49 protein-coding genes, 1 other RNA gene, 2 pseudogenes and 3 riboswitches are annotated in these 55,360 nt (G+C 67.9%); of the genes and pseudogenes, 36 read left to right on the top strand and 16 right to left on the bottom strand.

The window, feature by feature from the left end:
* Window positions 1–82: 82 nt before the first annotated feature.
* Window positions 83–694, top strand: coding sequence for a LysE family translocator (locus AAFN46_RS09490; RefSeq protein WP_347808436.1), 612 nt, complete (start codon window positions 83–85; stop codon window positions 692–694).
* Window positions 695–698: 4 nt separating this feature from the next.
* Here AAFN46_RS09490 and AAFN46_RS09485 read toward each other — a convergent pair whose 3' ends face one another.
* The 7 genes from AAFN46_RS09485 to cobW form a co-directional block, all read right to left on the bottom strand.
* The gene (locus tag AAFN46_RS09485) at window positions 699–1,268 is read right to left on the bottom strand and encodes a flavin reductase family protein (RefSeq protein ID WP_347808435.1); all 570 of its coding nucleotides are present in this window, start codon (window positions 1,266–1,268) and stop codon (window positions 699–701) included.
* Window positions 1,269–2,020: 752 nt separating this feature from the next.
* Window positions 2,021–4,009: a hypothetical protein gene (locus AAFN46_RS09480; RefSeq protein WP_347808434.1), complete on the bottom strand. Its 1,989-nt coding sequence runs from the start codon at window positions 4,007–4,009 to the stop codon at window positions 2,021–2,023.
* 98 nt (window positions 4,010–4,107) lie between these two features.
* Window positions 4,108–4,875 (bottom strand): precorrin-6A synthase (deacetylating), encoded by a 768-nt coding sequence (cobF, locus tag AAFN46_RS09475; RefSeq protein WP_347808433.1) that lies wholly within the window; start codon window positions 4,873–4,875, stop codon window positions 4,108–4,110.
* Window positions 4,872–5,582: a VWA domain-containing protein gene (locus tag AAFN46_RS09470; RefSeq protein ID WP_347808612.1), complete on the bottom strand. Its 711-nt coding sequence runs from the start codon at window positions 5,580–5,582 to the stop codon at window positions 4,872–4,874. The genes cobF and AAFN46_RS09470 overlap by 4 nt, the downstream gene beginning before the upstream one ends.
* Window positions 5,564–6,559: an ATP-binding protein gene (locus tag AAFN46_RS09465; protein WP_347808432.1), complete on the bottom strand. Its 996-nt coding sequence runs from the start codon at window positions 6,557–6,559 to the stop codon at window positions 5,564–5,566. The genes AAFN46_RS09470 and AAFN46_RS09465 overlap by 19 nt, the downstream gene beginning before the upstream one ends.
* 124 nt (window positions 6,560–6,683) lie before the next feature.
* Window positions 6,684–10,418, bottom strand: a complete 3,735-nt coding sequence (gene cobN / locus AAFN46_RS09460) for a cobaltochelatase subunit CobN (protein WP_347808431.1) — start codon at window positions 10,416–10,418, stop codon at window positions 6,684–6,686.
* Between the two features lie 161 nt (window positions 10,419–10,579).
* Window positions 10,580–11,629, bottom strand: coding sequence for a cobalamin biosynthesis protein CobW (gene cobW, locus AAFN46_RS09455; RefSeq protein ID WP_347808430.1), 1,050 nt, complete (start codon window positions 11,627–11,629; stop codon window positions 10,580–10,582).
* A 94-nt stretch (window positions 11,630–11,723) separates the two neighbouring features.
* Window positions 11,724–11,979, bottom strand: a riboswitch (cobalamin riboswitch).
* Window positions 11,980–12,040: 61 nt separating this feature from the next.
* Window positions 12,041–12,262, top strand: a riboswitch (cobalamin riboswitch).
* A 98-nt stretch (window positions 12,263–12,360) separates the two neighbouring features.
* Here cobW and AAFN46_RS09450 point away from each other — a divergent pair.
* Genes AAFN46_RS09450 through cobM form a run of 4 tightly spaced genes read left to right on the top strand, consistent with a single transcriptional unit; the run spans window position 12,361 to window position 14,452 of the window.
* A complete protein-coding gene (locus AAFN46_RS09450; protein ID WP_347808429.1) occupies window positions 12,361–12,546 on the top strand; it encodes a CbtB domain-containing protein in 186 nt (61 codons plus the stop codon).
* Window positions 12,547–12,557: 11 nt separating this feature from the next.
* Entirely contained in the window at window positions 12,558–13,280 is a 723-nt protein-coding gene (locus tag AAFN46_RS09445) for a CbtA family protein (protein WP_347808428.1), read from the top strand.
* 4 nt (window positions 13,281–13,284) lie between these two features.
* A complete protein-coding gene (locus tag AAFN46_RS09440) occupies window positions 13,285–13,671 on the top strand; it encodes a cobalamin biosynthesis protein (RefSeq protein WP_347808427.1) in 387 nt (128 codons plus the stop codon).
* A 13-nt stretch (window positions 13,672–13,684) separates the two neighbouring features.
* Window positions 13,685–14,452 (top strand): precorrin-4 C(11)-methyltransferase, encoded by a 768-nt coding sequence (gene cobM, locus AAFN46_RS09435; protein WP_347808426.1) that lies wholly within the window; start codon window positions 13,685–13,687, stop codon window positions 14,450–14,452.
* Here the strand turns inward: cobM and AAFN46_RS09430 are convergent.
* Window positions 14,421–14,717 carry a hypothetical protein gene (locus AAFN46_RS09430; RefSeq protein WP_347808425.1) on the bottom strand — a complete coding sequence of 99 codons (297 nt, stop codon included), beginning with the start codon at window positions 14,715–14,717 and terminating at the stop codon, window positions 14,421–14,423. The two genes, cobM and AAFN46_RS09430, sit on opposite strands and share 32 nt — an antisense overlap.
* A 63-nt stretch (window positions 14,718–14,780) precedes the next feature.
* On the opposite strand from AAFN46_RS09430, the gene AAFN46_RS09425 reads away from it, so the two are divergent.
* From AAFN46_RS09425 to AAFN46_RS09345, 17 genes and pseudogenes are all read left to right on the top strand, one after another.
* Window positions 14,781–15,452, top strand: coding sequence for a DNA-3-methyladenine glycosylase I (locus AAFN46_RS09425; protein ID WP_347808424.1), 672 nt, complete (start codon window positions 14,781–14,783; stop codon window positions 15,450–15,452).
* 111 nt (window positions 15,453–15,563) lie between these two features.
* A non-coding RNA gene (locus tag AAFN46_RS09420) (sX9 sRNA) lies at window positions 15,564–15,639 on the top strand.
* Window positions 15,640–15,653: 14 nt separating this feature from the next.
* Complete coding sequence (locus tag AAFN46_RS09415) at window positions 15,654–16,421, top strand: NAD-dependent deacylase (protein WP_347808423.1); 768 nt, start codon at window positions 15,654–15,656, stop codon at window positions 16,419–16,421.
* A gap of 69 nt (window positions 16,422–16,490) precedes the next feature.
* Window positions 16,491–17,096, top strand: a complete 606-nt coding sequence (locus AAFN46_RS09410; protein WP_347808422.1) for a C40 family peptidase — start codon at window positions 16,491–16,493, stop codon at window positions 17,094–17,096.
* A gap of 76 nt (window positions 17,097–17,172) precedes the next feature.
* Window positions 17,173–17,688 carry a C40 family peptidase gene (locus tag AAFN46_RS09405; RefSeq protein WP_347808421.1) on the top strand — a complete coding sequence of 172 codons (516 nt, stop codon included), beginning with the start codon at window positions 17,173–17,175 and terminating at the stop codon, window positions 17,686–17,688.
* Complete coding sequence (locus tag AAFN46_RS09400; protein WP_347808420.1) at window positions 17,685–18,347, top strand: class I SAM-dependent methyltransferase; 663 nt, start codon at window positions 17,685–17,687, stop codon at window positions 18,345–18,347. The genes AAFN46_RS09405 and AAFN46_RS09400 overlap by 4 nt, the downstream gene beginning before the upstream one ends.
* 61 nt (window positions 18,348–18,408) lie before the next feature.
* Window positions 18,409–18,627, top strand: a riboswitch (cobalamin riboswitch).
* A 117-nt stretch (window positions 18,628–18,744) separates the two neighbouring features.
* On the top strand, window positions 18,745–19,356 hold the full coding sequence (gene cobO, locus AAFN46_RS09395; RefSeq protein ID WP_347808419.1) for a cob(I)yrinic acid a,c-diamide adenosyltransferase: 612 nt from the start codon (window positions 18,745–18,747) through the stop codon (window positions 19,354–19,356).
* Window positions 19,357–19,471: 115 nt separating this feature from the next.
* Complete coding sequence (locus tag AAFN46_RS09390; RefSeq protein ID WP_347808418.1) at window positions 19,472–20,764, top strand: cobyrinate a,c-diamide synthase; 1,293 nt, start codon at window positions 19,472–19,474, stop codon at window positions 20,762–20,764.
* Complete coding sequence (bluB, locus tag AAFN46_RS09385) at window positions 20,761–21,411, top strand: 5,6-dimethylbenzimidazole synthase (protein ID WP_347808417.1); 651 nt, start codon at window positions 20,761–20,763, stop codon at window positions 21,409–21,411. The genes AAFN46_RS09390 and bluB overlap by 4 nt, the downstream gene beginning before the upstream one ends.
* A complete protein-coding gene (gene cbiB / locus AAFN46_RS09380; protein WP_347808416.1) occupies window positions 21,408–22,313 on the top strand; it encodes an adenosylcobinamide-phosphate synthase CbiB in 906 nt (301 codons plus the stop codon). The genes bluB and cbiB overlap by 4 nt, the downstream gene beginning before the upstream one ends.
* Window positions 22,306–23,292, top strand: coding sequence for a threonine-phosphate decarboxylase CobD (cobD, locus tag AAFN46_RS09375; RefSeq protein WP_347808415.1), 987 nt, complete (start codon window positions 22,306–22,308; stop codon window positions 23,290–23,292). Before cbiB ends, cobD begins: the two co-directional genes overlap by 8 nt.
* Window positions 23,293–23,300: 8 nt before the next feature.
* Window positions 23,301–24,740 carry a cobyric acid synthase gene (locus tag AAFN46_RS09370; protein WP_347808611.1) on the top strand — a complete coding sequence of 480 codons (1,440 nt, stop codon included), beginning with the start codon at window positions 23,301–23,303 and terminating at the stop codon, window positions 24,738–24,740.
* A 153-nt stretch (window positions 24,741–24,893) separates the two neighbouring features.
* Window positions 24,894–25,415 carry a bifunctional adenosylcobinamide kinase/adenosylcobinamide-phosphate guanylyltransferase gene (gene cobU / locus AAFN46_RS09365; protein ID WP_347808414.1) on the top strand — a complete coding sequence of 174 codons (522 nt, stop codon included), beginning with the start codon at window positions 24,894–24,896 and terminating at the stop codon, window positions 25,413–25,415.
* Complete coding sequence (cobT, locus tag AAFN46_RS09360; protein WP_347808413.1) at window positions 25,412–26,467, top strand: nicotinate-nucleotide--dimethylbenzimidazole phosphoribosyltransferase; 1,056 nt, start codon at window positions 25,412–25,414, stop codon at window positions 26,465–26,467. Before cobU ends, cobT begins: the two co-directional genes overlap by 4 nt.
* The gene (gene cobC, locus AAFN46_RS09355; RefSeq protein WP_347808412.1) at window positions 26,464–27,036 is read left to right on the top strand and encodes an alpha-ribazole phosphatase family protein; all 573 of its coding nucleotides are present in this window, start codon (window positions 26,464–26,466) and stop codon (window positions 27,034–27,036) included. Before cobT ends, cobC begins: the two co-directional genes overlap by 4 nt.
* Complete coding sequence (locus tag AAFN46_RS09350; RefSeq protein WP_347808411.1) at window positions 27,036–27,773, top strand: adenosylcobinamide-GDP ribazoletransferase; 738 nt, start codon at window positions 27,036–27,038, stop codon at window positions 27,771–27,773. The genes cobC and AAFN46_RS09350 overlap by 1 nt, the downstream gene beginning before the upstream one ends.
* 150 nt (window positions 27,774–27,923) lie before the next feature.
* A pseudogene (locus tag AAFN46_RS09345) lies at window positions 27,924–29,359 on the top strand (amino acid permease).
* A 432-nt stretch (window positions 29,360–29,791) separates the two neighbouring features.
* Here the strand turns inward: AAFN46_RS09345 and AAFN46_RS09340 are convergent.
* Window positions 29,792–30,847: a metal-dependent hydrolase gene (locus tag AAFN46_RS09340; RefSeq protein WP_347808410.1), complete on the bottom strand. Its 1,056-nt coding sequence runs from the start codon at window positions 30,845–30,847 to the stop codon at window positions 29,792–29,794.
* A gap of 132 nt (window positions 30,848–30,979) precedes the next feature.
* Between AAFN46_RS09340 and edd the strand changes: the two genes are divergently transcribed.
* Both edd and pgl read left to right on the top strand, forming a co-directional pair.
* Window positions 30,980–32,803 (top strand): phosphogluconate dehydratase, encoded by a 1,824-nt coding sequence (gene edd, locus AAFN46_RS09335; RefSeq protein WP_347808409.1) that lies wholly within the window; start codon window positions 30,980–30,982, stop codon window positions 32,801–32,803.
* On the top strand, window positions 32,800–33,513 hold the full coding sequence (pgl, locus tag AAFN46_RS09330; protein WP_347808408.1) for a 6-phosphogluconolactonase: 714 nt from the start codon (window positions 32,800–32,802) through the stop codon (window positions 33,511–33,513). Before edd ends, pgl begins: the two co-directional genes overlap by 4 nt.
* Window positions 33,514–33,549: 36 nt before the next feature.
* Here the strand turns inward: pgl and AAFN46_RS09325 are convergent, their stop codons facing one another.
* Window positions 33,550–35,004, bottom strand: a complete 1,455-nt coding sequence (locus AAFN46_RS09325; protein ID WP_347808407.1) for a TrkH family potassium uptake protein — start codon at window positions 35,002–35,004, stop codon at window positions 33,550–33,552.
* A gap of 5 nt (window positions 35,005–35,009) precedes the next feature.
* Window positions 35,010–36,464, bottom strand: a complete 1,455-nt coding sequence (locus AAFN46_RS09320) for a TrkH family potassium uptake protein (protein ID WP_347808406.1) — start codon at window positions 36,462–36,464, stop codon at window positions 35,010–35,012.
* Between the two features lie 149 nt (window positions 36,465–36,613).
* Between AAFN46_RS09320 and AAFN46_RS09315 the strand changes: the two genes are divergently transcribed.
* Together AAFN46_RS09315 and AAFN46_RS09310 are read left to right on the top strand one after the other, a co-directional pair.
* Window positions 36,614–36,973 carry a YkgJ family cysteine cluster protein gene (locus AAFN46_RS09315; RefSeq protein ID WP_347808405.1) on the top strand — a complete coding sequence of 120 codons (360 nt, stop codon included), beginning with the start codon at window positions 36,614–36,616 and terminating at the stop codon, window positions 36,971–36,973.
* A gap of 38 nt (window positions 36,974–37,011) precedes the next feature.
* Window positions 37,012–37,572, top strand: a complete 561-nt coding sequence (locus tag AAFN46_RS09310; RefSeq protein WP_347808404.1) for an NAD(P)H nitroreductase — start codon at window positions 37,012–37,014, stop codon at window positions 37,570–37,572.
* On the opposite strand, the gene AAFN46_RS09305 is transcribed toward AAFN46_RS09310, so the two are convergent.
* Complete coding sequence (locus tag AAFN46_RS09305; RefSeq protein WP_347808403.1) at window positions 37,553–38,251, bottom strand: 4'-phosphopantetheinyl transferase superfamily protein; 699 nt, start codon at window positions 38,249–38,251, stop codon at window positions 37,553–37,555. The two genes, AAFN46_RS09310 and AAFN46_RS09305, sit on opposite strands and share 20 nt — an antisense overlap.
* Before the next feature lie 410 nt (window positions 38,252–38,661).
* Here AAFN46_RS09305 and acs point away from each other — a divergent pair, with 410 nt between their 5' ends.
* Window positions 38,662–40,617 carry an acetate--CoA ligase gene (gene acs / locus AAFN46_RS09300; protein ID WP_347808402.1) on the top strand — a complete coding sequence of 652 codons (1,956 nt, stop codon included), beginning with the start codon at window positions 38,662–38,664 and terminating at the stop codon, window positions 40,615–40,617.
* Window positions 40,618–41,090: 473 nt separating this feature from the next.
* Here acs and AAFN46_RS09295 read toward each other — a convergent pair whose 3' ends face one another.
* From AAFN46_RS09295 to gspD, 3 genes are all read right to left on the bottom strand, one after another.
* Complete coding sequence (locus AAFN46_RS09295; RefSeq protein WP_347808401.1) at window positions 41,091–42,863, bottom strand: zinc-dependent metalloprotease family protein; 1,773 nt, start codon at window positions 42,861–42,863, stop codon at window positions 41,091–41,093.
* Window positions 42,864–42,891: 28 nt separating this feature from the next.
* On the bottom strand, window positions 42,892–43,548 hold the full coding sequence (locus tag AAFN46_RS09290) for a hypothetical protein (protein WP_347808400.1): 657 nt from the start codon (window positions 43,546–43,548) through the stop codon (window positions 42,892–42,894).
* Window positions 43,549–43,724: 176 nt separating this feature from the next.
* Complete coding sequence (gene gspD, locus AAFN46_RS09285; protein WP_347808399.1) at window positions 43,725–45,944, bottom strand: type II secretion system secretin GspD; 2,220 nt, start codon at window positions 45,942–45,944, stop codon at window positions 43,725–43,727.
* Between the two features lie 502 nt (window positions 45,945–46,446).
* Between gspD and AAFN46_RS09280 the strand changes: the two genes are divergently transcribed.
* From AAFN46_RS09280 to argR, 6 genes are all read left to right on the top strand, one after another.
* Window positions 46,447–47,223, top strand: a complete 777-nt coding sequence (locus AAFN46_RS09280) for an ABC transporter substrate-binding protein (RefSeq protein WP_347808398.1) — start codon at window positions 46,447–46,449, stop codon at window positions 47,221–47,223.
* A gap of 120 nt (window positions 47,224–47,343) precedes the next feature.
* Window positions 47,344–48,033: an ABC transporter permease gene (locus tag AAFN46_RS09275; RefSeq protein ID WP_347808397.1), complete on the top strand. Its 690-nt coding sequence runs from the start codon at window positions 47,344–47,346 to the stop codon at window positions 48,031–48,033.
* A 10-nt stretch (window positions 48,034–48,043) separates the two neighbouring features.
* Window positions 48,044–48,742, top strand: a complete 699-nt coding sequence (locus tag AAFN46_RS09270) for an ABC transporter permease (protein ID WP_347808396.1) — start codon at window positions 48,044–48,046, stop codon at window positions 48,740–48,742.
* Window positions 48,743–48,755: 13 nt separating this feature from the next.
* Window positions 48,756–49,868 carry a succinylglutamate desuccinylase/aspartoacylase family protein gene (locus tag AAFN46_RS09265; RefSeq protein ID WP_347808395.1) on the top strand — a complete coding sequence of 371 codons (1,113 nt, stop codon included), beginning with the start codon at window positions 48,756–48,758 and terminating at the stop codon, window positions 49,866–49,868.
* A 19-nt stretch (window positions 49,869–49,887) separates the two neighbouring features.
* Complete coding sequence (gene aotP, locus AAFN46_RS09260; protein ID WP_347808394.1) at window positions 49,888–50,652, top strand: arginine/ornithine transport ATP-binding protein AotP; 765 nt, start codon at window positions 49,888–49,890, stop codon at window positions 50,650–50,652.
* 16 nt (window positions 50,653–50,668) lie between these two features.
* Window positions 50,669–51,655 carry a transcriptional regulator ArgR gene (gene argR, locus AAFN46_RS09255; protein WP_347808393.1) on the top strand — a complete coding sequence of 329 codons (987 nt, stop codon included), beginning with the start codon at window positions 50,669–50,671 and terminating at the stop codon, window positions 51,653–51,655.
* A gap of 380 nt (window positions 51,656–52,035) precedes the next feature.
* On the opposite strand, the gene AAFN46_RS09250 is transcribed toward argR, so the two are convergent.
* The gene (locus tag AAFN46_RS09250; RefSeq protein ID WP_347808392.1) at window positions 52,036–53,169 is read right to left on the bottom strand and encodes an aminotransferase class V-fold PLP-dependent enzyme; all 1,134 of its coding nucleotides are present in this window, start codon (window positions 53,167–53,169) and stop codon (window positions 52,036–52,038) included.
* Window positions 53,170–53,245: 76 nt separating this feature from the next.
* On the opposite strand from AAFN46_RS09250, the gene AAFN46_RS09245 reads away from it, so the two are divergent.
* From AAFN46_RS09245 to AAFN46_RS09235, 3 genes and pseudogenes are all read left to right on the top strand, one after another.
* On the top strand, window positions 53,246–53,884 hold the full coding sequence (locus tag AAFN46_RS09245; protein WP_347808391.1) for a TetR/AcrR family transcriptional regulator: 639 nt from the start codon (window positions 53,246–53,248) through the stop codon (window positions 53,882–53,884).
* Between the two features lie 84 nt (window positions 53,885–53,968).
* On the top strand, window positions 53,969–54,937 hold the full coding sequence (locus tag AAFN46_RS09240; RefSeq protein ID WP_347808390.1) for a radical SAM protein: 969 nt from the start codon (window positions 53,969–53,971) through the stop codon (window positions 54,935–54,937).
* Window positions 54,938–55,092: 155 nt separating this feature from the next.
* Window positions 55,093–55,212: pseudogene (locus tag AAFN46_RS09235) on the top strand (radical SAM protein); the annotation flags it as partial.
* Between the last annotated feature and the right edge of the window lie 148 nt (window positions 55,213–55,360).

Below are 55,360 nucleotides of genomic sequence, written 5' to 3'. Positions count from 1 at the left end.
GCCCTGAGCCTGGCCAAGGCACCGTGTTCCGTTATGTGGAAGCCGGTCCCTTTTGATTGGTCATGCTGCAAGGAGATTCACGATGGCCTTCGACCTCTGGCTGATCTACCTGGTCGCCACCCTCGGCCTGGCCCTGACGCCCGGCCCCAACAGCCTGCTGGCCCTGACTCACGGCGGCCTGTACGGCGCGCGCCGGGCCCTGGCCACCATCCTCGGCGGGGTGGTCGGCTTCGGCCTGCTGATCGCCCTGGCCATGTTCGGCCTCAGTGCGCTGCTCAAGGCCGTGCCGGCCGCGCTGTTGGCGCTCAAGTGGCTCGGCGGCGCCTACCTGATCTGGCTCGGCGTTCAGCTCTGGCGCACCCCGGCGCTGCTGCCGGGCATGGCCCTGGGCGCGCCACAGCCGGCGCTGCTCGGCCTGTTTCGCCAGGGCCTGCTGTCGGCGCTGTCCAACCCCAAGGTGATCTTGTTCTACGGCGCCTTCCTGCCGCAGTTTCTCGACCCGCAGCGCGGCCTGCTGGTGCAGTTCGCGGTGATGGCGGCGACCTTCGCCGTGGTGGGGTTCCTGGTCGAGCTGGCCCTGGCGCTGCTGGCCTTCCGCGTGCGGCCCTGGCTGCAGCGCGGCGGCCGCGCCTTCAACCGCTGCTGCGGGCTGCTGTTCGTGCTGCTCGGCCTGGCTCTGCCGTTGGCGCGCTGAGCGCTCAGGCCTTGAGCGCCTCGCCGATGGCGTAGAAGTGCCCGCCGGCCACGTGGTGCAGGCTGCGCCAGGCCGGGTCGGCGTCCTCGAAGTGCCAGCGGCCGTCGTGGAACACCCGCTCGTCCGCCCAGGCGCCGACCACCTCGCCGATGAACAGGTCGTAGGCGTTCTGGTTGTGCGGCTCTGCGATCAGCTCGCAGGCCAGCCAGGCCGAGCAGCCGGCGACGAAGGGCAGGTCGTGTCCGGGCATCTCGAACAGCTCGACGCCGGCCTTGGCCAGCTTGTCCGGATCGTCCTTGAGGCTGTGGTTGCCGACTGTGTTGGTCAGCTGCAGCTGCGCCGCGGTGGGCACCTGGATGACGAAGCGGCCGCTGCGTTCGAGCAGTTCGCGGGTACGGGTGGCCTTGTCCAGTACCACGGTGAGTTTGGGCGGGGAGAAGTCGAGCACGCAGGCCCAGGCGGCGGCCATGACGTTGTCGATGCCTGCGTGACGGGCGGAGACCAGGACAGTCGGGCCGTGGTTGAGGAGGCGGTAGGCCTTGGCTAGGTCGACGGGTTTTTGGTGGAGGTTCATTGCGTGGTTCCTGACTGCGAGGTTGGGGGCGATGCTCGCTTGTGGGGCTGGGGTTCGGCAACTGAGTTGGCTTCTGTTGGTGTTCGTTGGCCGGGTGTTGTGTTGGCTGGGGCAGTGGTTCCGCCCTGCTGGGCGGGTTCCTTTTGGCAGTCGCCCGGATGGCCGGCCCCGCCAAAAGGAACCCAAAGGGCTTGCCCCCTACATCCGGCCCCGCCTGCGGCGGGGTGACCAGCCTTCGGCTGTTACTTCGTTTCCCTCACTCCATCACTGCTCCAGGGGCACGCGCCGAAGGGCCATCCCTGCCTAGGCGGCCCCGGCCATCGTCGCTCTCGCGGCATCCATGCCGCTCAACCCCTTACACAATGATTCCGTTCGGCCTCCTGAAGGGGGCGGGGGAGTTGCCTGAAGGTTCGCGTCTGTATCTGTAGGGTGTACTCGCCCGAAGGGCAGTACACCGTTCCGGTGTGGTGGACTGCCTGCGGCGAGTCCACCCTACGAAAGCGAGTCCGCAAGAATGCGGAAAGAACTACCAAGCAACTCGGAGTCCGAACCCCGTCGGGAGGCCGAGTGGAGGTGTTGCGCAGTGGGACGAGCCGCATGGAGGCGGCGAGGGGACTGGGCGTCCCCGCTTAAAGGGGCATGGATGGCCCTTGTAAGTCGGCCCCCGGAGCGGCACCGGAGTGAGGGGGAGCGTTACGATTTAGATTCGACGCTTCGGTCGAAAACGTGTCGTCCCCGATTGTTTTGTAAATCTATGCTAGGCGATCTTCTAACCAAGTAAGTTCTCGCCTGTATAGCGCTATGTCAGCCGCATCTACAGGTTTTGCGTGGGCGTCAGGACGATCATTAACCAAGTCCATGGCCGTCTCAAATCGTCGTTTATCTCCTAAGGTTTTCTCAAAAGAGCTCCAGTATTTCGTTATGATTGCTCCAAGATCCTTCCAGAAAAGTTTGTTTAGGAGTGAGTCTCCCGAAAGTTGTGCTAGCTCATTTCTTTGTCGCTCGGGGAGGGCTTTTAGTACTTTGTCTACCCAGTTTTCACCTTTTTCGACGGTGAGCTTTAATGCGAAGTGAACGAACTCTCTAAGTTTTCTTTCAACAAGATTTCGTCTTCTGCTTAGGATGGAAAGCTCTTCTGCCCACTCTTCGGATGCTAGGTTCAGAGCTTTTAAGCTGTCTTCTATTTCTTCTGCTGTATCTGCTTGTGTTGGGATGTGGGGGGTTGTGATGATCTGCAATCCCTCCCGAATCATGGTGCTGGTGACTTTTACTGTTCCTGCTGATTGAGATGCTAGACCATATCTGGCTAGAAGTTTCCCTTCGGCTAGAGATATGTTTGGGACGCTGACTGCGTATTTTAGTAATTCGATTGGTTCGGGGTATTTTCTTCTTAAGTCTTCTAGCGCAACTCTGGCAGCATCTGCTCCCTCTGCTTGTACGAACTCATCAAGAAGCTTCTCTACTAACTCAGCTTCTAGTTCTCTAGGCCTTCCTTGGATGTCAATTGAGCGGTGAATATAAGAGCCTGCCATGCGAACCCAGTACGGGAGGTCCCCACAGGCTTGGGCGATTCTGTCTTGATCTGGGCTGTTTAATATTAACCCGCAGCGTTTGCATAGATCCTTTATCATCGCTTTGGAGGCATCTCTCGCAAAGGGGGGGAGATACCCTTCTGGAACAAAGTGCAGGACGGAGTTTTCAATACCATCAAAGCTCTCTGCACGGAAAGCTTGAGATGATACGCCGGAGACAAGTACTGATATCGGGAAGCCCATCCTTTGGGCCTCTTGATAAACTACTCGAAATTCACGCCAAAAGACGTTGAAGTCCTTTTTCCAGTGTTTTTGTGTGGGGGAAGCAGGTGTTACATAATCTACTTCGTCGAATATGATTGCTAGTGGTGTTGGTTTCTTTTGAGTCCATAAATCATCGAAAACGGGTACTAGATCTTGGTCGCTTCTTTTTAGTGCCTCTGATATATGTGCGTACCCTCTGTTGCCGGCTAACTTGCATAGTTTTGCAACGGCTTTTAGTGCATCTGATGCGCTCAGCTTGTTGAATCCCTCTACAGAACAGTCAATCATTGCTATCTGAGGGGAGCCGGCCTCTCGTGCTAAGTTAACCACTCTGTTGATAAGGGAGGTTTTGCCGAGCTTGCGAATTCCGAATAGAGAGAGAATTCTTCCTGTTTGGAGTTGCCTGAGTGTTTCTATTGCGTTGTTGCGTCGTCCAAAAAATTCTGAGTCTGCTAAGACTGGGCCTGTTAGAGAGAATGGGTCTTGAGTGAATAGATCTTGCGCAAGAGTTCGTCTCAAGGTCTCGGAAGTTGGAAGTGCTCCTGCTTTCGCTCTAAAAATTGGGACGACTTTGTATCCTTGTTCTCGTCCCCAAGCTCTTAGCTTGTTATCTCCATTCTTGTCGGCATGAACTATTATTATAAAGAACTGGTCGAGGCGTCCATTGCTTTTGTTTATTATATCTTGCGCTGCATGAAGGGTTCTGACTTGAATGTCTGTGACGCTTAATCCGAGGGCCAGAACTTCTCGGTCTAGTAGTAGTGCGTCTGCAACGTTTCGTGTTGGTTTGCAATGAAGGATGGTGTGGGGTTTGTTATGTATCTGGGATCGCTTGAAATATTCAATGGTGAATAACCCATTAAGGGCATTTGCAATTTCTGATGCCATTGAGTTTTGTAGAACCGAACTGCGAATTTCTTCCTTTACATTTAAAAGGCTAGTCACTCTAACAATCCTTCGCGTGCTAGTTATTTGTGAGTGTTTTGCTCTTGGTGGACAGATCTGGCAGGCCTTTTTCTGACCATTTGCAGAGGATTGCGGCATTATGCCTTCATCTGTTGGTCAGTTTTCAATAGATAGCTATCCATAATCCACCCATTCCTCTCCCGCGCCTGCGCGCGAGTCTTCGCAATCCGCCCCGCCACCTCATCCAGCAGACCAGAAATCAGAATCTCGTCCGCCGTCCCCACATACGCTCCCCAATAAATCTGCAGCCCCTGCCCGACGAAGCGCAGGTAGGTGTCCCTGGCATCGAGCATCACCGCCACGCTATCCACGCCCTGCGGCCAGCCTTCGGCCAGCAGGCGGCCGGTGGTGATTTCCACGGCGCGGCCGATCTGGTTCAGCGGTATGCGGTGGCGGGCGGTGAGGGCTTGCAGGCTGGTGATGCCGGGGATCACGTCGTAGCTGAGGTCGCTGCGCGTGGCTGCGATGGCCTCGATGATGCGTATGCTGCTGTCGTACAGCGAGGGATCACCCCAGACCATGAAGGCGGCCGTCTCGCCGTCGCTCATCTGCTCGTCGATCAGCTGCTCGAACACCGCCTGCTTGTCGCGATTCAGCTCGTCGACGCTGGCGCGGTAGTCGGCGGCGTCGCGTTCGCGTTCCGGTTGCTGGCCTTCGGCGAAGCGCGGGTTGTGGTCACCCAGGAAGCGTTCGCAGATTTCCCGGCGCAGGGCGTTGAGCTTGTGCTTGGCCGGGCCCTTGTCCATCAGGAAGATCACGTCGCTGCGGATCAGGGCCTTTATCGCCTGTTGGGTGATGTAGTCCGGGTCGCCGGCGCCGATGCCGACCAGCAGCAGTTCTTTCATGGTCTGTTCCAGATGGGCGCGCGGGTGCTTGGCGCCAGGTCGTCGATATGCAGGTAGTCGGCGCCCAGCTCAAGGGTCAGCTGGCGGGCGCGGCCGAGGCGGATGGGCGCGCGTTCGATATCCAGCAGCAGGCCGGGGCAGGGCAGTGTGGCCAGGGCCGGCCAGTCGCGCAGGCGGCCGTCGGTGAGCAGCAGCAGGCGCTGGCGCTCGCCCGGCTTGTGGCGCTGCCGGCGCAGCAGCCAGGGCCTGGCCAGTTGCAGGGCCTCGATAAGCGGGGTGCCGCCGCCGGCGCCGAGTTGCTGCAGCCAGGCGTGCAGCTCAGCCGATGCCTTCTGCCCCTGCCATAACCAGCGGGCTTCGGCGCCGCCGGCTTCGAGCACGGCCAGGCGCGCGCGCTGGCGGTAGGCGCTGGCGAACAGCTCGGCGAGCAGGCCCTTGGCCTGGGCCAGGGCGCCGTGGCGGCGGGTGCTGGCCGAGGCGTCGACTATGACCAGCCACAGTTCGCCGGGGCGCAGGCGGCGGGTCTGCCAGTGCAGGTCGGCGCGCTTGCGTGGGCGGCCGTCGGCCAGGGTCGCCGGCCAGTCGATGCGCACGGGCGTGCCGGAGCCGCGTGCGCCGCTGCGTCCGCCTTGGGCCTGGCCGGGGAGGGGTAGGGCATCCGCGCCTGGGGCCTGGCGCGGGCGGATGCTCAGGGCTTTTTTGGCCAGGCGGGCGGTTCGCGCCGCTCGCCGACTGCCACGGCCTGTGGCGGCAGCGCGCCCCACTGGCCTTCGCCGTTCTCCTGTCGCGCGGGCTGCTGGGTTTGGCTCGATGCCGGCGGCTGACTGGCGGTCGGCGGAGTGTGTGCGCGGCGGCGATGGGCGAGGACGAAAGGCTCCAGGGCGTCGATGTCCTGCGCCTCGATGTGATTGGCGCCACGCCAGGCGGCATGGGCGCGGGCGCCGCGCAGCCACACCAGGTCGGCGCGCAGGCCGTCCACGGCGGCGGCGAAGCAGCGTTGGGCGATGGCCTCCAGGCTGGAGTCGTCCAGCGGGACTTCGGCCAGGCGTTGGCGGGCCTCGATGCAGCGCTGGCGCAGGGCGTCCTGCTCGTTCTGCCACTGGGCGAGGAAGGCCTCGGGAGCGTCGTCGAAGGCCAGGCGCCGGCGCACGATTTCCGCGCGCAGCGCCGGTTGCGGCGCGCCGCCGAGCTGCACCTTGAGGCCGAAGCGGTCGAGCAGCTGCGGGCGCAGTTCGCCTTCCTCGGGGTTCATGGTGCCGATCAGCACGAAGCGCGCCGGATGGCTGTGCGACAGGCCATCGCGCTCGACGTGGTTGGTGCCGCTGGCGGCCACGTCGAGCAGCAGGTCGACCAGATGGTCGGGCAGCAGGTTGACCTCGTCGACATAGAGCACGCCGCCATGGGCATTGGCCAGCACGCCGGGGGAGAAGCGTACGCGGCCCTCGCCAAGCGCGGCGTCGAGGTCGAGGCTGCCGACGATGCGCTCCTCGCTGGCGCCCAGCGGCAGGGTGACGAAGCGCCCGCCGTCGAGCAGGTCGGCCACGCCGCGCGCCAGGGTGGACTTGGCCATGCCGCGCGGGCCTTCGATCAGCACGCCGCCGAGGGCTGGATCGATAGCCGCCAGGCAGAGGGCCAGCTTGAACTCGTCGGCGCCGACCACGGCGGCCAGGGGGAAGTGGGTCATGGCCCTGTCTCCTGAGCAATGAGTCTGGTGCAGGGGTGTAGGAGCGAGCTCTGCTCGCGAAATGCTCCCAGGCGCCAGTGGAATTCGCGAGCAGAGCTCGCTCCTACGGAGAGTGCTGCGGCGCTCATGATTCCTCCGCATCCAGCAGCAGGTTTTCCAGTTGCGCGCGGTACTCGCCGGGCTGCTGCCAGAGGCCGCGCTGCTGGGCTTCGAGCAGGCGTTCGAGCATGTCCTGCAGGGCGCCGGGGTTGTGCTGCTGGATAAAGTCGCGGGTGTCCTTGTCCAGCAGGTAGGCGTCGGCCAGCAGGGCGTACTGGTGATCGTCGACCAGCTCGCTGGTGGCGTCGAAGCCGAACAGGTAGTCGACCGTGGCGGCCAGCTCGAAGGCGCCCTTGTAGCCGTGGCGTTTCATCCCGGCGATCCACTTGGGGTTGACTGCGCGGGCGCGCACCACACGGCCCAGTTCTTCCTTGAGAGTGCGGATGCGCGGGTCGTCCGGCTGGCTGCTGTCGCCGAAGTAGCTAGCGGCCTTGGCCCCGCGCAGGGTCTCGACCGCCGCCAGCATGCCGCCCTGGAACTGGTAGTAGTCGTTGGAGTCGAGAATGTCGTGCTCGCGGTTGTCCTGGTTGTGCAGCACCGCCTGCAGCCGCTGCAGGCGTTCGGCGAACTGCGCGCGGGCCGGCAGGCCCTCGGCGCCCTGGCCGTAGGCGTAGCCGCCCCAGTTCAGGTAGACCTCGGCCAGGTCGGCGCGGGTCTGCCACAGGCGCTCGTCCACCGCGTTCTGGATGCCGGCGCCATAGGCCCCCGGCTTGGCGCCGAAGATGCGCCAGCCGGCCTGGCGGCGTGCCTCGACCGGGTCCAGGCCCTGGTCCTGATGGGCCAGGGTTTCCTGCCACACCCGTGCCGAAAGCGGGTTCATATGCTCCGGTTCGTCCAGCTCGGCCACCGCCTGCACGGCCTGATCGAATAGGCGGATCAGGTTGGCGAAGGCGTCGCGGAAGAAGCCGGACACGCGCAGGGTCACGTCCACCCGTGGGCGGCCGAGCTGTTCCAGCGGCAGTACCTCGATGCGCTCGACCCGCTGGCTGCCGGGCTGCCACACCGGGCGCACGCCGAGCAGGGCCAGGGCCTGGGCGATGTCGTCGCCGCCGGTGCGCATGGTCGCGGTGCCCCACACCGACAGACCCAGGCGCTGCAGATGCTCGCCCTCGTCCTGCAGATGGCGTTCGAGCAGGCGCTCGGCGCTCTGCACGCCGATGCGCCAGGCGGTGGGCGTGGGCAGATGGCGCACGTCCACCGAATAGAAGTTGCGCCCGGTAGGCAGCACGTCGAGGCGGCCGCGGCTCGGCGCGCCGCTGGGGCCCGGCGGCACGAAGCGGCCTTCGAGCGCGGCGAGCAGGCCGTTTATCTCGGCGGCGCCGCAGCCGTCCAGCAGCGGGGCGATATGGCCGCGCAGCTCGTCCAGCACCAGTTCGCTGGCCGGGCCTGGCGCAGAGGAGTCGGCCTGCTCGATCAGCTGCAGGGCCAGCAGCTCCAGGCGCTCGCGGGTGTCGCCACGGCTGCGCCAGGGCTCATCGCTCAGCGCCTGCAGGCAGTCCGGGCGCGGGCCCTGCCAGGGCTCGGCCGGTTCGCCGCCGAGCGGGTCGAAGTCCAGATTCAGGTCCTGGGCCAGAACGCGCAGCAGGCTGGCGTGGCGGCCATGACCGTCGCCACGCGGGATACGCACCAGCGACAACAGGGTGTCGCGGCGCAGGCGCCCGCTGGGCGATTCGCCGAAGCAGTGCAGGCCGTCGCGGATCTGCGATTCCTTGAGGTCGCACAGGTAAGCGTCCAGCTGCGGCAGCCAGCTGTCCGGATCGTCGCCCGCCTGCAAGCCCAGCTCGCGGTCGAGGCTGGCTTCGCGCACCTTGCGCTGGATCTCGCCGCGCAGCTCCAGGGCGCGGCGCGGGTCGAGCTGGCTGGCCTCATAGTACTCGTCGGCCAGGCGTTCCAGGTCGCGCAGCGGGCCGTAGCTCTCGGCGCGGGTCAGCGGCGGCATCAGGTGATCGAGGATCACCGCCTGGGTGCGGCGCTTGGCCTGGGCGCCCTCGCCGGGGTCGTTGACGATAAAGGGATAGAGGTTGGGCAAGGGGCCGAGGATCGCGCTCGGCCAGCAGGCCTCGGACAGGCCGACGCTCTTGCCCGGCAACCACTCCAGGTTGCCGTGCTTGCCGACGTGGATCAGCGCATCACAGGCGAAGACCGTGCGCAGCCAGCAGTAGAAGGCGAGATACGAATGCGGCGGCACCAGGTCCGGGTCGTGGTACACCGCCGCGGCGTCCACCTGATAGCCGCGCGCCGGCTGGATGCCGACGAAGCACAGGCCCAGGCGCAGGCCGGCGATCATCAGGCGGCCGGCGCGGTACATCGGGTCCTGCTCGGGCGGGCCCCAGCGCTCCAGCACGGCTTGCTGGTTGGCCGCAGGCAGGCTGGCGAACCAGCGCTGATAGTCGTCCAGCGCCAGGCTCTGGGGGCAGGGGCGCAAGTCGAGGTTGTCGAGGTCGTTGGTCACGCCGCCGAGCAGTTGGTGGATCAGCGCGGTGCCGTCGTGCGGCAGGCCGTCGACCGGATAACCCTGCTGCTGCAGGGCGCGCAGGATGTTCAGCGCGGCGGCCGGGGTGTCCAGGCCGACGCCGTTGCCGATGCGGCCGTCGCGGGTCGGGTAGTTGGCCAGGATCAGGGCGACGCGCTTGTCGGCGTTGGCCTTACCCGCGAGCCGGGTCCAGCGCAGGGCCAGTTCGGCGACGAAGTCCATGCCCGGCAGGTGCGGGCGGTAGCGCACCACGTCGCTCTGGCTGCGCTCGCTGCGCGCGGCCACGCCCTTGAAGCTGATCGGCCGGGTGATCAGGCGGCCGTCCAGCTCGGGCAGGGCGATATGCATGGCCAGGTCGCGCGGGCCCAGGCCCTGGGCGCTGGCCTGCCACTGCTCCTCGCTATCCAGGGCGCAGAGCGCCTGCAGCACCGGCACGTCGCGCCTGAACGGTCGCTCCTGGGGAGACTCCGGATTGGACTGGGCGAAGCCGGTGGTGTTGAGGATCACCGCCGCCTCGGTCTCGTCCAGCCAGGCCTCGACCCGGGTCAGGCACTCGGCTTCCTTGAGGCTGGCCACGGCGATGGGCAGCGGGTTGAGGCCCCGGGCCTGCAGGCGCTGGCAGAAGGTGTCGACGAAGGCGGTGTTACCGGCCTGCACCTGGGCGCGGTAGAACAAGAGCGCCGCTACCGGTTGGCCCGGCTGCCAGTCGGCGCGCCAGTGCTCGAGGCTTGCCTCGCTGTGGTGTGGATGATGGATCAGCGTGCGCGGCAGGGCGCGCGGCTCGCTCCAGGGGTAGTCGCCGCCCAGCCAGCGACTGGCGATGTAGTGCAGCAGGTGGCGGGCGTTGTCCGCGCCGCCCTGGCGCAGGTACTGCCACAGGCGCTGGCTGTCCTCGGCCGGCACGTTGCTCAGGCTGGTCAGCTCGGGGTCGGGGCTGTCGTCGCCGGGCACCAGGATGATCCTGGTGCCCTGGCGGCCCAGCTCGACCAGACGCTCGATGCCGTAGCGCCAGTAGCTGACGCCGCCGTGCACCGAGATCAGGATGACCCGGGCGTGGCGTAGCACTTGCTCGACATGGAAGTCCACCGAGGCGTGGTTGGGCAGCTGCGCCGGGCTGGCCAGGCGCAGGCTGGGAAAGTCCTCGGGCAGCTCGCGCGCCACCTCGGCCAGCAGCGACAGGTGCGAGTCGCCGGTGCAGAGGATCACCAGCTCTGCCGGGCTCTGGCCGAGGTCGGCGATGCTGTCGGCCGGCAGGGTGACGCCGGCCTGGGCGCGCAGCAGGTGCATGGGTCAGGGCTCCGTGTGGCTTGAGAGACCCTCACCCCGGCCCTCTCCCGGAGGGAGAGGGGGTTGGCCCGGCGCAAGGGTTTCAGCCAGGTGCAGCTTCTCCCCCCTCTCCCCTCGGGAGAGGGGCTGGGGGTGAGGGAGCCTCAGACGGCTTGACCCCATCACGCCAGCGCCGCCACGAGCTCCGCCTCGATGGCGGCGCGGTCGAGGCCTTGGCCGATCAGCACCAGGCGGCTCTGCCGCGCTTCGCCTTCACCCCAGGCGCGGTCGAAGTGGCGGTCGAAGCGCTGGCCGACGCCCTGCACCAGCAGGCGCATGGCCTTGCCGGGGATGGCGGCGAAGCCCTTGACGCGGAGGATGCCGTGTCTGGCCACGGCGTCCTTCAGGGCGCTGAGCAGACGTGCTTCCTCGGCCTCCGGCAGGACCAGGTCGAAGGAGTCGAATTCGTCGTGGTCGTGGTCTTCGTGTTCCTCGTCGTGGTGGGTGCGGCGGCCGTCGATATGCAGTTCGGTCGCGCAGTTCAGGCCGATCAGCACGCTGAGCGGCAGGTCGCCGCCCTGGGCCTCGATCAGCTTGACCGCAGGCGGCAGCTCCTCGGTCACTTCGGCGCGCACGGCGGCCAGGGCGTCGGCATCGAGCAGGTCGGTCTTGTTCAGCAGCACCAGGTCGGCGCTGGCCAACTGGTCGGCGAACAGCTCGTGCAGCGGCGATTCGTGATCCAGGTTCGGGTCCTGTTTGCGCTGGGCGTCCACCTGCTCGGGGAAGGCGGCGAAAGTGCCGGCGGCCACGGCCGGGCTGTCGACCACGGTGATCACCGCATCCACGGTGCAGGCGGTGCGGATTTCCGGCCAGTTGAAGGCCTGCACCAGCGGCTTGGGCAGCGCCAGGCCGGAGGTCTCGATGAGGATATGGTCGAGCTCGCCGCGACGCGCCACCAGCTCGCGCATCACCGGGAAGAACTCCTCCTGCACGGTGCAGCACAGGCAGCCGTTGGCCAGCTCGAAGATGCGGCCCTCGGCCTCTTCCTCAGTGCAGCCGATGGCGCACTGCTTGAGGATGGCGCCGTCGATGCCCAGCTCGCCGAACTCGTTGACGATCACCGCGATGCGGCGGCCGCCGGCATTGGCCAGCAGGTGGCGGAGCAAGGTGGTTTTACCGGCACCGAGAAAGCCGGTGACTATGGTGACGGGAAGTTTGGCGAGCGATTGCATGGCGGCCCCGGGAGCGTCGTGAAAAGGACGGACGGGCAGGGCGGGGCACACGCGCAGGAGCGAGGGCCGAACACCACCGGATCACCCCGCCCGGTTGTCGAAAGGTTTGCGAGGCAGGTCTCCTGGCTTACGGCGTGGAACCACAATGAACCTTTTACGATTTCGCCGCACAGGCTGGCGAAATCGTAAGAGGCTCGGGTTCCGATCCTTCGCCTTCCCGCCCATCGGGGCAGTGGCATTTCGAAGGATTTCATCCGTTCACAGTTGCGGGGGCAGCCAGGGCTTGCAGGACCCTGTTCCCTCTTAGCTCCGCCCACGCGGGACGGAGAACCTCGGAAAGGCTGCAAGGCTACGCAGTGCCCGGAGCATGGTCAACCGCCGCGGTTGACGCTGAACGCGGCTTCATGATGTTCTAGAAAGGCTGTTTCAGGTGCCCCGCGCCGCCGTGCGCGAGGTGAAACGGGAAGCCGGTGGGCCCTTTCTCCGCGAGTGGGGGCGAGTCCGGCGCTGCCCCCGCAACGGTAAGCGATCGAAGGGTCCACCCCGCCACTGTGCCGCGCGCATGGGAAGGCCGACCCGGTTCCTGCAAAGGCATCGCAAGCCCGGAGACCGGCCTGAATCCCCTGTTTGGCAACCCGCGGTGGGCGGGCGTACGCCGGCCCGTGGCCTCCGTGGCCGTTCTCGTGCTGCGTTCCTTCTACCGGTCCGACAACCCTTGGAAGGTGCTTCTCATGTCCAGCCGCACGCTGTCGTCCTCCGTCGCCGTCTCGCTCCCCCTGTCCAGGCGTCTGATCATCGCCGCCGGCAGCTGCCTGCTCGGCGCGCTGTTGATCTTCTTCGCCGGCTTCTCGCCCATCGAGGCGATGCACAACGCCGCCCACGACACCCGGCACAGCGCCGCCTTCCCCTGCCACTGAGAGCCCCCGTCGTGATCAAGCGCATCGCCCAGACCGCGGGCTTCGCCGGCCTGCTGGCCGCCATCCTCCTGACCCTGCTGCAGAGCCTGTGGGTTACCCCGTTGATCCTCGAGGCGGAGACCTACGAGAGCGCCGAGCCGGTGGCCGAGCATGGCCATGTGGCGTCCGTCACCGCCCATGCACATGAGCATGAGGAGGCCGCCGGCCATAGCCACGACGGCGAGGCCTGGGCACCGGAGGACGGCTGGCAGCGCAGCCTGGCCACCGGCCTGAGCAACCTGGTGGTGGCCGTCGGCTTCGCCCTGGTGCTGGCCGGCCTGTTCAGCCTGCGCGCGCCGCGCCGCATCTGGCAGGGCCTGCTCTGGGGCCTGGGCGGCTTCGTCGTGTTCAGCCTGGCGCCGTCCGCCGGCCTGCCGCCGGAGCTGCCGGGCACGGCCGCCGCCGACCTGCAGCTGCGCCAGTACTGGTGGCTCGGCACCGTCGTCGCCAGCGCCGCCGGCCTGGGACTGATCGCCTTCGGTCGTGGCTGGACGGTGCGTGGCGTCGGCCTGGCGTTGCTGGCCGTGCCGCATCTGATCGGCGCGCCGCAGCCGCAGGTGCACCAGAGCCTGGCCCCCGAAGCGCTGGGGCGCGAGTTTATCCTCGCCTCGCTGCTGACCAACGCGCTGTTCTGGTCCGCCCTCGGTCTGGCCGCCGCCTGGTTCTTCGCCCGTGGCGAACGGCCGGGCGCCTGAGCCGGTGCTGATCGCCGGTCTCGGCTGCCGGCGTGGCTGCACGGCGAGCGAGCTGCGCGAACTGCTGGAACAGACCCTGGAACGGCTCGCGCTGCCGCTGAGCGCGCTGCATGGCCTGGCCAGCAGTGCGCACAAGCACGAGGAGCCCGGATTGTTGCAACTGGCCGCCGAGCTGAATCTATCCCTGGAGTTCTACGCCGCCGAGCGACTGGCACTCTACGAATCGCGGCTGAGTGAAGGCTCGGAGTCGGTGCGCCAGCTAACCGGCGCCGCCAGTGTGGCCGAGGCCAGCGCCCTGGCCTGCGCCAGCGAGCGCGCCGGGCGTCCCGCCATTCTCGTCTGTGCGAAGCGGCGCAGCGCCGTTGCCACCCTGGCCATCGCCCGCGCCTGAAGAGGAAACTGCCATGACCGTCTATTTCATCGGCGCCGGCCCCGGCGACCCCGAGCTGATCACCGTCAAGGGCCAACGGCTGATCCGCAGCTGCCCACTGATCCTCTACGCCGGCTCGCTGGTGCCCGCGGCCGTGCTGCAGGGCCACAGCGCCGAGCGGGTGGTGAATACTGCCGAACTGCATCTGGGTGAGATCATCGCGCTGCTGGCCGAGGCCCATGCCAGGGGGCAGGACGTGGCTCGCGTGCATTCCGGCGACCCCTCGCTGTACGGCGCCATCGGCGAGCAGCTCCGCGAGCTGCGCGCGCTGGGCATTCCCTTCGAGATAGTTCCCGGGGTGACCGCCACGGCCGCCTGCGCGGCGCTGCTGGAGGCCGAGCTGACCCTGCCGGGCGTGGCGCAGACGCTGATCCTCACCCGCTACGGGCACAACTCGCCGATGCCGGCAGGGGAGGAACTGGGCGCCCTGGCCAGCCACCGCGCGACCCTGGCCATCCACCTCGGCGTGCAGCATTTGTCGCGCATCGTCGCCGAGCTGCTGCCGCACTATGGCGCCGACTGCCCGATCGCCGTGGTGCATCGGGCCAGCTGGCCGGATCAGGACTGGGTGCGCGGCACCCTGGCGGATATCGAGGCGCGGGTGGCCGGCAAGGATTTTCGCCGCACCGCGCTGATCCTGGTCGGCCGGGTGCTGGATGCGACGGAGTTCGCCGAGTCGGCGCTGTATGCCGAGGCGACCCGCCACCTGTTCAGGAAAGACGGCGCAGACAGTACAGGCTGAGGTCGGTGTTGCCCCGGTTGTCGGCGATGGCGATCTCGCCGCCCAGCGCCTGCAGTCGGCTGTTCAGCGTGCCGGCATAGAGCGCCCGACGAAAGCTCGGGTAGTCCAGTTGCGGCGCCAGCCACTGGTGCAGTTGCGGCAGGCGGAATTGCCAATGGTCGGTCGTGCAGGCGAAACCGGCCGCCCGCAGGCGGGCGAGGGTGCCGGCGTCGTTTTGCAGCAGGGCCTGGCAGTGCTGGAAGAAAGCTTCGAGCGGATCGTTCATGGCGGGCGATATTGCGCGCTGGCGAGGGTGCGGGCAACCTGTGCGGCCAGCAGGAGGATCGGCATGCGCGACTATCAGTGGCTCCACGAATACTGTCTCAACCGCTTCGGCTCGGCCGCCGCACTGGAGGCCATGCTGCCTCAGCCCAGGAGCGACGCCGAGCTGCGCGCGCTGGGCGACGACCGCTACCTGTCGCTGATGGCCCTGCGGGTGTTCCGCGCCGGTCTCAAGCACAGCCTGGTGGATGCCAAGTGGCCGGCCTTCGAGGAGGTGTTCTTCGGCTTCGACCCGGACAAGGTGGTGCTGATGGGCGGCGAGCACCTGGAGCGGCTGATGCAGGACCAGCGCCTGATCCGTCACCTGGGCAAGCTCAAGAGCGTGCCGCGCAACGCCCAGTTCGTGCTCGACGTGCGCAAGGACAAGGGCAGCTTCGCCGCGCTGATCGCCGACTGGCCGGTGACCGACATCGTCGGCCTGTGGAAGTACCTGGCCAAGCACGGCAGCCAGCTCGGCGGACAGTCGGCGCCACGCTTCCTGCGCATGGTCGGCAAGGACACCTTCATCCCCACCGACGACATGGTCGCCGCGCTCAAGGCCCAGAAGATAGTCGACAAGGCGCCGACCAGCCTCAAGGAACTGGCCGCCGTGCAGAAAGCCTTCAACCTGTGGCACGAGCAGAGCGGCCGGCCGCTGTGCCAGCTGTCGGTGATGCTGGCGCATACGGTCAATCACTGAAAAAGCTACTGCGCGGGCGTGATCCCGATGCGGGCGGTGCTCGGACAGTCGGTACGCCGACTGAACGCAAGTTAGTGCGGCTCGCCAGAGCGAGCGGAGCGAGTCATCTGAATGTACTAGCTGTACATTCCGGTTCCTGTGCTCCGGCCGCACCGAGCTGACACCCGCTCGCTACGCTTTGCGGTCCGAGGAGACAATGCCATGCAACAGGACATCATTCGCGTCGCCCAGGCCATCCAGCGCGCCGAGCGCATCCTGATCATCACCGGTGCCGGGCTCTCGGCCGATTCCGGGCTGCCGACCTATCGCGGCCTCGGCGGGCTGTACAACGGCCTCACCGCCGAGGGTCTGCCGATCGAGGCGGCGCTGTCCGGGCCCATGCTCCAGCGCGACCCGGCGCTGTGCTGGAAGTACCTGGCGCAGCTCGGCGAGGCCTGCCTGAGCGCTAAGCCCAACGCCGGGCATGCCGCCATCGCCGAACTGCAGCGGCGCAAGCCGGGCTGCTGGGTGCTGACCCAGAATATCGACGGCTACCACCGCGCCGCCGGCTCGCCGGTCGAACGGCTGATCGAGATCCACGGCGAGCTGGCACCGCTGTTCTGCCAGTCCTGCGGCGCCGAGGACCCGCAGCTGGCCGAGCACCTCGCCCGACCTTTGCCGCCGCGCTGTGCCCAGTGTGGGGGCGTGCTGCGCCCGCCGGTGGTGCTGTTCGAGGAGATGCTGCCGGAACGGGCCATAGGCACACTCTATGATCAGGTGCGCGAGGGCTTCGAACTGGTCATGGCGGTGGGCACCACGGCGAGCTTCCCCTATATCGTCGAGCCGCTGGCGCAGGCCAGGCGCGACGGGGGTTTCACCGTGGAGGTGAACCCGCAGCGCACCGATATCAGCCGCTGGGTGGATGCCCGTCTGTCGGGGAGGGCGTCAGACGTTATGCCGGAACTACTGAGTCACATTTCCGGGCATTGAATTTGCAAATCATGCCGACAGACGGCATAGTCGCCCACCATCCAAGAACCAGAAGACACGGTCGTGCCCATGCTCAAGCGCTTCGCACCCCTCGTGCCCATTGCACTCTCAGCCCTGCTGGCGGCCTGCGCCAGCCAGGCGCCGCAGTCCCAGATGGATCTGGCCCAACAGCAGTCGCAGGAGCCGGTCGAGTACATGACCGACGAGCAGCTGGCCGCTGATATCACGGACGACAAGCCCTACGAACTGCCCTCGCTGGCGGACAGCATCCTCAGCGAAGGACTGGCGCTGGTCGGCACCAAGTACCGTTTCGGCGGCACCTCGATCAAGACCGGCTTCGACTGCAGCGGCTTCATCGGCTACCTGTTCAGGGAAGAGGCCGGCATGCAGTTGCCGCGCTCGACCCGCGAGATGATCAATCTCGACGCGCCGCTGGTGGCCCGCGACGAGCTGGAGCCGGGCGACCTGATCTTCTTCAACAACCGTGGCCGCGGCCGCGTCAGCCACGCCGGCATCTACCTGGGCGACGACCAGTTCATCCACTCCAGCAGCAGCCGCAGCGGCGGCGTGCGCATCGACAGCCTCGACGACAGCTACTGGAGCCGCAGCTACATGGAGGCCAAGCGCGTGCTGGCCCTGGCCCCGGAGCAGGAAGCCGAGACCCAGCAGCGCTAGCGCATCCGGCCGCGGGCTTGCACCCGTGGCCGCGAGCCGGCAGAGTAGGGCGCATTCCGGCCAGGACGCCCGCCCCATGCATTTCACGGCTCGTCTCTCCCTGCTAGCCCTCGCCGCGCTGCTCACCGCCTGCGCCGGCAACCCTCCCGTCGAACATTCCCCCAGCCCCTTCGCCACGACCGACGCCAGCGCCAGCGATGTGCTGATCAGCGCCATCGGCCTGGTCGGCACGCCCTACCGCTACGGCGGCAATACACCGGACAGCGGCTTCGACTGCAGCGGCCTGATCGGCTACGTCTACCGCAACTCGGCCGGCATCGCCCTGCCACGCTCGACCCGCGAGATGATCCTGATACGTGCGCCCAGCGTGAACCGCGACCAGTTGCAGAGCGGCGACCTGGTGTTCTTCGCCACCGATGGCGGCGGCAAGGTCAGCCACGCCGGCATCTACGTCGGCGAGGGGCGTTTCGTCCACGCGCCGTCCAGTGGCGGCACGGTGCGCCTGGACCATCTGAGCCAGGCCTACTGGCAGAAGACCTTCCTCACCGGCAAGCGCGTGCTGGCCGGCCGGCACCTGGCGCAGCAACCATGACCAACCGCACCCTGAGCCTCGACGACGCCCTCTACCAGTACCTGCTCGACGTCTCCCTGCGCGAGTCGCCGCTGCAGAAGCGCTTGCGCGAAGAGACCGCGCAGCTGCCCATGGCGCGCTGGCAGATAGCGCCCGAGCAGGGTCAGTTCATGGCCCTGCTGGTGCAGATCAGCGGCGCGCGCAAGATTCTCGAGATCGGCACCTTCACCGGCTACAGCGCCCTGTGCATGGCCCAGGCGATGCCGGCCGACGGCCGCCTGATCTGCTGCGACCTGCCTGGCGAGTACAACGCCATCGCCGAGCGCTACTGGTACGAGGCCGGCGTCGGCGAGCGCATCGAACTGCGTCTGGCGCCGGCGCTGGAGAGCCTGAATGCCCTGGAACGCGCCGGCGAGGTCGAGAGCTTCGACCTGATCTTCATCGACGCCGACAAGGCCAACTACCCGGTGTACCTGGAGCATGCCCTGGCGCTGGTGCGCAGGGGCGGGCTGATCCTGTTCGACAACGTGCTGTGGAGCGGGCGGGTGCTGGAGCAGAGCCCGGACAGCCAGGACACCCGCGCCATCCAGTCGCTCAACCGGGCGCTCAAGCGCGACAGCCGCGTCGACCTCAGCCTGCTGCCGCTGGGCGACGGCCTGACCCTGTGCCGCAAGCGCTGAGCCGGCACGCAGGCGCGCCACTGAGGCGCCGTGGCGTTGACGCTCCCGGCCCCAGCCTCTACCCTGCGCGCCAGCAACAGGTGCCCCCGACGCATGGCGTGCGAGGGGTGAAACAGGGAAGCCGGTCCATTCGTTGACGAGCAATCCGGCGCTGCCCCCGCAACGGTAGGCGAGACAAGGGTCGCACTATGCCACTGTGCCTCTGCACGGGAAGGCGCGACCTGCGGGCCCCAGGCCCGGCTCGCGAGCCCGGAGACCGGCCTGTCGCGTTTTCCACGGCAGTGCGGCGGGCTCTGCGGTCGCGGGCCCGTGCCCGGCCGCCGCCTTTGTCCCTCCTGCCCCGATCGACTGCGCCCGCCTCGGGCGTGCACGGCGCCCGCGCGCCCAGGAGCCCCAGATGAGCGAATCGGCCGAACGCGACGCCCGCCACCGCGCCCGCATGCAGCGCAAGAAGGCGCTGATCGACCAGAAGATCGAGCAGGCCCAGGACGAGTACGGCCTGCTGCTGGTGCATTCCGGCAACGGCAAGGGCAAGAGCAGCTCGGCCTTCGGCATGGTCGCCCGCGCCCTGGGGCACGGCATCAGGGTCGGCGTGGTGCAGTTCATCAAGGGCGCCGCCAGCACCGGCGAAGAGGCCTTCTTTCGCCGCTTCCCCGATGAAGTGCAGTGGTTCGTCATGGGCGAAGGCTTCACCTGGGAGACCCAGGATCGCCAGCGCGACATCGCCATGGCCGCCGAGGCCTGGCAGGTGGCGCGCCGTCTGCTGGCCGACGACAGCATCGGCCTGGTGGTGCTCGACGAGCTGAATATCGCCCTCAAGCACGGCTACCTGCAGCTGGACCAAGTGCTCGCCGATATCGAGGCGCGCCCGCTGGCCCAGCATGTGGTGGTGACCGGCCGCGGCGCCCAGCCGGGCCTGGTCGAGGCGGCCGATACCGTCACCGAGATGGGCCTGGTCAAGCACGCCTTCAAGGCCGGGGTGAAGGCGCAGAAAGGGGTGGAGTTTTGAGTCACTACCCTCTCCCCCAGCCCCTCTCCCATAAATGGGCGAGGGGAGTCGCTCGTAATGGCCGCGGATTCACTTCTCCCTCTCCCGCGTGCGGGAGAGGGCCGGGGAGAGGGCAATGAGCGCTCGCAGCTGCCCGGCCCTGCTGATCGCCGCCCCCGCTTCCGGCCAGGGCAAGACCACGGTCACCACCGCCCTGGCGCGCCTGCACGCGCGCGCCGGGCGCAAGGTGCGGGTGTTCAAGTGCGGCCCCGACTTCCTCGACCCGATGATCCTCGCCCGCGCCAGCGGCGCGCCGGTGTACCAGCTCGACCTGTGGATGGTCGGCGAGGAAGAGTGCCGGCGCCTGCTCTGGCAGGCGGCGGGCGAGGCCGACCTGATCCTGATCGAGGGCGTCATGGGCCTGTTCGACGGTGCGCCCTCGGCCGCCGACCTGGCGCGGCGCTTCGGCGTGCCGGTGCTGGGGGTGATCGAGGCGGGCGCCATGGCCCAGACCTTCGGCGCCCTGGCCTATGGGCTGGCGCATTTCCAGGCCGACCTGCCGTTCGCCGGGGTGCTGGCCAACCGCACCGGCAGCGAGCGGCACAACGGCATCCTGCGCGACAGCCTGCCGGAGTCGATCCGCTGGTTCGGCGGCCTGCCGCGCTGCGCCGCGCTGGAGCTGCCGCGCCGCCACCTGGGGCTGATCCAGGCCGAGGAACTGGCCGACCTGGACGCCCGCCTGGACACCGCCGCCGATGCCCTGCTGGCCAGCGCCGGCATGCTGCTGCCCGAGCCGGTGAGCTTTGCCGCGCCCGCCGCGCAGGTCATCGAGCCGCTGCTGCGCGGCGTGCGCATCGGCGTGGCGCGCGACACCAGCTTCGCCTTCCTCTACCAGGCCAACCTCGACCTGCTGCGCGCGCTGGGCGCCGAGCTGGTGTTCTTCTCGCCACTGGCCGATGCGGCGTTGCCGGCGGTCGACAGCCTGTACCTGCCCGGCGGCTATCCCGAACTGCACCTGGCGGCCCTGGCCGGCAACCGCGCCATGCTGCAGGCCATCCGCGCCCACCATGGCGCCGGCAAGCCGCTGCTCGCCGAGTGCGGCGGCATGCTCTACCTGCTCGACGCGCTGACCGACAAGCAGGGCGAGGGCGCCGAGCTGCTCGGCCTGCTGCCGGGCAGCGCGCGCATGCAGCCGCGCCTGGCCGCCCTGGCCCTGCAGCAGGTGGAGCTGCCGGAAGGCATGCTGCGCGGGCATACTTACCACCATTCCGTGCTGGACTGCGCCGCGGCGCCGCTGGCCAGGGGCGTCTGCCCGAACGGCAAGGCGGTGGCCGAGGCGGTGTACCGCAGCGGCCGCCTGACCGCCTCCTATATCCACTTCTACCTGCCGTCCAACCCCAGGGCGACGGCCGAGCTGCTGCAGCCATGAGCGACCACGCCTTCAGCCCCGAGGAACGCGCCGCGGTCTACCGCGCCATCGCCGAGCGCCGCGACATGCGCCACTTCGCCGGCGGCGAGGTGGCGCCCGAGCTGCTCGCGCGCCTGCTGCGGGCGGCGCACCAGGCGCCCAGCGTCGGCCTGATGCAGCCCTGGCGCTTTATCCGCATCACCCGGCCCGAGCTGCGCGAGGCCATCCATGGCCTGGTCGAGGCCGAGCGGGTGCGCACCGCCGAGGCCCTGGGCGAGCGCAGCGACGAATTCATGCGGCTCAAGGTCGAGGGCATTCGCGACTGCGCCGAGCTGCTGGTGGCGGCGCTGATGGACGGGCGCGAGGCCCATGTGTTCGGCCGTCGCACAATGCCGCAGATGGACCTGGCCTCGCTCGCCTGCGCCATCCAGAACCTCTGGCTGGCGGCCCGCGCCGAGGGCCTGGGGCTGGGCTGGGTGTCGCTGTTCGATCCGCTGGCGCTGGCCGAGCTGCTCGGCATGCCGGCCGGCAGCCAGCCGGTGGCGGTGCTCTGCCTGGGGCCGGTGGGCGAGTTCTACCAGCGGCCGATGCTGGTGCAGGAGGGCTGGGCCAGCGAACGGGCGCTGGACCAGCTGGTGTTCGCCGACCGCTGGGGGCGGCGCCCATGAGCCTGGCGCTGTCCGCCCTGGCCGGCGTCGGCCTGGACGCCTGGCTGGGCGAGGCGCGGCGCTGGCACCCGCTGGTGGGCTTCGGCAACCTGGCGCGGCGCATCGAGGCGCGCCTCAACGCCGGCGGCCGTGGCTGGCGCAGCCATGGCGTCACCGGCTGGTGCCTGGCGGTGCTGCCGCCGGTGCTGCTGGTCTGGCTGCTGAGCCTGTCCAGCCTGGGCTGGCTGGTCGATATCCTCGTCCTGTACTTCGCCCTCGGCCTGAAGAGTCTCGCCCAGCATGCGCTGCCGGTGGCCCAGGCCCTGCGCCTGGGCGATCTGCCCGAGGCGCGCAGGCGGGTCGGCTATCTGGTCAGCCGCCGCACCAGCGAACTGGACGCCAGCGGCGTGGCCCGCGCCGGCACCGAGTCGGTGCTGGAGAACGGCGCCGACGCGGTGTTCGCCTCGCTGTTCTGGTTCGCCGTGCTGGGCGCGCCGGGCGTGCTGCTGCATCGCCTGAGCAACACCCTGGACGCCATGTGGGGCTACCGCAACGAGCGTTTCGAACGCTTCGGCTGGGCCGCCGCGCGCATCGACGACGCGCTCAATTACCTGCCCGCGCGCCTGGTGGCGCTGACCTATGCGCTGCTCGGCCGCAGTGGTCAGGCCCTGCGCTGCTGGCGCCGCCAGGCGCCGGCCTGGGACAGCCCCAACGCCGGCCCGGTGATGGCCGCCGGCGCCGGGGCGCTGGGCGTCAGCCTGGGCGGCGCGGCCGTCTATCACGGCGTCGAGGAGCAGCGCCCGCAGCTCGGCGCAGGCCCTGCGGCGCGGGCCCGCGATATCGAGCGGGCGCTCAATCTGGTCTACCTAGGTGTGGGCCTGTGGCTGAGCGCCCTGGTGCTGCTGGAGGCCTACCTTGCTTGAGCATGGCGGACGGCTGCGCGAGGCGGCGCGGCGCTACGGCATTGCCCTGGCCGACTGGCTCGACCTGTCCACCGGCATCGCGCCCTATGGCTGGCCGCTGCCGGCCATCGAGGCGAGCGCCTGGCGGCGCCTGCCGGAGCCGGACGACGGTCTGCTCGCCGCGGCATGCGCCTACTACGGCGCCGCGGCCGCGCTGCCGGTGGCCGGCTCGCAGGCGGCGATCCAGGCCCTGCCGCGTCTGCGCCGGCCCGCCGCGCGGGTCGGGGTGTTGGCCCCGGCCTATGCCGAGCATGCCCACGCCTGGCGCCGCGAGGGCCATCTACTGCAGGAACTGAGCGAGGCCGCGGTGGAGCGCGCCCTGGAGCGTCTCGACGTGCTGCTGCTGGTCAATCCCAACAACCCGACTGGGCGGCTGATCGAGCGCCAGCGCCTGCTGGGCTGGCACGCGCGCCTGGCCGAACGCGGCGGCTGGCTGTTGGTGGACGAGGCCTTCATGGACTGCAGCCCCGAGCACAGCCTGGCCGCCGACAGTCATCTGCCGGGGCTGATCGTGCTGCGCTCGTTCGGCAAGTTCTTCGGCCTGGCCGGCATTCGCCTGGGCTTCGTGCTGGCCGCGAGCGAGCTGCTGGAGCACCTCGACGACCAGCTCGGCCCCTGGGCAGTCGGCGGGCCGACGCGGGCGCTGGCCATGCCGCTGCTGGCCGACGCCGAGGGCCAGGCCCGCCAGCGCGAGCGCCTGCGCGGCGACGGCCTGCGCCTGGCCGTGCTGCTCAGCGCCCATGGCCTGGCCCCGGCCGGCGGCACGGCGCTGTTCCAGCTGGTCGGCCACCCGCAGGCGGTCGGCCTGCACGGCTACTTCGCCCGCCGCGGCATCCTGGTCCGGCTGTTCGCCGAAAGCCGCTGCCTGCGCTTCGGCCTGCCTGCCGACGAGGCCGGCTGGCAGCGTCTGGAGCAGGCGCTGCAGGAGATGCCGGCGTGACCACATTGATGATCCAGGGCACCACCTCGGATGCCGGCAAGAGCACGCTGGTGACCGCCCTGTGCCGCTGGCTCAAGCGCCAGGGCGTGAGCGTGGTGCCGTTCAAGCCGCAGAATATGGCGCTCAACAGCGCGGTGACCTTTGACGGCGGCGAGATCGGCCGCGCCCAGGCGGTGCAGGCCCAGGCCGCCGGCCTGGCGCCGCATACCGATATGAACCCGGTGCTGCTCAAGCCCAACTCCGACACCGGCGCCCAGGTGATCATCCACGGCCGCGCCATCGGCAATATGCACGCCGTGGCCTACCACGACTACAAGCGCGTGGCCCGCGAGGCGGTGCTGGAATCCCATGCCCGGCTGTGCCAGCAGTACCCGCTGGTGATGGTCGAGGGCGCCGGCTCGCCGGCCGAGATCAACCTCAGGGCGGGGGACATCGCCAACATGGGCTTCGCCGAGGCGGTGGACTGCCCGGTGATCCTCATCGCCGATATCGACAAGGGCGGCGTGTTCGCCCACCTGGTCGGCACCCTGGAGCTGCTATCGTCGAGCGAGCAGGCGCGGGTCAGGGGCTTCGTGATCAACCGCTTTCGCGGCGACATCGCCCTGCTGCAGCCGGGGCTGGACTGGCTGGAGCAAAGAACCGGCAAGCCGATACTCGGCGTGCTGCCCTATCTGATGGATTTCCATCTGGAGGCCGAGGACGCGGTGCAGGTACTGCAGCCGGACAAGGCCGGCGAGGTGCTGCGCGTGGCCGTGCCGGTGCTGCCGCGGATCAGCAACCACACCGACTTCGACCCGCTGCGCCTGCACCCGCAGGTGGACCTGCGGTTCGTCGGTCCCGGCCAGCCGATTCCGCCGGCCGACCTGATCATCCTGCCCGGCTCGAAGAGCGTGCGCGCCGACCTGGCGCGCCTGCGCGAGCACGGCTGGGACGCCGCCATCGCCCGCCACCTGCGCTACGGCGGCAAGGTCCTGGGCATCTGCGGCGGCCTGCAGATGCTCGGCACCCGCATCGACGACCCGCACGGCCTGGAAGGCCCGGCCGGCAGCAGCGCGGGTCTCGGCCTGCTCGACTACACGACGGTGCTGGAGCCGGAGAAGCAGCTGCGCAATGTGCGCGGGCGCCTGAGCCTGGGCGAGCTGGAAGTGAGCGGCTATGAGATCCATGCCGGGGTCAGCAGCGGCCCGGCGCTGAGCGCACCTGTCGTGCGCCTGGACGATGGCCGCAGTGACGGCGCCCTCAGCGCCGACGGCCAGGTCATGGCCACCTACCTGCACGGCCTGTTCGAGCAACCGGCCGCCTGCGCCGAGTTGCTGCGTTGGGCCGGCCTGCGCGAGGCGCGCCAGGTGGATTACCATGCGCGCCGCGAACGCGATATCGAGCGCCTGGCCGACCTGGTCGAGGCGCACCTGGATACTCGGCTGCTCCGCGAGTTATGTGGGTTGTGAGGGGGTGGCGACTCCCTCACCCCAACCCTCTCCCGGGGGGAGAGGGGGTGGTTCCGTGCGGGTGTTCGAACACCGATTTCAACGCAATCCCGATCAGCTCCCTCTCCCTCCGGGAGAGGGCTGGGGTGAGGGCCGGCTGGCAGAGGTGCCGACATGCTTGAACTGATCCTCGGCGGTGCCCGTTCCGGCAAGAGCCGCCTGGCCGAGAAGCTGGCCGCCGAAAGTGGCCTGCAGGTCAGCTATATCGCCACCGCCCAGGCCTGGGACGGCGAGATGGCCAGGCGCATCGCCCACCACCGGTCTTCGCGCCCGGCCCATTGGGCCCTGGTGGAAGAACCGCTCGAACTGGCCCGCGCCCTGCGCGACAATGCTGCCCCCGGGCGCTGCCTGCTGGTCGACTGCCTGACCCTGTGGCTGACCAACCTGCTGATGCTCGAAGACGACAGCCGCCTGGCCATGCAGCGCGACGCCTTCCTCGAATGCCTGGGCGAGCTGCCGGGACGCATCATCCTGGTCAGCAACGAGACCGGCCTGGGCGTGGTGCCGCTGGGCGAACTGACCCGCCGCTACGTCGACGAGGCCGGCTGGCTACACCAGGCCGTGGCCGAACGGGCCGAGCGCGTGCAGTTCTGCGTCGCCGGCCTGCCCATGCTGCTCAAAGGAGCGCCGCTATGACCGCTTCACCCTGGTGGCAGCAAGCCTGTCGCCAGCCCGACACCGGCGCCGAGGCCGCCGCCCTGGCGCGCCAGGCGCAGCTGACCAAGCCGGCCGGCGCCCTCGGCGTGCTGGAGGCCCTGGCCGTGCGCCTGGCCGCCCTGCAGGGCCGCGAGAAGCCGGCCATCGGCAGCCCGCAGATCGCCCTGTTCGCCGGCGACCACGGCGTGGTGGCCGAAGGCGTGTCGGCCTACCCGCAGGCGGTCACCGCGCAGATGCTCGGCAACTTCGTCGCCGGCGGCGCGGCGATCAGCGTGCTGGCCCGCGAGCAGGGCGTGCCGCTGCGCCTGGTCGACCTCGGCACCATCGATCCCGACCTGGAGCTGCCCGGCGTGCGTCATATGCGCCTGGGCGCCGGCACCGCCAACTTCGCCGCCGGGCCGGCGATGACCGCCGAGCAGTGCGCCGCCGCCCTGCAGGCCGGGCGCGAGACGCTGCAGCAGGCGCTGAGCGAAGGCTGCGATCTATTCCTGGCCGGCGAGATGGGCATCGGCAATACCAGCGCCGCCACGGCCCTGGCCTGCGCCCTGAGCGATCTGCCCCCGGCCCAGCTGACCGGCCCCGGCACCGGCCTGGATGGCGCCGGCGTCGGCCGCAAGCAGGCGGTGATCGAACGCGCCCTGAGCCTGCACGGCGCGGCGCTCGCCGAGCCGCTGGAGGCCCTGCGCCGGGTCGGCGGCTTCGAGCTGGCGGCCCTGGCCGGCGCCTACCTGGCCTGCGCCCAGGCCGGCATCCCGGCGGTGGTCGACGGCTTTATCTGCAGCGCGGCGGCCCTCTGCGCCGTGCGCCTGAACCCCGGCGTGCGGCCCTGGCTGCTGTTCGCCCATGCCGGCGCCGAGCCGGGCCATGCCGCGCTGCTGGCCGAACTCGGCGGCGAACCGCTGCTCGACCTCGGCCTGCGCCTGGGCGAGGGCAGCGGTGCGGCCCTGGCGCTGCCCCTGATCAAACTGGCCTGCGCGCTGCACGGCGGCATGGCGACCTTTTCCGAAGCACTCGTTGAGGACAGACAATGACCCTTTCCCTGGATATGTTGCGCCACGGCGTGACCGACGCCGGCCCCGGCTTTCGCGGCAGCAGCGACGACGCGCTGACCGAGCAGGGCCGCCAGCAGATGCAACTGGCCCTGGCCGGCAAGAGCGGCTGGGACCTGGTGATCAGCTCGCCGCTGCAGCGCTGCGAGTCGTTCGCCCGCGAATATGCGCAAGGCCTGGGCCTGCCGCTGCGCATCGAGGCCGACCTGCGCGAGCTGCACTTCGGCGAGTGGGAAGGGCGCAACTCGGCGGAGATCCTGCTGGAGGACCCGCAGGCCCTCGGCGAGTTCTGGAACGACCCCTACCGTTTCACCCCGCCGGGCGCCGAGCCGGTCAAGGACTTCGCCGCGCGCGTGCTGGGCGCTGTCGAGCGCCTGCAGGCCGAGCTGGATGGCAAGCGCGTGCTGCTGATCACCCACGGCGGGGTGATGCGCCTGCTGCTGGCGCGCGCGCGCAATCTGCCGGAAAACCAGTTGCTGCAGGTGGAAGTGGGCTACGGCGCGCTGCACGGCCTGCAGGTCGAGGCCGGCCTGGCGCTGACCGAAGCCTGATGCTGCCGCAGCCCGCGCTGATCGCCCTGCAATTCCTCACCCGCCTGCCGGTGCGCCTGCCCGGCATGCCGGAGCCCGAGCAGGTCGGTCGCTCGCTGCTCTGGTACCCGGCGGTGGGGCTGCTGCTCGGCGGCCTGCTGCTGGCGCTGCATGGGCTGCTCGGCGCCACCCCGGCGCTGCTGCAGGCGGCGCTTCTGCTCGCTGTCTGGGTCGGGCTGAGCGGCGGCCTGCATCTGGACGGCCTGGCCGACACGGCCGACGCCTGGGTCGGCGGCCACGGTGATCGTGAGCGCACGCTCGACATCATGAAGGACCCGCGCAGCGGGCCCATCGCCGTGGTCGTGCTGGTGCTGCTGCTATTGCTCAAGTTCGCCGCCCTGGCGCTGCTGCTGGAGCAGGGGGCCTGGGCCTGCCTGCTGCTGGCGCCCTGGCTGGGTCGCGCGCTGTTGCCGCTGCTGCTGCTGACCACGCCCTACGTGCGTGCCGGCGGCCTCGGTGCGGCGCTCGCCGGGCATCTGCCGCGCGAGCGCCTGCCGCAGCTGTTGGCACTGCACGGCCTGGCCATGCTGCTGCTGGGCTGGAGCGGCCTGCTGGCGCTGGCCGCCGCCGCGCTGGCGTTCTGGCTGCTGCGCCGCGCCTGCGTCGCGCGCCTGGGCGGCACCACCGGCGACACCGCCGGGGCCCTGGTCGAGCTGGGCGAATGCGCGGTACTGCTGGCCCTGGCCCTGTTCGGCTAGGTGGCCTTGGACGCTTGCCGGGCGGGTGTATACTGCGCCGCTGCCGCCGCACGGCGGCCGACAGTTTCCGCGGGATCACGAGTCCGGCGGCTCATTCCGACAGACAGGTGAACCCATGCCTCGCACTGGTCTTTCCCCCAGGAGCGCTCGCTGATGTCCGAGCATCTCCACACCGGCCCGCTCGAGCGTGGCCTGAAGAACCGCCATATCCAGCTGATCGCCCTCGGCGGCGCCATCGGCACCGGCCTGTTCCTCGGCTCCGCCGGGGTGATGCAGAGCGCCGGCCCGTCGATGATCCTCGGCTATGCCATCGGCGGCTTCATCGCCTTCCTGATCATGCGCCAGCTCGGCGAGATGATCGTCGAGGAGCCGGTCGCCGGCTCCTTCAGCCACTTCGCCCACAGCTACTGGGGCCCGTTCGCCGGCTTCCTCTCCGGCTGGAACTACTGGGTGCTCTACGTGCTGGTCGGCATGGCCGAGCTCACCGCGGTCGGCAAGTACGTGCAGTACTGGTGGCCGGAGATACCCACCTGGGCCACGGCGGCGGCCTTCTTCGTGCTGATCAATCTGATCAACCTGGTCAACGTCAGGGCCTTCGGCGAGACCGAGTTCTGGTTCGCCATCATCAAGGTGGTGGCCATCATCGGCATGATCCTCATCGGCGGCTGGCTGCTGTTCAGCGGCACTGGCGGCGAGCAGGCCAGCATCAGCAACCTGTGGAGCCATGGCGGCTTCTTCCCCAACGGCGTGTCCGGGCTGGTGATGATGATGGCGATCATCATGTTCAGCTTCGGCGGCCTGGAGCTGGTCGGCATCACCGCCGCCGAGGCCGACCAGCCGCGCAAGGTGATCCCCAAGGCGATCAACCAGGTGGTCTGGCGCATCCTGATCTTCTACATCGGCGCGCTGACCATCCTGCTGGCGCTGCACCCCTGGGACGAGATGGTCAAGACCCTGACCAGCGGTGGCGACGCCTACGCCAGCAGCCCCTTCGTGCAGATTTTCTCGCTGATCGGCGAGGACACCGCCGCCCACGTGCTCAACTTCGTGGTGCTGACCGCCGCGCTGTCGGTCTACAACAGCGGTGTGTACTGCAACAGCCGCATGCTCTACGGTCTGGCCGAGCAGGGCGATGCGCCCAAGGCGCTGCTGAAGGTCAACTCGCGCGGCGTGCCGGTTCTGGCCATCGCCCTGTCGGCGGCGGTGACCCTGCTCTGCGTGCTGGTCAACTACCTGGCCCCGCAGAGCGCGCTGGAGCTGCTGATGTCGCTGGTGGTGGCCTCCCTGGTGATCAACTGGGCGATGATCAGCTTCTCCCACCTGAAGTTCCGCAAGGCCATGCTGGCCAAGGGCGTGGAGCCGGGCTTCAAGGCCTTCTGGTACCCCTTCGGCAACTACCTGTGCCTGGCCTTCGTGCTGTTCATCCTCGGCGTGATGCTGATGATCCCGGGCATCCAGGTATCGGTGTACGCCATGCCGGTGTGGATCCTGTTCATCTGGATCTGCTACCGCATCAAGCAGGCCGGCGCCGCGGCGCAGGCCAGCAATGCCTGATCGGTAAGCCCAGAGCCCGGCCAATGCTGTAATGCTGTTCACTTAAGAAAACGCCGTGATTTCTTCACAGAGTCGCGGCGTTTTTCTGGCTTGTGTCTGCCTGAGGGCACACTGCGCAATGCCCTCGCTTGGATGTTCTCCCGGTAAAAGGTGTCCTAAGTGCTCCCCTCTCCCGCCGGGAGAGGGGCTGGGGGTGAGGGTGTTTCGGCGAGTCCCTCACCCCGGCCCTCACCCCGGCCCTCTCCCAGGGGGAGAGGGAGAACAGCAGCCGCAGACCTGAACCAAGAAAAATCCGGCCGTGGCCGTGATGCCGCTAAGTGAACAGCATTACGGCCAATGCCGGGCTTTTCGTTTGTGCAGCGTGGTAGCCCGGATGCAATCCGGGAAACAGGCAGCACCGACCCCGGATTGCATCCGGGCCACAACGGCCGGGGCGCCCCTCTCCCGTCGGATGCGCGGCAGCGTCAGGGGCGCACGCCAGTTGGTCGGCTCAGCTCGTCGGCCCAGGCCAGCAGCGACAGCGGCTGGCCCTCGTTCCAGATGCGCCGCCAGAGCACCAGCAGATGTTCGGGATGACCACGGCTGAAGGGCAGGCGATCGACTTCGGCCAGCGGCTGCCAGCGGCCGTCGCGGCGCTCTGCGAAGACGAAGCGGAAGGGGTGGAAGCCGGTCATGCCCAGACGCAGGTCGGTGACTATCAACTGCTCGTCGACCCGGTCGTAGCGCAGCACCCCGTGGGTGAACCAGTCCAATCGCTGATGTTGCGGCGAGTGGCGCAGCAGCGCGGCCAGTTCGCCGCCACGCGGAATACGCTCGAGGCGCGGAGGGGCCCGGTCCAGCCAGCCGACCAGCGCCTCGTGGTAATCGTCGCCATCTATCACTATCACCCGCCACAGCAGGCTGTTGAACGGCGTCGGCGTGCTGAACAGCTGTTCGGCCTGGATGCCCTGGCGCGCCAGCTCGGCTTCGACGTGCCGCTCGGCCATTTGCTTGCCGGCCAGGGTGCTGGCCAGGTACAGGCTGGACAGGCCGAGCGCCCCATAGGCCAGCCACTGCCAGCGCCCGCGCAGGCCGCGCCACAGGCCGGCGGCCACGGCCACCAGCAGCGGCAGGGTGTACAGCGGATCGATGATGAAGATCGAGGACCAGGCGATGGGGGGCGGCGTCAGCGGCCAGAACAGCTGGGTGCCGTAGCCGGTGAAGGCATCCAGCAACGGATGGGTGATCAGCACCAGCCATATGGCGAGGAACAGCCGTGTGCTCGAATAGGCCGGGTTGGGCCGCCAGCGTCGCACCGCTGCGGTGATCGGCACGGCCAGGACGCTGAGCAGCAGCAGCGAATGGCTGAAGCCGCGGTGCTCGGTCATGTTGGCCACGGCGTCGCCATAGTCGATGACCACATCGAGGTCGGGCAGGGTGGCGAGCATGGCGCCGTAGAGCAGGGCGCGGCGGCCCTGCCAGCGGCCGAGCAGGGCGCCCTGCAGGGTGGCGCCGAGCACGGCCTGGGTGATCGAGTCCATCGGTCTTCTCGTCGACAGTGCAGGCCGTTAAGGTAGCGCCGCCCGGGCGCCGGGGCAGCCGCGAAATTCCGACCAAAGATTTCAGCGCCGCGCGGCGGTAAAGTGGTGGGTAGGGAACAGAGGAGCCGACACATGCATCCCCTTGTACTGCGAGTCACCGAGCGCCTGGTCGAGCGCAGCCGCGCCACCCGCGCGCACTACCTGGCGCTGATCGAGGCGGCCGCGCAGCAGGGCCCGCAGCGCGGCAAGCTGCAGTGCGCCAACTTCGCCCACGGCGTGGCCGGCTGCAGCGGCCACGACAAGCAGACCCTGCGCCTGCCCGACGCGGCCAACGTGGCCATCGTCAGCGCCTACAACGACATGCTCTCGGCGCACCAGCCCTTCGAGCACTATCCGCCACTGATCAAGCAGGCGCTGCATGAGGTCGGCTCGGTCGGCCAGGTGGCCGGCGGGGTGCCGGCCATGTGCGACGGCGTGACCCAGGGCGAGCCGGGCATGGAGATCGGCCTGGCCAGCCGCGAAGTGATCGCCATGAGCACCGCCGTGGCGCTGTCGCACAACATGTTCGACGCCGCCCTGTGCCTGGGCGTGTGCGACAAGATCGTGCCCGGCCTGCTGGTCGGCGCGCTGCGCTTCGGCCACCTGCCGACCCTGTTCGTGCCGGCCGGGCCGATGCCCTCGGGCCTGTCCAACAAGGACAAGGCGGCGGTGCGCGAGCGCTTCGCCGAGGGCAAGGCCAGCCGCGAGGAGCTGCTCGAATCGGAGATGGCCGCCTACCACAGCCCCGGCACCTGCACCTTCTACGGCACCGCCAACACCAACCAGATGCTGATGGAAGTGATGGGCCTGCACCTGCCCGGCGCCTCCTTCGTCAATCCCGATACGCCGCTGCGCGAGGCGCTGACCCGCGCCGCCGCGCAGCGCGTGGTGCGGCTGACCCGCCAGGGCGGCGAGTACCTGCCGCTGGGCCATATCGTCGACGAGCGCTGCCTGGTCAACGCCGTGGTGGCGCTGCACGCCACCGGTGGCTCGACCAACCATACCCTGCACCTGCCGGCCATCGCCCGCGCCGCCGGCATCCAGCTGACCTGGCAGGACATGGCCGAGCTGTCCGAGGTGGTGCCGACCCTGGCCCACGTCTATCCCAACGGCAAGGCCGACATCAATCACTTCCACGCCGCCGGCGGCACCGCGCTGCTGATCCGCGAACTGCTCGACGCCGGGCTGCTGCACGAGCAGGTGCAGACCGTGGCCGGCCCCGGCCTGCGTCGCTACACCGAGGAGCCCTTCCTCGACGGCGAGCGCCTGGTGTGGCGCGCGGGGGCCGGCGCCAGCCTCGACGAGAGCATCCTGCGCCCGGCGGCGCGGCCCTTCTCGCCCGAGGGCGGCCTGCGCCTGATGCAGGGCAATCTCGGCCGGGCGGTGATGAAGCTTTCCGCCGTGGCGCCCGAGCACCAGGTGGTGGAGGCGCCGGCGCGGGTGTTCCACGACCAGGCCGAGCTGGCCGCCGCCTTCCAGGCCGGCGAGCTGGAGCGCGATTTCGTCGCCGTGGTGCGCTTCCAGGGCCCGCGCTGCAACGGCATGCCCGAGTTGCACAAGCTCACGCCCTTCCTCGGTGTGCTGCAGGATCGCGGCTTCAAGGTGGCGCTGGTCACCGACGGGCGCATGTCCGGTGCCTCGGGCAAGATTCCGGCGGCCATCCATGTGTGCCCCGAGGCTTTCGATGGCGGGCCGCTGGCCAGGGTGCGCGACGGCGACCCGATCCGCGTCGACGGTCGCAGCGGCGAGCTGCGCGTGCTGGTCGACGCCGCCGAACTGGCCGCCCGCACGCCGCTGGCGGCGCCGCCGCCCGCCGCCGGCTGCGGGCGCGAGCTGTTCGCCTTCATGCGCGCCAGCTTCAGCACGGCGGAGCAGGGCGCCAGCGCCTTTACCGCCAGCCTGGAGGCGCTGCGATGAAGCTGGGCGAGCTGAATTTGCCGGGCGGGGTGATCGCGCATCAGCACGCCGATGCGGCGGCCCAGGCCGAGGCACTGGCGCTGCAGGTGGCGCATGCCCTGAGCTCGGCGATTGCCGAGCGCGGCCGCGCCCTGCTGCTGGTCTCCGGTGGGCGCAGCCCGGTGGCGCTGTTCGAGCGCCTGGCGCGCGAGGCCTTGCCCTGGCAGCGGGTGCTGGTGGGGCTGGTCGACGAGCGCCGGGTGGCGCCGTCGCATGCCGACAGCAACGAGGCCCTGGTGCGCCGTCATCTGCTGCGCGGCGCGGCCTCCGCGGCCTGCTGCGTCGGCCTGTATCGCACGGCGGCGAGCCATGCCCAGGCCGCCGAGCTGGCCGAGGCTGCATACGCCGGCCTGCCGCCGGCCGACGTGCTGCTGCTGGGCATGGGCGAGGACGGCCATAGCGCCTCGCTGTTTCCGGGCAGCCCCGCTCTGGACCAGGCGCTGAGCGCCGACTGCCCGCGCCGCGTGCTGCCGATGCGCGCGCCGAGCGCGCCGGTCGAGCGCCTGAGCCTGACCCTGCCGGTGCTGGCCGCTGCGCGCTCGTCGCTGCTGGCCATCCAGGGCTCGCTCAAGCTGGCGGTGCTGGCCCGCGCCCTGCAGCCCGGCGCGGCCGAGGAACTGCCGGTTCGCGCACTGCTCAGGGCGCCGCTGCAGATTCACTGGTGCCCGTAGCGCATTTCTTTCCAGGCGATGGAGGTCGGCGCCCGCTTAGTGGCGCCAGAAGGCCGGGAACAGCAGCACCAGCACGGTGAGGATCTCCAGGCGGCCGAGCAGCATGCCGATGGTCAGTATCCACTTGGCCAGCTCCGGCAGGTTGGCATAGTTGCCGGCCGGGCCTATCACCTCGCCCATGCCCGGGCCGACGCCCGAGACCATGGCCGCCGCGCCGCTCAGCGCGGTGATCCAGTCCACTCCGCACATGGCCACCGCCAGCGCCAGGCCGGCGATGGTGATGGTGTAGAAGAAGGCGAAGGCGAGAATCGAGCGGACGATGTCCTCGTCCAGGCGATGGCGGTTGTACTGCTGCTTGATCACCGCGCGCGGGTGGATCAGCTGCTTGAGGTTGGCCTTGAGCAGGATGTAGGCGACCTGGAAGCGGAAGATCTTCAGGCCGCCGGCGGTGGAGCCGGAGCAGCCGCCGACGAAGCCCAGGTAGAAGAACAGCATGCTGGCGAAGGGCCCCCACAGATGGTAGTCGCCGACGGCGAAGCCGGTGGTGGTCATCACCGAGGTGACATTGACCGCCACGTGGCGCAGGGCGTCCAGCCAGTGCAGGTCGGTGGTGGCCCATTTCCAGCAGGTCAGCATCAGCCAGCTGCCCAGCAGCAGGACGAGGAAACCGCGCACCTGCTCGTCGCGCAGCAGCGCGCGAAAGTTGCCGCGCAGGGCGGCGATATAGAGCACGAAGGGCAGGCTGCCGAGGATCATCACCAGCACCGCCACCCAGTGCACGGCCGGTTGCTGCCACTTGCCCAGGGAGGCGTCGGAGGTGGAGAAGCCGCCGGTGGCGATGGCCGACATGGCGTGGTTGATCGCGTCGAACAGGCCCATGCCGGCCAGCCAGAAGGCCAGCACCGCCACCGCACTGAGGCCGACATAGGCCACCACCATGTACTTGGCGACCATGTGCGAGCGCGGCATGACCTTGTCCGAGCGGTCCGAGGACTCGGTCTGGAACAGGCGCATGCCGCCGATGCGCAGCATCGGCAGGATCGCCACCGCCATGCCGATGAAGCCGATGCCGCCCAGCCAGTGCAGCAGCGAGCGCCAGATCAGTATGCCCGGCGACATGGCGTCCAGCCCGGTGAGCACCGTGGCGCCGGTGGCGGTGATGCCCGACATGCTCTCGAAGTAGGCGTCGGTGTAGCCGATGTGCTGGCTGAACACGAAGGGCAGGGCGGCGAACAGCGATACCAGCAGCCAGCTCGACACCGTCAGCATGTACATGTCGCGCGGGCGCAGGTGGGTCTGCTGCGGCTTGCCCTGGACCATCATGCCCATGCCGGCGACGAAGGTGATCAGGCTCGGCCAGAGGAAGGCGTTGATGTCCTGATGGCGTTCGAATACCAGCAGGGTGCCCACCGGTACCAGCATGCTCACCGCCAGGGTGATCAGGAAGATGCCGTTGATGAAGGCGAGGACGCGCAGGGTGGATAGGGACATCGGCCTCAGTGTTTCCAGAAGGTTCGGGTGGCCAGCACCAGCACGGTGAGGATTTCCAGGCGACCCAGCAGCATGCCGGCGGTCAGCAGCCATTTGGCGGCGTCCGGCAGGCTGGCGAAGTTGCCGGCCGGACCGATGATCGGGCCCAGGCCCGGGCCGACGTTGCACACCGCGGTGGCGGCGCCGGTCAGCGCGGTGACCCAGTCCAGGCCGACCAGGGTCAGGGCCAGGGCCAGCACGCCGATGGTGATGGTGAAGAAGAAGGAGAAGGTGATCAGCGAGCGGACGATGTCCTCGTCCAGGTTGTGATTGTTGTACTGCTGCTTGATCACCGCGCGCGGGTGCACCAGCTGGGTCAGGTTGGCCTTGAGCAGCACATAGGCGACCTGGAAGCGGAAGATCTTCAGGCCGCCGGCGGTGGAGCCGGAGCAACCGCCGACGAAGGTCAGGTAGAAGAACAGCAGCACGGCGAAGCCGCCCCAGGTGGTGTAGTCGCCCAGGGCGAAGCCGGTGGTGGTGACCACCGAGGTGACGTTGACCGCGACGATGCGCAAGGCGTCCCACCAGCTGTGCTCGGAGTGCAGCCACAGCCAGGTGCCGAACACCAGCCAGGTGAGCAGCAGGAAGCCGAGGAAGCCGCGCACCTGGTGGTCCTTGAACAGGGCGCGGCGATTGCCGCGCAGGGTGGCGACATAGAGCATGAAGGGCAGGCCGCCGAGGATCATGAGCAGCACCGCCACCCAGTGCACGGCGGGTTGCGACCAGTTGGCCAGGGACAGGTCGGAGGTGGAGAAGCCGCCGGTGGAGATCGATGCCATCGAGTGGTTGAGGGCATCGAAGGGCGACATGCCGGCGCCCCAGAAGGCCAGGAGGCCCAGCCCGGTGAGGGCCAGGTAGATCAGCAGGATGTACTTGGCCGCCATGTGCGAGCGCGGCATGACCTTCTCGCCCCAATCCGAGGACTCGGTCTGGAACAGGCGCATGCCGCCGACCCGCAGCAGCGGCAGGATGGCCACCGCCATGCCGATGAAGCCGATGCCGCCCAACCAGTGCAGCAGCGAGCGCCAGATCAGGATGCCCGGCGACATCTTGTCCAGCCCCACCAGCACGGTGGAGCCGGTGGTGGTGATGCCGCTCATAGTCTCGAAGAAGGCGTCGGTGTAGCTGATGTGGGCGATGATCACCATCGGCAGGGCGGCGAACACGCACACCGCCACCCAGCTGGCGGTGGTCAGCAGGTACATGTCGCGCGGGCGCAGCTGCGCGTTTTTCGGCCTGCCGGGCAGCACCAGGGCGAGACCGGCAACGAAGGTGATCAGGCTCGACCAGAGGAAGGCGTCGAGGTCGTCGGTGCGCTCGAAGGCCAGCAGGGTCAGCATGGGAATCACCATGCTGACGGCCAGGGTGATGAGGAAGAGACCGATGATGAAGCCGATGATGCGCAGGGTCGGCAGGGCCATGTGGCTCGCTCGGGCGGAAACGAAGGCGCCATTCTACCCGTGCCGACCGGGCTGTAAAATCCGTCGACCGGGGGCTTCACAGCGCCGAGCCGATTCATAGAATAGCGCCACGGTCGCCGGCCCTCGCCGGTTCTCTGAGTCCTCCCATCATGTCCGAACGCAATCCCTGTCTCACGTGCGGCGCCTGCTGCGCGTATTTTCGTGTGTCCTTCTATTGGGGCGAGTGCCAATCCGCCGGTGGCAGCGTGCCCGATGCCATGGTCGAGCAGATCACCCCGCACCATGTGGCCATGATCGGCACCACCGCCAAGCCGGCGCGCTGCCAGGCACTGCTCGGCGATGTGGGCGGCGCCACGCGCTGCAGCATGTACGAGCAGCGCTCCAGCACCTGCCGCGAATTCACCGCCAGCTGGGAAGACGGGCGGCACAATCCCCACTGCGATGCGGCCCGTGCCGCCCACGGCCTGCCGCCGCTGCAACCGCCCCTGTTGCCGGAACAGGTCGCGTAATCGGCTAGAATGCCGGCCTGTTATCCCAGGAGAAGGCCATGCAAGCCCTCGATCTGCTGCTCAACCGCGTTTCCGTAGGCCGCCTGCTGGAGCCGGCGCCGGACGCCGCCCAGCGCGAACTGCTGCTGCGCGCCGCCTTGCGCGCGCCGGACCATGGCCAACTGCGGCCCTGGCGTTTTCTTATGGTCGAGGGCGAGGCCCGCGCGCGCCTTGGCGAGCTGTTCGCCCAGGCGCTGCTGGCGAGCAATCCCGAGGCCAAGCCCGAGGCGCTGGACAAGGCCCGCGCGATGCCGTTACGCGCGCCCTTGCTGATGGTGGTCATTGCCCGCCTCAGCGAGCATCCCAAGGTGCCGCACGAGGAGCAGGTGCTGTCCGCCGGCTGCGCCGCCCACGGCGTGCTGCTGGCGGCCCAGGCGCTGGGTTTCGGCGCCATGTGGCGCACCGGCGAGCTGACCCACAATCCCCGGGTTCGGGCCGGGCTGGGCCTGACGGTACAGGAGAAGATCGTCGGCTTCCTCTATCTCGGCAGCTTCGAGGGCGAGCGGCGCGTGCCGCCGGCGCTGCAGCCGGCCGATTTCGTCAGCGCCTGGCAGGGCTGATCGGCACCAGGCTCAGCAGCAGGTCATCCTGCATCCTGAAGTGGCCATCCAGTTCACGGCCGGCCGGCCAGTCGAGGTGCAGGTCGATCAGCAGGCGCAGACGCGCCTGCGCGGCGTCGCACTCCAGCAGTTCGGCATCCTGGAAGTAGAAGCGCTGGCGCACCAGCGGATAGAGCGCCTTGAACAGGCTCTCCTTGAGCGAGAAGGTCAGGCTCACCCGCTCGGCCAGCGCCTGCGGCGACAGCCGTGCGGCGCGCTGCAGCTCAGCCGGGGTGAGGATCTCGCAGGCCAGCCGCGCCGCACGCTCCTCGCTCAGGCGTTGCTCCAGATCGATGCCCAGGCTTGCCCAGTCCCGACTGTATGCCACCAGCGCGGCCGCTCGGCCGGCGCCATGGCTGATGGAGCCGCAGATGCCGGCCGGCCACAGCGGCACGCCCTCGGCATCGCGCCCGGGCAGCAGCGCCTGGCCGCAGAGCCGGCGCAACGCCTCGCGCGCACACAGGCGTCCGGCCAGGTGCTCGGCCTGACGCTTGGCCACCCCGCGTACCATCGGCACGGCGCAGGCGGCGAAATCCTCGGCGCGCAGCAGCCTGGGGTCGAAGCGGGCCAGCACCAGTTGGCTGTCGGGCAGCCAGTGGGGCAGATCTGCCTGCAGTTGGAAGAAGGCGGGATGATTCATGGCGGCATTCTGCCGTGGGCGCCTGCGGCCGGCCAGCGTTTACATTTCGTTGCACGGCGTTAACCCAAGCTAAACAGAGCAAGCGCTTGTTTCTGGCGACAATGGGACGTGCGTTCCAGGTGAACGCTGGTGAGGTTGTAGCCACGGCAGGCAGGTTGCCTCCGTGGTTTTGCTCAACTGATCGAGTGCGGGAGTCCAGTAGGGCTCCCGTTTTTTTTTGCGTCATCGCGGGATTGCGGCCTGGTCCGGCGGCGCCTGGCTTCATGCGTCAAGAAACGCCCTATGGCCAGCGTCAGCGATGCACGAAGGCTCGCCTATTTTCGCGGTAAGACCATGGTCGAATGGCTCCAGGGGGAGGGGGGGGATACAAAAGGGCCCATACAAAAACAACCGCCCTTCGAGGTACTGCCATGACCGCTGCTTCCCTCTACCCCGTGCGCCCCGAGGTGGCCGCCCATACCCTGACCGATGAGGCCACCTACAAGGCCATGTATCAGCAGTCGGTGGTCAACCCGGATGGCTTCTGGCGCGAGCAGGGCAAGCGTCTGGACTGGATCAAGCCGTACACCAAGGTCAAGCAGACCTCCTTCGACGACCATCACGTCGATATCCAGTGGTTCGCCGACGGCACCCTCAACGTCTCCGCCAACTGCCTGGACCGTCATCTGGAGACTCGCGGCGATCAGGTGGCGATCATCTGGGAAGGCGACAATCCCGCCGAGCACCGCGAGATCACCTACCGCGAGCTGCACGAGCAGGTGTGCAAGTTCGCCAACGCCCTGCGCGGCCAGGATGTGCACCGCGGCGACGTGGTGACCATCTACATGCCGATGATCCCGGAGGCGGTGGTGGCCATGCTCGCCTGTACCCGCATCGGCGCCATTCACTCGGTGGTGTTCGGCGGCTTCTCGCCGGAGGCGCTGGCCGGGCGCATCATTGACTGCCAGTCGAAGCTGGTGATCACCGCCGACGAGGGCCTGCGCGGCGGCAAGAAGACTCCGCTCAAGGCCAACGTCGACGACGCGCTGACCAACCCGGAAACCCGCAGCATCCAGAAAGTCATCGTGGCCAAGCGCACCGGCGCCGAGATCAAGTGGAACTCTCACCGCGACGTCTGGTACGAGGACCTGATGAAGGTCGCCGGTAGCACCTGCGCGCCCAAGGAAATGGGTGCCGAGGAGCCGCTGTTTATCCTCTACACCTCCGGCTCAACCGGTAAGCCCAAGGGCGTGCTGCACACCACCGGTGGTTACCTGACCTACGCCTCGCTGACCCACGAGCGGGTGTTCGACTACCGTCCGGGCGAAGTGTTCTGGTGCACCGCCGACATCGGCTGGGTCACCGGCCACACCTACCTGGTCTACGGTCCGCTGGCCAACGGCGCCACTACCCTGATGTTCGAAGGCGTGCCGAACTATCCGGACGTCACCCGCGTGGCCAGGATCATCGACAAGCACAAGGTCAATATCCTCTACACGGCCCCCACGGCGATCCGCGCCATGATGGCCGAGGGCAAGGCCGCGGTGGCCGGTGCCGATGGATCCAGCCTGCGTCTGCTGGGTTCGGTGGGCGAGCCGATCAATCCCGAGGCCTGGCACTGGTACTACGAGAACGTCGGCCAGGGCCGTTGCCCGATCGTCGACACCTGGTGGCAGACCGAGACCGGTGCCTGTCTGATGACCCCGCTGCCGGGCGCCCATCCGATGAAGCCGGGCTCCGCCGCGCGGCCGTTCTTCGGCGTGCAGCCGGCGCTGGTCGACAACCTGGGCAACATCCTGGAAGGCGCCACCGAGGGCAATCTGGTGATCATCGACTCCTGGCCGGGCCAGGCGCGCACCCTGTACGGCGATCACGATCGCTTCGTCGACACCTACTTCAAGACCTTCAAGGGCATGTACTTCACCGGCGACGGCGCGCGCCGCGACGAGGACGGCTACTGGTGGATCACCGGGCGGGTGGACGACGTGCTCAACGTCTCCGGCCACCGCATGGGCACCGCCGAGATCGAGAGCGCGATGGTCGCCCACCCGAAAGTCGCCGAGGCCGCCGTGGTCGGCATGCCGCACGACCTCAAGGGCCAGGGCATCTACGTCTACGTGACTCTGAATGCCGGCGAGGAGGCTTCCGAGCAGCTGCGCCAGGAACTGAAGAACTGGGTACGCAAGGAGATCGGCCCGATCGCCTCGCCGGACGTCATCCAGTGGGCGCCGGGATTGCCGAAGACCCGCTCGGGCAAGATCATGCGCCGCATCCTGCGCAAGATCGCCGTCGCCGAATACGATGCCCTCGGCGACATCTCCACGCTGGCCGACCCCGGCGTGGTGCAACACCTCATCGAGACCCATCGCACCATGCAGGCCGCCTGACCGGGCGGCCCGCGAGGCGTGCACAACCCCGGCCACAAGCCGTAATGCTGTTGACTTAAGAAAACGCCGCGACTTCCTTTACATAGTCGCGGCGCTTTTCTGGCTTGGGCCAGCAGCGAAGAACACTGCGCAATACCATGACCTGGATGTCGCGGTGTCTTGAGAGCGCTCCCTTCTCTCGCCGGGAGAGGGGCTGGGGGGTGAGGGACTATCGCCTACTCGTTGCCTGGCCCTCACCCCGGCCCTCTCCCAGGGGGGAGAGGGAGAACGACAGCCGCAGACCTGAACCAGGAAAAGTCCGGCCGTGGCCGTGATGCCGTTAAGTGAACAGCATTACAGCCACAAGCCGTTTTTTTTCGTTTATGAGGTGCCAGCCTGCCCGCCATGGTGCAGGGCGCGTCTCGGGCGATGGCGGGAACGAAAAAGCCCCATGCCCGCTCGCGCGGACATGGGGCTCCTGGCCCTGTGGGGCGTTACAGCTTGTTCAGGGCGACGTTGTCGACGAACAGCGACTGGCCCTTCTGGGTACCCAGCATCAGCAGGTCGATGCGGCGGTAGGTGCCGGCCGGCAGCTGGATGTCCTGCTGCAGTTTGCTCCAGGTACCGCCACGGGTCTGCTTCTGGCCGAGCGACAGGTACTGGCCACGGCCGCTGCTGTCCTCCAGGTACAGATAGGCGTAGGCCACCGCGCTGACGCTGCTGCTGCGGCCGACGGTAACATCGGCGCTGAAGCGGTAGCGCTGGCCGGCCTGGACATTGCCGAGCAGGCTGGCGCTGGCGCCGGAGCCTTCGTACTGACGGTTGTAGGCCTCCAGTGCCTGGCGACCGCCGCTGGCGAAGCTGCTGACACGGGCGCTACCGTGGAAGCCGGACCAGCCGCCGATACCGTTCTCGAAGTTCCAGCCGAACTGGGTGGGGGCCGGCGGCACCACCGGCGGTTTGGCGGCGATCTCGACCAGTTCGACCTCGTCGGCCAGCAGGCCGTTGCCGCTGTCGGTCCAGATGGCGACGTACTGATTGCGCGGGACGCTGCTGCCCACCTTGTAGGTGAAGCTCTTCTCCAGGCGGCTGAACTCGTTGCCGGTCACCGACAGGCTCACCGACTGTTCGCCGCTGTAGCTCAGGCGGCCCTCGGCGTCCTCGTTCAGAATGGCCAGGCGCACGTTCTCGCGGCTGTTGGCGGCCTTGAGCATAGCCTTGGCCCTGAGCCGGTACTGCACGCCGCTGCGCAAGCCGCTGACCGGCGTGGCCAGCAGGTCGAAGCCCTGGGTGTTGAACTGCAGGGCGTTGTCGCGGCAGCCGGTGGCGACGTTGACCAGGGCCAGCTCGGCGCTGCCGAACAGTGCGCGCCAGCCTTCGCTGGTGCGGAACTCGCCGTTGCCGACCAGACCCTTGAGCGCCGGCTTGCTGCACCAGGGCAGCTCGGGCTGCGGGTTGGTCGGCGTGCCGGTGTTAGGCACCTTGGTCGGGCGGAAGTTGGCGATCTGTACGGCCATGCTGTTCAGCGCGCGGGCGGCGTCGGCATGGTCGTGCTGGCCGCAGGCCTGGTTGGCGCACTCGGCGTCGACCAGGCGCGGGGTGGAGAACAGCGGCGACTGGCGGCGCGCGCCGAACACCTGGGGGTAGGCCATGATGGTGCTGAACTGGCCCTGCACGCCGTAGCCGCGGCTCCACTCGTGGGTGCCGCTGTGGTTCTGGTAGTAGCCGTCCTGCAGGTCCTGCTCGTAGGAGTGGCGCAGGCCCATGTTGTGACCGGCCTCGTGGGCGAAGGTGCTGAGGCTGCAGTCGACGCCGGTCAGGCCGTAGGCCATGTCCTTGGCGTTGCTGTAGAACTGGTCGCTATTCTTCGCCCCGGTTCCCAGCCAGGCGATGCCGCACACGCCGTAGCCCTGGCCGTTGGTGGTGCGGTTGAGCAGTTGCACCACGTCGGCGCCGTACTGCTCGCGCAGGCGCTGGACCTGGGCATCGTTGGTGAAGCGGCTGAGGTTGCTGCTGGAGACGTCGTAGTAGGTGGCCCAGTCGAGCAGCTGCTTGTGCACCAGGCGCAGGCGCAGGTTGGCGCCGCTCTTGGCATAGGCGTTGTTGGCGTACTCGATGTAGCTGGCGATGCGTGCGTCGATGTCGCGGCCATTGGGCAGGGCCAGCGCGTCCTTGGTGTAGAGCACCATGATGTCGACGGTCTGCGGGTTGGCCTGGGCTGCCTGGGCGGCCAGGGCCAGGCTCAGGCCGGTGAGCAGTTTCTTCATATCGGCAATCCTTGTGATGTGGGAAGACTCAGCCCCGCGCCGGCGGCGCCATGGGCGGTAGCTCGCCGGCGCCGAACGGCACGGCGTCGTTGGGGTCGGCGCGTAGCACCAGTTCGTTCTCGTCGGTGATCACGGTCTTGCCGGTTGCGTTGTCGATGATCATCGACAGGGTGCCGTCCAGCGTGTTGACGGTGATGTGGGTCTCCAGGGCGCCCCTGACCAGGGTCAGGTTGTCGGCGTCGCTGCCGTCCAGCAGCTTGCCCTGCCAGACCGCGGCGCCGCCGTTGTTGCGGGTCTCGGTGAGGGTGGCGCGCACGGGCTGCTGGCGCCCCGGCAGGCCCAGGGTGAGGGTCTGGTCGAGGCCGATGGCCTGCAGCAGGCTGGGATCGATCTGGGTTTCGTGCACCGGCACGCCGTGGCTTTCGCCGGCGACCAGGGACTGCTGGTCCCACAGCTTCAGCTCGCGCTGCAGGGGGGCCGGGGCCTGGGCCTGCGGCTGGGCGGGGGCGACGGTTTGCTCGGCGCTGGCCAGGGGCGCGGCGGCCGGCGTGTCGCTCGGCTGCGTCTGGTCGACATCTTTTCCGGCTTGCTTCTGCGCCGGTTGTGGTTCCTGCGTCAGCAGCAGGCCGGCAGTGACGCCGGAGATCACCGCGACCAGGGCGGCGGATATCCATAGTTTCGACATGCGATCTCTCCATTGACCCCGCAGGGGGGAACGGCGCGCAGTCTAGGGAGCGGAGCGCTGGCAAAGCGCTATCTGGTTCACAGCCGGGGATGTGCAGGCGGGAGATGGCTGGGATTAAGACGCGGGTCTCGTTGCGAACGTAGACCAGGTCGCTGCCGTTATGTCGACTGGCTGCCTCAGCGCTCGGCGATCACTTTCGCCTGACGCTGCGGCAGGTCGCTGGGCAGGTCGGTGAGGGCCCTGAGGGCCAGCTCGCGGCTTGGATAGCTGCTGAACAGGATGGCGTACTCGCTCTCGCCGCCCTGGCCGCGTTGCTCCAGGCGCAGCGGCTGGCCGGGGTGACGCTGCAGCAGGGCGCGCATGAACTCCGCGCTGCTGCCGCGGATCAGCTCGATGGTATGGCGGCGCGGCGGCTCGTCGCTTGGCGCCTGCGCGCGTGGTGGGAGCAGTTCCTCGCCTCCACGGCCGTCGAGGATGGGCACTTCGGGCTCGGCTCGCTCGGGCGCGGAGAAGGCCTGTGCCGGAACGCCAGGGGGCTGTTCCGCCGGTTGCCGGTCGAACAACTGCTGCGCCTGTTCGGGCAGGCGCTGTCGGGGCCCGCCGAGCAGGCGCAGGTCGCGGTACTTGCCTTCGCTCAGGCCCGCCAGGCCGGCGCCGTCGCGGGCCACGCTGGGCCGCAGGAAGACCATCAGGTTGCGTTTCTGGCGGGTCTCCCGGGTGGAGCGGAACAGGCCGCCGACACCTGGGAGGTCACCTAGCAGCGGTACCTTGCTCTCGCTGCGGGTGACGTCGTCCTGCATCAGTCCGCCGAGCACTAGCACCTGGCCGTTCTCGGCCAGCACCGTGCTCTTTATCGAGCGCTTGTTGGTCACCAGGTCCACCGCCTGGGTGCTGGGCGCGATGGAGGAGATCTCCTGCTCGATCACCAGGCGCAGGGTGAGATCCTCGTTGATATGCGGGGTGATCTTGAGGGTGATGCCGATGTCCTTGCGCTCGATGGTGGTGAAGGGGTTGCCGGCCCCCGAGGCGCTGGTGGCGTAGGAGCCGGTCTGGAAGGGCACGTTCTGCCCGACCAGGATCTCCGCCTCCTGGTTGTCCAGGGTCAGCAGGCTCGGAGTGGACAGCAGGTTGCTCTTGCCGGTGGAGGAGAGCGCGGTGATCAGGGCGCCGAAACCGTCGCTGCCGACGCCGACTATGGCGCCATTGGGCAGTTGGCTCGCCAGTTCGCCCTGCTTGTCGTTGGCGATGGCGCCGAGCAGGGTACCCACCGAGAGGCCGGTGTTGCCGAAGTTGACGCCGCCCAGAGCCGAGTCGCCATGGGCGCCTATGGCCCATTGCACGCCCAGCGCCTCGTTGACGTCGCCGGATATCTCGACGATGGCTGCCTCCACCAGCACCTGGGCGCGCGGCACGTCGAGTTGACGGACCAGGCTTTCGAGCGTGTCGACGCGCTCCGGCTCGGCGAGGATGACGATGGCGTTGAGGCCCTCGTCGGCGCGTACCAGTGCGGGGCGAGCGGCCTCGGCACCCTTGTCGAGGCCGTCGCCGAGCTCGCCCAGGGTCTCGGCCAGCTGCTTGGCGTCGCCATAGCGCAGGCGAATCACCCGGGCATTGGCCGAGCGCGCGCTGGGCGTATCCAGGCTCTGCACCAGCTGCAGCAGGCGCGTGCGCGCGGCGCTGGGGCCGAGCAGGAGCAGGCGGTTGCCACGGGTATCGGCGATCACCTGGGCGCCGCCGGCCTGCTGCTGTTTGATCGTGGCGGCGAGCACTTCGGCCATTTCCTGCACCCAGCCATGGCGTAGCTCGTAGAGGGTGAAGTCATGCAGGCTACCCCTGTCGAGTTGCTCGACTATGCCGTGGATGCGCTCGATATTGGCGGGGGCGTCGCTGATGATCAGGCTGTTGGAGGAAGGCACGGCGGCCAGGTGGCCGTGGTTGGCGACCAGTGGGCGAATCATCGGCATCAGTTCGCCGACCGAGCCCTGCTGCACCTGCAGCACGCGGGTTTCCAAGTTGCCCCGCTGCCCGGGCAGGGTGCGGCCGTCGACTATCGGCACGATGCTCAGTTGATTGCCTTGGGCGGCCACGGCGAAGCCGTGAGTGGTCATCACCGCGAGGAACAGCTGGTGGACCTCATCGGGGGTCATCGCCTGCTGCGCCATGACAGTGACTCGCCCCTTGACCCTGGGGTCGACGATGAAAGTCTGGCCGCCGATGCTGGATATCTGCTCGATGAAGTCGCGGATGTCCGCATCCCGCAAGTTGAGGGTCCAGCCTCCCCGCTCCGCCAGTCGTTCGCTGGGAGCGTTGGCTGCAACCGGCGTCGCCGCTGCGGCTGTGGCCACGACGCTGGTCAGCGCGATAGCGCGCGCGAGGAGGAGGAAGTGCTGGGGCATGAAGTCCGGAGGGCAGTTTGGCGGCGCGCTAGGCTAATCAAAATGAGCCAGGCGCTGGTCGTCGTGATGTCGATATGCGACTGCTCTCACAAGAAGTCGGCGGCAGGGTGACGATTGGTAACGCCTGCACCCGAATGGGGTGTGCGGAAGCCTTCCCGCACCGTACCAGTGCATTATTTGTATTTGTAATGTTATGATTTCATTGATATTTTTATTATTTGGCGCGATTAGTGCTTGATAATTCTGTTTTGTCTCTATTCTTTTACTGCATGTCTTGCGGCGAATGTCAACATACGGTCTTGCCCGCTCCTGTGCTTCTGTAATTTGTTGTCGCTTTCAAGAAATATCGACCTTACCCCTGTCGATAGAATGCCGCCCACTTGGCCAGTCCCTTTGCTCGCGCTTGCGCGGCGGCAAAGACGGTGACTCTTTCTACAATTCACCCATGGCCATGGCGAGTCGCAGTTCTGCCAATCGCGGTATCCAATCGAAGGAGCACAAGATGAAGAAGATCCTATTGCTCGGCGCGCTGGCGCTGACCGCTTTCAGTGCGCTGGTCCAGGCAGAAGACAAACCGCTGCGCATCGGCATCGAGGCGGCTTACCCGCCCTTCGCCTACAAGACCCCGGAAGGCAACATCACCGGCTTCGACTACGACATCGGCAACGCCCTGTGCGAAGAGATGAAGGTCAAGTGCCAGTGGATCGAGCAGGAGTTCGACGGCCTGATTCCGGCCCTCAAGGTGCGCAAGTTCGACGCCGTGCTGTCGTCCATGTCGATCACCGACGAGCGCAAGAAGTCGGTCGACTTCACCAACAAGTACTACCACACCCCCGCCAAGCTGGCGATGAAGGCCGGCACCGAGCTGAAGGACCCGCTGGTCGATCTGAAAGGCAAGAAGGTCGGCGTTCAGCGCGCCTCCATCTATGACCGCTACGCCACCGAGCAGTACGCTCCGGCTGGTATCGAGGTGGTGCGCTACAGCTCGCAGAACGAGATCTTCCTCGACCTGGCCGCCGGTCGCCTGGACGCCACCCTGGCCGACGTGGTCAACATCGACGACGGCTTCCTCAAGACCGACGCCGGCAAGGGCTTCGCCCTGGTAGGTCCGGACTACACCGAGCCGAAGTACTTCGGCGACGGCGCAGGCATCGCTGTGCGCAAGGGCGACACCGCCACCGCCGAGAAGATCAATGCCGCCATCGCCGCCATCCGGGCCAACGGCAAGTACAAGGAAGTGCAGGATAAGTACTTCCAGTTCAACGTCTACGGCGAGTAACGCCGCTGTCCCCACCCTCTCCTGGGCGGAGAGGGTGAGGCGACGCCAGGCGCGCCGTCGGCTGCGCCGCGTCCCCAGCCCTCGATAGGGCCTCCTCCTGCGTTTCAGAGGATAGATTCCATGTTCAACGGCTACGGCTCGACCATTCTCGACGGCGCCTGGCTCACCGTGCAGTTGGCCCTGCTGTCGATGGCGGTGGCCATCGCGCTCGGCCTGCTCGGTGCGGCCTTTCGTCTGTCACCCATGAAGTGGCTGGCCCTGATGGGCGAGACCTACGCCACCGTGATCCGCGGCATTCCCGATCTGGTGCTGATTTTGCTGATCTTCTACGGCGGCCAGGATCTGGTGAATCGCATCGCCCCGCTGGTGGGCTACGAAGACTACATCGACATCAACCCCTTCATCGCGGGGGTCGGTACCCTGGGCTTCATCTATGGCGCCTACCTGTCCGAAACCTTCCGTGGCGCCTTCATGGCCATCCCCAAGGGCCAGGGCGAGGCCGGCCTGGCCTATGGCATGAGCCCGCTGCGAGTGTTCTTCCGCATTCTGGTGCCGCAGATGATCCGTCTGGCCATTCCCGGCGTGACCAACAACTGGCTGGTGCTGGTCAAGGCCACCGCGCTGATCTCCCTGGTCGGCCTGCAGGACATGATGGCCCGCGCCAAGAGCGCCGGCGACGCGACCCGCGAGCCCTTCACCTACATCCTCCTGGCAGCCGCCATCTATCTGGTCATGACCAGCGTGTCGCTGCTGGTGCTGCGCCATCTTGAACGCCGCTACTCGGTCGGCGTGAAAGCCGCCGAGATCTGAGGGAGCCACCATGCTTTTCGATTACAACGTGGTACTCGACAGCCTGCCGCTGTATTTCGGCGGCGTGCTGGTCACCCTCAAGCTGCTGGTGATCGCCCTGGCCTTCGGCCTGGCGCTGGCCGTGCCGCTGGCGCTGATGCGCGTCTCCAAGCAGGCCGTGATCAACTTCCCGGCCTGGCTCTATACCTACGCCATCCGCGGCACGCCGATGCTGGTGCAGCTCTACCTGCTGTACTACGGCCTGGCCCAGTTCGAGGTGGTGCGCGAGAGCTTCATGTGGCCCTACCTGTCCAGCGCCACCTTCTGCGCCTGCCTGGCCTTCGCCATCAATACCAGCGCCTATAGCGCCGAGATTCTCGCCGGCAGCCTCAAGGCCACGCCGCATGGCGAAATCGAAGCGGCCAAGGCCATGGGTATGTCGCGCGCCAAGCTGTACCGGCGCATCCTCCTGCCGTCGGCACTGCGCCGTGCGCTGCCGCAGTACAGCAACGAGGTGATCATGATGCTGCACACCACCAGCCTGGCCTCGGTGGTGACCCTGATCGACATCACCGGCGCGGCCAAGACCGTCAGCTCGCAGTACTACCTGCCGTTCGAGGCCTATATCACCGCCGGTGTGTTCTACCTGGTGCTGACCTTCATCCTGGTGCGCCTGTTCAAGCTGGCCGAGCGCCGCTGGCTGGCCTACCTGGCCCCGCGCAAGCACTGAGGCGACGACCGGCATGCAACGCATCGACCACCGCCTGCCCTGGGGCTGCCCCGGCACCGAGCGCACCCTGAGTGTGTTCCGTTTCGGCGCGGGCGAGCGCAAGGCCTATATCCAGGCCAGCCTGCACGCCGACGAGCTGCCGGGCATGCGCGTGGCGGTTGAGCTCAAGCGTCGCCTGGCCGAGCTGGAAGGGCAGGGGCGGCTGACCGGGGTGATCGAGCTGGTGCCTGTGGCCAATCCGATCGGCCTCGGCCAGATGTTCCAGGCCACCAGCCAGGGGCGCTTCGAGCTGGGCAGCGGCAAGAACTTCAACCGCGACTTCGTCGACCTGGCCGCACTGGTCGCGCCGCAACTGGAGGGGCGCCTGGGAGCGGATGGCGCCGCCAATGTGCGGCTGATCCGCGAGAGCATGCGCGCCGCCCTGGAGGCCCTGCCGCCGGCCGGCTCCGAGCTGCAGGGCCTCCAGCGCCTGCTGCTGCGCCATGCCTGTGACGCCGATCTGGTGCTCGACCTGCATTGCGACTTCGATGCCGTGGTGCACCTGTACATGATTCCCCAGCAGGCCGAGGCCTTCGCCTCGCTGGCCGCGCGCCTCGGTGCCGGCGCCGTGCTGGTAGCCGAGGACACCGGCGGCAGCTCCTTCGACGAGGCCTGCTCGATGGCCTGGTTGCGCCTATCACGGCGCTTCCCGCAGGCAGCCGTGCCGCTGGCCTGCCAGGCGGCGACCGTGGAGCTGGGCGGCATGGCGGATACCGAGCGCGAGCGCGCCGAGGCCAGTGCCGAAAGCATCCTCGCCTGCCTCGCCGAGCAGGGGCTGATCGAGGGCGCCTGGCCGCCCGCGCCGGCGCCCGGCTGCGCCGTCACGCCCTTCGCCGGTGCCGAGTACGCCTATGCGCCGCATGCCGGCGTGGTCAGTTTTTTGCAGCCGATTGGCGCGCGCGTCGCCGCCGGCGATCCGCTGTTCGAGGTCATCGACCCGCTGGAGGACCGTCACAGTGTCGTGCGGGCGTCCACCTCCGGAGTGCTCTACGTGCGCGAGCGCCTGCGCTTCGCCCAACCCGGGCTCTGGCTGGCCAAGGTGGCCGGCACCCAACCCATTCGTCAGGGTCGCCTGTTGAGCGACTGATCCACACGAGAAGCCAACCATGTACAAACTCGAAGTTCAGGATCTGCACAAACGCTACGGCGCCCACGAAGTGCTCAAGGGCGTGTCCCTGGCGGCCAAGGCCGGCGACGTGATCAGCATCATCGGCTCCAGCGGCTCGGGCAAGAGCACCTTCCTGCGCTGCATCAACATGCTGGAGCAGCCGCACGGCGGCAAGATCCTGCTCAACGGCGAGGAGCTCAAGCTGGTGGCCAACAAGGACGGTGCGCTCAAGGCCGCCGACGCCAAGCAGCTGCAGCGCATGCGCTCGCGCCTGTCCATGGTGTTCCAGCACTTCAACCTGTGGTCGCACATGAGCGCCCTGGAGAACATCATCGAGGCGCCGGTGCACGTGCTCGGCGTGCCGAAGAAGGAGGCCATCGAGAAGGCCGAGCACTACCTGGCCAAGGTCGGCGTGGCGCACAGGAAGGATGCGTACCCCGCCCATATGTCCGGTGGCGAGCAGCAGCGCGTGGCCATCGCCCGCGCCCTGGCCATGGAGCCGGAGGTGATGCTGTTCGACGAGCCGACTTCGGCGCTGGACCCCGAGCTGGTCGGCGAAGTGCTCAAGGTGATGCAGGACCTGGCCCAGGAAGGCCGCACCATGGTGGTGGTGACCCACGAGATGGGCTTCGCCCGCGAGGTCTCCAACCAGCTGATTTTCCTGCACAAGGGCCTGGTGGAAGAGACCGGCTGCCCGAAGGAGGTGCTGGCCAACCCGCAGTCCGAGCGCCTGAAGCAGTTCCTTTCCGGCAGTCTGAAGTAAGCACTAAACTCTGCCCATGACTGCCACTGCCCACTGCATCGGTTTCCTGATCTGGCCGGAAACCAGGCCCATGACCCTGGCCCTGGCCGAAGAAGCCCTGCGCGTGGCGCAGCGCGTCCATCCGGAAGTGTCCTACGAGCTGCGCTTCCTCCAGGCGGAAACGCCGGCCGACGGCGCCTGGCGGATGCCGGGCGAGCCCTGGGTCGGGCGCCTGGAGGGTTGCCAGCGCCTGTTCCTGCTGGCCGACGAGCCGCCGGCCCAGGTCGCTCCGCCCCTGGCCTTGGCCCTCAAGCAGCTGGCGCGCGCCGGCAGCATCATCGGCGGCCTGTCCGCCGGGGTTTACCCGCTGGCCCAGCTGGGCCTGCTCGAGGGCTACCGCGCCGCCGTGCACTGGCGCTGGCAGGACGACTTCACCGAGCGCTTCCCCAAGGTCATCGCCACCAGCCACCTGTTCGACTGGGACCGCGACCGCCTGACCGCCTGTGGCGGCCTGGCCGTGCTCGACCTGCTGCTGGCCGTGCTGGCCCGCGACCACGGCGCCGAACTGGCCGGCGCGGTGAGCGAGGAGCTGGTGGTCGAGCGCATTCGCGAGGGCGGCGAGCGCCAGCGCATCCCGCTGCAGAACCGCATCGGCTCCAGCCATCCCAAGCTGACCCAGGCGGTGCTGCTGATGGAGGCCAACATCGAGGAGCCGCTGACCACCGACGAGATCGCCCAGCATGTATGCGTGTCGCGGCGGCAGCTGGAGCGCATCTTCAAGCAGTACCTCAACCGCGTGCCCAGCCAGTACTACCTGGAGCTGCGCCTGAACAAGGCGCGCCAGCTGTTGATGCAGACCAGCAAGTCGATCATCCAGATCGGGCTGTCCTGCGGTTTCTCCTCCGGACCGCACTTCTCCAGCGCCTACCGCAACTTCTTCGGCGCGACGCCGCGGGAAGACCGAAATCAGCGGCGCAGTGCCAGTCCGTTCGAGATAGCGCCGGCGGCTGTTGAGCGGGGGTGAGGTTGGTCGGCACGGGGGCTGACCCCCTTGGTTAGCTGTGTCACGCCTTGTTTCGAGGTGCTCGTTTGGCGCTGATCAGTTTTGGCGGGAGCTTGCTGGGTAACTCCTGCGTCAAGCGCGATCAAGCGCGTGGATCACCTGTTTGGCAACCACTTTAATAAATCGCGGGCAAAAAAAACCCGGGTTCTGGGGGATGAATCCGGGTCAAGACCATTAGGAGTAAAACAAGGTACGCGATCCACGGTACCCAGACTGGCGGGGCACTTGGGGGGAGATGCCGCGCACCAGTACTTGAAGTATTGGCCAGTATTTCCAATCGTCCAGATTGGTTGAGAGAGTTTCTTAAACGTATTTGGAATACCGTCGCGCCTGCTGAGCACTCAGCCTTGTCGCAACTGGTCCAGCAGGGCCAGAGTCTGCTCGATCACCGCAGGATCGGTGTAGAAATGCGGGGAAAACCTGATGCCGGGGCCGCGTTGTGCGCAGATCACCTGCTGCGCGCGCAGGCGGGCGAACAGCGCCTGGCGTTCCCAGCCGGCCAGGCTGAAGGTCAGGATGCCGGCGCGGCGGGCCGGGTTCAACGGGCTGTGCAGGCTCGCGCCGGCGATTCGCAGCAGACCCTCCTGCAGCTGCAGCATGCGTTCTTCCAGCTGCGCCGCCACCCGCTCCATGCCCACTTCCTCGAGCAGCGCCAGGCTGGCCTCCAGGGCCATGGCGCCGAGCATGTTCGGGCTGCCGCACTCGAAACGGCGTGCCGTGCGCGCCGGCTGCCAGTCCGTGCGGTCGTAGTCGCCGGCGTGCTCCAGCATGTGCCAGCCGTACTCGTGCAGGGTCAGCTGCTCGCGCAGGTCGCTGCGGCAGTAGAACAGGCCGAGTCCTTCCGGGCCGAGCATCCACTTGTGGCCGTCGGCCATGGCGAAGGCGCAGTCGCAGGCCTGCACGTCGAAGGGCAGGGCGCCGAGCTGCTGGATGGCGTCGACGCACAGCAGCACGCCCAGCCTACGGCAGCCGGCGCCCAGGCGCGTGAGGTCCAGGCGCAGGCCGCTGGCGTACTGCACAGAGCTGATCGCCAGCAGGCGGGTACGCGGGCCGCAGGCCGCCAGCAGGGCGCCTTCGGGGTCGCTGCCGGCGAGGCTCGTCTGGATCACTTCCACACCGCGCGGTTTCAGCGCCTCCCAGACGATGCGGTTGGAGGGGAACTCCTCGTCGCTGACCACCACCTGGTCGCCGGCCCGCCAGTCCAGTCCGAAGGCGACGAAGGAGAGGGCTTCCGAGGTATTTTTGACCAGCGCGATATCGGCCGTGCTCGGCGCGTTCAGCAGGCGCTTGCAGCGCTCGCGCAGGCGACTCTCGACCTGCAGCCATTGCGGATAATCGCGCGCGCCCAGGCTGGCATTCTCTTCGGCGAAGCGCCGCACGGCCTCGCTGGCGCGCCTGGGCCAGGGGGAAACAGCCGCGTGATTGAGGTAGCGCAGGCCGGGAGAGAGGGGGAATTCGTCGCTTAGATCGGGCATTGGGCCGATGATCCGTGCATTTTCGTGCTGAACAGGCATAATATCGCGCCTCGATTCTTCGTCCTGTAGTCACTTTATGAACAAAGAACCTCGCAAAGTCCGTGAATTCCGTCGCCGCGAGCAGGAAATTCTCGATACCGCGCTCAAGCTCTTCCTTGAACAGGGTGAAGACAGCGTGACTGTCGAGATGATCGCCGATGCGGTCGGAATCGGCAAAGGCACCATCTACAAGCACTTCAAGTCCAAGGCCGAGATCTATCTGCGCCTGATGCTGGACTACGAGCGCGACCTCAATGCGCTGTTCCACTCCGAGTCCGTGGCCAAGGACAAGGAGGCGCTGTCGCGCTCCTACTTCGAGTTCCGCATGCGCGACCCGCAGCGCTACCGCCTGTTCGACCGCCTGGAAGAGAAGGTGGTCAAGGGCAACCAGGTGCCGGAGATGGTCGAGCAGCTGCACAAGATTCGCGCCTCCAACTTCGAGCGCCTGACCCAGCTGATCGAGGGGCGCATCGAGGAAGGCAAGCTGGAAGACGTGCCGCCGTACTTCCACTACTGCGCCGCCTGGGCGCTGGTGCACGGCGCCGTGGCGCTGTATCACCACCCGTTCTGGAGTAACGTGCTGGAGGATCAGGACGCCTTCTTCCAGTTCCTCATGGACATCGGCGTGCGCATGGGCAACAAGCGCAAACGCGACAGCGAAACGCCGGCTGCCTGACGTGACATTCAGCCCGCCAATGATGCGTTTTCCGCAGCCGGCGGCGGGCTTACACTCCGGAGTGAACATGCCCGGAGTTTTCCGATGATCGTCGACCGCCAGGGCCGTCGCTTCCGCAACCTGCGCGTCAGCCTTACCGCCGCCTGCAACTACGCCTGCACCTACTGCGTGCCGGACGGTAAGCGCCTGGTCGCGGCCCAGGACGAGCTGTCCGCCGAGGCCCTGGTGCGCGGCGTGGCCTACCTGATCGAGGCGGCCGGCATCGAGCGCCTGCGTATCACCGGCGGCGAGCCGCTGGTCAGCCCCAAGCTCGACCACTTCCTGCGCGAAGTCAGCCGCCTCGGCCTGCAGGACATCGGCCTGACCAGCAACGGCCAGCTGCTCTCGCGCAAGCTGCCGCTGCTGCTGGAGTGCGGCCTCAGGCGCATCAACGTATCCCTAGATACCCTCGACCCCGCGGCCTTCACCCGCATCGCCCGTGGCGGCGACCTGGCGACCGTGCTGCAGGGCCTGGAGGACGCGCGTGCCGCCGGCCTGAAGGTCAAGATCAACATGGTGCCGCTGCGCGGGCAGAATCACGAGCAGGTGCTGCCCATGCTCGACTACTGCCTGGAGCGCGGCTTCGAGCTGCGCTTCATCGAGCTGATGCGCATGGGCCACCTGGCCCGCGACGGCGCGGGTTTCCAGCAGCAGTTCTACGGCATGGATGAGCTGCTGGCGAGGATCGGCGAACGACACGAGTTCGCCCAGGCCCCGGCGCCGCTGGATGCCACCGCGCTGCGCTACGAGATACCCGGGCGCGGCTTCTTCGGTGTGATCGCCAACGAGAGCGTGCCGTTCTGCCGCACCTGCTCGCGCCTGCGCCTGTCGTCCACCGGTTGGCTGCATGGCTGCCTGTCGTCGAGCAACCGCCACTATGTCGGCGACCTGCTCGACAAGCCCCGCCACCAGGCCCTGCCGGCCCTGCAGCGCCTGCTGGTGCGCGCCCTGGCGGACAAGCAGGAAGTCGCCTTTGCGGGCGGTGCCACCATCATGAAAATCATCGGCGGCTGATGATCTGCGGCGCGTCGGCCATGCGTTGTTGAAAGCAGGCCGGGACGCGGCGTCTCGGCATGCTCATTTACCGTCTGTAAACTCTGCTGCCTCGCCTGCTTTCGCCTAACCTGGCTCTAGCTCGCGAGATCATTGACTAACCTATGTCTCGAGTCATGTCTGCCGAATTTCCCATCGCCTATATCGAGCCGGTGTTCCGCCCGCCGAGCGAGGCCCACTCGCTGATCCTGCCGGTCACCAACGGCTGCTCCTGGAACCATTGCACCTTCTGCGATTAGTTATCCCTAAGTGAGCCCCTAGGGAAATTCTGAAGAAGACTTCCCGAATCTGGTGAAATACGCCGATCCCGTTGCCCGAGTTTCCCGATGAAGCAGATGACCTTCGCCGATGCCGAGTACGCCGGCAAGCGCAAGCAGACCCGCA

Source organism: Pseudomonas sp. CAU 1711, assembly GCF_039888625.1.
Taxonomy (GTDB): Bacteria; Pseudomonadota; Gammaproteobacteria; order Pseudomonadales; family Pseudomonadaceae; genus Aquipseudomonas.
This window is presented reverse-complemented; position numbering and strand designations above follow the sequence as displayed.

Coding starts and splice junctions, on each gene's coding strand:
- AAFN46_RS09280 (WP_347808398.1), top strand. CDS start 46,447: ATGAAGAAGATCCTATTGCTCGGCGCGCTGGCGCTGACCGCTTTCAGT.
- AAFN46_RS09425 (WP_347808424.1), top strand. CDS start 14,781: ATGCGCGACTATCAGTGGCTCCACGAATACTGTCTCAACCGCTTCGGC.
- AAFN46_RS09250 (WP_347808392.1), bottom strand. CDS start 53,169: ATGCCCGATCTAAGCGACGAATTCCCCCTCTCTCCCGGCCTGCGCTAC.
- acs (WP_347808402.1), top strand. CDS start 38,662: ATGACCGCTGCTTCCCTCTACCCCGTGCGCCCCGAGGTGGCCGCCCAT.
- AAFN46_RS09245 (WP_347808391.1), top strand. CDS start 53,246: ATGAACAAAGAACCTCGCAAAGTCCGTGAATTCCGTCGCCGCGAGCAG.
- gspD (WP_347808399.1), bottom strand. CDS start 45,944: ATGCCCCAGCACTTCCTCCTCCTCGCGCGCGCTATCGCGCTGACCAGC.
- AAFN46_RS09430 (WP_347808425.1), bottom strand. CDS start 14,717: ATGAACGATCCGCTCGAAGCTTTCTTCCAGCACTGCCAGGCCCTGCTG.
- AAFN46_RS09450 (WP_347808429.1), top strand. CDS start 12,361: ATGTCCAGCCGCACGCTGTCGTCCTCCGTCGCCGTCTCGCTCCCCCTG.
- AAFN46_RS09305 (WP_347808403.1), bottom strand. CDS start 38,251: ATGAATCATCCCGCCTTCTTCCAACTGCAGGCAGATCTGCCCCACTGG.
- AAFN46_RS09405 (WP_347808421.1), top strand. CDS start 17,173: ATGCATTTCACGGCTCGTCTCTCCCTGCTAGCCCTCGCCGCGCTGCTC.
- cobC (WP_347808412.1), top strand. CDS start 26,464: ATGACCCTTTCCCTGGATATGTTGCGCCACGGCGTGACCGACGCCGGC.
- AAFN46_RS09370 (WP_347808611.1), top strand. CDS start 23,301: ATGATCCAGGGCACCACCTCGGATGCCGGCAAGAGCACGCTGGTGACC.
- cobT (WP_347808413.1), top strand. CDS start 25,412: ATGACCGCTTCACCCTGGTGGCAGCAAGCCTGTCGCCAGCCCGACACC.
- AAFN46_RS09350 (WP_347808411.1), top strand. CDS start 27,036: ATGCTGCCGCAGCCCGCGCTGATCGCCCTGCAATTCCTCACCCGCCTG.
- AAFN46_RS09390 (WP_347808418.1), top strand. CDS start 19,472: ATGAGCGCTCGCAGCTGCCCGGCCCTGCTGATCGCCGCCCCCGCTTCC.
- argR (WP_347808393.1), top strand. CDS start 50,669: ATGACTGCCACTGCCCACTGCATCGGTTTCCTGATCTGGCCGGAAACC.
- AAFN46_RS09315 (WP_347808405.1), top strand. CDS start 36,614: ATGTCCGAACGCAATCCCTGTCTCACGTGCGGCGCCTGCTGCGCGTAT.
- AAFN46_RS09240 (WP_347808390.1), top strand. CDS start 53,969: ATGATCGTCGACCGCCAGGGCCGTCGCTTCCGCAACCTGCGCGTCAGC.
- cobW (WP_347808430.1), bottom strand. CDS start 11,629: ATGCAATCGCTCGCCAAACTTCCCGTCACCATAGTCACCGGCTTTCTC.
- AAFN46_RS09295 (WP_347808401.1), bottom strand. CDS start 42,863: ATGAAGAAACTGCTCACCGGCCTGAGCCTGGCCCTGGCCGCCCAGGCA.
- AAFN46_RS09465 (WP_347808432.1), bottom strand. CDS start 6,559: ATGACCCACTTCCCCCTGGCCGCCGTGGTCGGCGCCGACGAGTTCAAG.
- AAFN46_RS09400 (WP_347808420.1), top strand. CDS start 17,685: ATGACCAACCGCACCCTGAGCCTCGACGACGCCCTCTACCAGTACCTG.
- edd (WP_347808409.1), top strand. CDS start 30,980: ATGCATCCCCTTGTACTGCGAGTCACCGAGCGCCTGGTCGAGCGCAGC.
- AAFN46_RS09325 (WP_347808407.1), bottom strand. CDS start 35,004: ATGTCCCTATCCACCCTGCGCGTCCTCGCCTTCATCAACGGCATCTTC.
- AAFN46_RS09320 (WP_347808406.1), bottom strand. CDS start 36,464: ATGGCCCTGCCGACCCTGCGCATCATCGGCTTCATCATCGGTCTCTTC.
- AAFN46_RS09265 (WP_347808395.1), top strand. CDS start 48,756: ATGCAACGCATCGACCACCGCCTGCCCTGGGGCTGCCCCGGCACCGAG.
- AAFN46_RS09270 (WP_347808396.1), top strand. CDS start 48,044: ATGCTTTTCGATTACAACGTGGTACTCGACAGCCTGCCGCTGTATTTC.
- AAFN46_RS09310 (WP_347808404.1), top strand. CDS start 37,012: ATGCAAGCCCTCGATCTGCTGCTCAACCGCGTTTCCGTAGGCCGCCTG.
- AAFN46_RS09290 (WP_347808400.1), bottom strand. CDS start 43,548: ATGTCGAAACTATGGATATCCGCCGCCCTGGTCGCGGTGATCTCCGGC.
- AAFN46_RS09410 (WP_347808422.1), top strand. CDS start 16,491: ATGCTCAAGCGCTTCGCACCCCTCGTGCCCATTGCACTCTCAGCCCTG.
- aotP (WP_347808394.1), top strand. CDS start 49,888: ATGTACAAACTCGAAGTTCAGGATCTGCACAAACGCTACGGCGCCCAC.
- pgl (WP_347808408.1), top strand. CDS start 32,800: ATGAAGCTGGGCGAGCTGAATTTGCCGGGCGGGGTGATCGCGCATCAG.
- AAFN46_RS09340 (WP_347808410.1), bottom strand. CDS start 30,847: ATGGACTCGATCACCCAGGCCGTGCTCGGCGCCACCCTGCAGGGCGCC.
- cobU (WP_347808414.1), top strand. CDS start 24,894: ATGCTTGAACTGATCCTCGGCGGTGCCCGTTCCGGCAAGAGCCGCCTG.
- cobO (WP_347808419.1), top strand. CDS start 18,745: ATGAGCGAATCGGCCGAACGCGACGCCCGCCACCGCGCCCGCATGCAG.
- AAFN46_RS09490 (WP_347808436.1), top strand. CDS start 83: ATGGCCTTCGACCTCTGGCTGATCTACCTGGTCGCCACCCTCGGCCTG.
- cobN (WP_347808431.1), bottom strand. CDS start 10,418: ATGCACCTGCTGCGCGCCCAGGCCGGCGTCACCCTGCCGGCCGACAGC.
- cobF (WP_347808433.1), bottom strand. CDS start 4,875: ATGAAAGAACTGCTGCTGGTCGGCATCGGCGCCGGCGACCCGGACTAC.
- AAFN46_RS09415 (WP_347808423.1), top strand. CDS start 15,654: ATGCAACAGGACATCATTCGCGTCGCCCAGGCCATCCAGCGCGCCGAG.
- cbiB (WP_347808416.1), top strand. CDS start 21,408: ATGAGCCTGGCGCTGTCCGCCCTGGCCGGCGTCGGCCTGGACGCCTGG.
- cobM (WP_347808426.1), top strand. CDS start 13,685: ATGACCGTCTATTTCATCGGCGCCGGCCCCGGCGACCCCGAGCTGATC.
- AAFN46_RS09275 (WP_347808397.1), top strand. CDS start 47,344: ATGTTCAACGGCTACGGCTCGACCATTCTCGACGGCGCCTGGCTCACC.
- bluB (WP_347808417.1), top strand. CDS start 20,761: ATGAGCGACCACGCCTTCAGCCCCGAGGAACGCGCCGCGGTCTACCGC.
- AAFN46_RS09485 (WP_347808435.1), bottom strand. CDS start 1,268: ATGAACCTCCACCAAAAACCCGTCGACCTAGCCAAGGCCTACCGCCTC.